Here is a 57,671-nt window from a genome sequence, read left to right as displayed (position 1 = left end):
CTTAGCTGGCACGCCCACAGCACCTCGCAGCGGTAGACGTTGCCGACGCCGCAGAGCACGCGCTGGTCGAGCAGTACGTCGGCGACGGCGCGTTCGGGCTCGGGGTAGCGCAGGATCGCCCTGACGCACTCGCGCAGGTCGGACCGCGGATCGCACAGGTCTGGCCCGAGCCCACCGAAGCCGGGATGCCGCCGGCGGTCGAGCGACTGGTAGGTCTCGACCACCGGGGCGTTGAAGCACACCGCCACCCAGTCGGGCACCTCGAGCACGACCACCGCGTTGCGTTGGGGCTTACGCCAGCGCTCGCCGGCGTGATACAGGTGCCACGAGCCGCTCATCCGCATGTGGGTGTGCAGGATCAGCCCGTCCTCCCACTGGATCTCCAGGTGCTTGCCGCGGCTGCGCACCTCTTCCACGACGTTGCCGGGTGAGGGGTGGGGCCCGATGTGGCGGTCGGCGAGGAACTGCTCGGTCGGGCGCCCGGCGAGTGCCGTGCGCAACGCCACTGCGGTGCGGTTGATCGTGTCCCCCTCCGGCACGCTCGGAGCGTAGAGGACGCTCGGCACCCTCATCGCGCATTCCCGGTAGGTTGCCGCTATGTCCGCCGCAAGATGCGCGCCCGACGACGACCACGACGACCACCGCAACCACGGCAACCACGGTGATCGCGTTCTCGAGCCGGCGCGCACCGACGATGCGATGCTGATGGCTTCGGCTCGTCGACGGTACGGCGCGGTCGGGGTGATCGTCGCCGGTGGGATGCTCGGCCTCGACAAGGTGCTCGGTCGTAAGCCGAAGGAGGAAGGCGCGCAGATCCAGGTGTCGCCGAGCGAACCCGGCGACATCGACACGCGCGGCATCGTCGTCGACGTCGACACCGAACGGCAGGTGCACAGCCGCCCCGCGCGCCGCCCGGTGGGCAGCACGCATCGCCGGGTCGTCAAGCGCCGGCACTGAGCCGAGACGTCAATCGCCGGCACTGCGGCGGCGACCACCGCCCGCCACGGGTCAGCCGATGCGCACCTTGCCGAAGATCGTCCCGTACAACAGCCGGCCCTCCTCGTCGAGGGTCACCCCCGCGGCGAGCGTGTTGTACATGGAGCCGCCGACCACGTAGTGAAAGCGCGACTCACCCGTGGTCCAGTCGATCCCCTCGATGGTCCACTGCCGGTCGCGGGTGCCACAGGTGTAGACGATGTCGGAACCCTGGCCGACGAAGGGCACCGAGTTGGGCGACGACACCGCCCGGTTCACCCACGCCTCGCGCAACGTACGCGCGGCGGGGTCCCATTCGTACTTGTGCAGCCCGTGGGGCGTGTAGGCGGGGTCGTGGCCGAGCAGGAACGCCAGTAGGCGCCCGGCGCGCGCGGGATACCCGGCCGGAACGTGAGCCGCCTCGTTGTTCACCGTCATCGCTCCGTAGCCCGACACCGTGATCGATTGCTCGGTCGCCACCTTGGTGAGCGTGGGGTCGCCCATCGTGGCCGGCCCCAGCCCGGCGATGCGGCGCGACGGCGCGCCCGGCAGCGATGCCCAGTCCTCGGGGATCTCGTCGCGCCACAGCAGGGTGATGTTCACGATGTCGTCACCGTCGCCGATCACCACGAACCGGTCCTCCTCGCCGAAGCCCATCAGCGAAGGCGTCGTGCCCGAACCGACCCCCGAGCCGTTGCGGTACCGCGCCGACCACGCGCCGTCGGCGGGATCCACCGACAGCCGCGTGCCGGTCCACACCACCTTGTGGGTGTGGTCGACCGAGCTCACGTAGATGCCGCCGTCCGCGTCGACGCACGTGCTGGTGCGCACCCAGCCGTAGCCACCGCCGCGCTCCGCCTCCATCCGCGCGCAGTGCTCGGCGGCCTGCTCGGCGGCGCCGGGCAGCTGGATGGCGTCGAAACCCTCGAAGTCGCGCTGCAGGCACACCACCCAGCCGTGGTCGGTGGTCATCACGATCCGGCCGTCGAAGGTGAGGTTGATGCCGACGAAGCGACCCTCTACGTACGCGGGCTTCTCCCATGTCGCGCGCACGCGAAGGGCGGAGCGCCTGTCGCGGGGATCGAGCTCCTCGTAGCAGACCGCGCCGCGGTGGCGTCCGAGATACAGGCGATGCTCGGCGTCGAGCAGGGCGTACACGCCGTCGAGCCCGGTGAGGAAGCGCATCGCGATGCCCATCGCGTGGACGATCGCCTCGTCGCCGCGCAGCTCGTCGAGCCCGGCAACTGCCGCTTCCAGCTCGGCGACGGGAGTGATCGGCTCCACCCCGGTCTCGATCGCGGCGAGCACCTCGAGCGTGTCGTAGTCGAGCTTCACGATCTGCTGGCGGCCATTGCTCCAGATGGTGCGGCGTCCGTCGGGGTAGACGCCCGAGATCAGCCCGCCGTAGTGGCCCGGCCCGATCCACACGTACTGCAGGTCCTCGGGCCCGAGGCGCCGGGTGGGCCCGGTCGGCCCCGCGGCCGCGGAGTTGTCCTGCTGGTCGGGGCGGCCGTGGGCGATCGGATAGCTGCTGTCGGCGAGAAAGGGGTTCCGCGGTCCCGTCGGCACCCAAGGATCATGGCCCGTCGCGGGCGGGTGAATAGGTTCTGGCGTGATGCACCCGCGATGTCGGACTCTTGGCGCGCCGGTGGTGGCCATGTGCCTGCTGACGGTCGCGGCGTGTGGCGGCAGCGACGATCCCGCCGCCGACTCGACGACCGCCGCCGACTCGACGACCGCTGCCGTCACGACGACGACCACCGACACGACCACGACCAGCGACCCGACGACGACCAGCGAAGCGCCGACGACCAGCAGCGAGCCGACGACCACGACGACGACCACCACCGGTGCGCCGACGACGACCGACACGACCACGACCAGCCGCCCACCGCATGTGAGCGAGCTGTACCAAGACCCGGCGAGCTGGATCTGTCGCGCCGACACCGACGACCTGTGCGACACCGAGCAGCCGGTGACCGAGGTCGCGGCGGACGGGAGCCTGTCGCCGCGCCCTGCCCCGCCGGCCGTCGATCCGCCGGTGGACTGCTTCTACGTCTACCCGACGACGAGCGACGATGCCTCGATCCGCAGCGACATGATCCCGGGCAGCGAGGTGGGCGTCGTCAGGATGCAGGCGGCGCCGTTCAACCAGGTCTGCACCGTGTACGCGCCGTTGTACCGCTCGGTCACGCTGGCCGGCCTGTTCGGTGGAGACGCCGAGGCCTCCGACTGGCTGGGCGCTTACGCCGACGTGCTCGACGCGTGGCGGCACTACCTCGACCACGACAACGCCGGACGGCCGGTGATCTTGCTCGGACACAGCCAGGGCAGCATCCACCTCACCCGGCTGCTCGGCGAGGAGATCGAGGAGGACCCCGCCCAGCTCGCGCTGCTCGTGAGCGCGATGTTGATCGGCACGAACTTCGAGGTGCCCACCGGCGCCGACGTCGGCGGAGCGACAGACAAGGTGCCCCTCTGCCGCGACGCGACGCAGATCGGCTGCGTGGTGACCTACGCCTCGTTCAGCGCCACCGACCCGCCCGGGGTCGACGCGTTCTTCGGCCGCCCCTTCCCGTTCCCGCTCGGCTCGGGCGAGGGACAGATGTCGGGGTGCACCAACCCTGCCGCGCTGGGCGGCGGGCCCGCCCCGCTCGACTCGATCTTCCCCACCGCGCCGTGGGCGCTCGGAGGACCCCTCGACGACGACGGCATCACCACCCCGTTCATGGCACTCCCCGGGCTGTTCACCGGCGAGTGCGTAGAGCACGACGGGTTCAGCTACCTCGCGATCTCCGTCGACACCGACAGCGCCGATCTGCGCAGCGACGTCGTGCCGGGCGGGCTCGGTGGCGGGTGGGGCCTACACGCCGCCGACGTCCCCTTCGCCGAGGGCTCGCTGATCGCGCTCGCTCGCCAGCAGATCGGCGCGTTCACCACCGCCGGCTGAAGCGCCGTCAGGGGAGCTCGCCGACGTGCGCGAGGGCGAGGCGCAGCAGCCGGTCGTGGCCGCTCGACATCTCGGCGACGAGCTGCTCGCCGACGGCCTCTTGCGGCGTGATCCAGGCGAGGTCGAGGGCGCGCTGGGTCGGTTCGCAGTCGCCGTCGACAGGCACCACGTACGCCAGGCTGACTGCGTGCTGGCGCGGGTCGTAGAAGCCGCTCACGCTCGGGTCGGGGAAGTACTCGACCACCGTGAACGGCGCCGGGTTCAGCGGCACACGCGGCAGGGCCAGCGGCCCGAGATCTTTCTCCAGGTGGCGGATCAGCGCGTCGCGCAGGCGCTCGCCGTACAGCACGCGGCCGCTCACGAACATGCGGCTGATGCTGGCGTCCGCCCCGACACGGAGCAGCGTCCCCACCTTGGTGACGCAGCCACGCGCGTCCACCCGCACCGGTACAGCCTCGACGTAGACGATCGGCAGGTTCGCCCTCGCCTGCTCGATGGCGTCGGCGCTCAGCCACGAGCTACGCGTCTCGATCTGGTCACTCACCGTCGCCGCCTCCACGATCGGGCCATCCCGCAATCGTGTCACGCGCCGGTTCGTCGGGCGCGGTGAGACCCGGCGGGCGCCTGCCGAGAGCAGACACCGACAGGGTGATCGAAGCGACGAGCATCACTGCCGCGATGCGCGCCGCGTGCCAGGCGAGCGAGCGGTCGTTCGGCCACTCGGGGTTGATCATGCCCAGCTCGGGCCCTAGCGGGGGGATCGTCGCCAGCGCGGCGAGCACGATCAGCGCGACGGTGACCGCGCCGATCATGCGGCGCTCCACGAGCCGCCACTTCGAGAGCGCCACCACCGCGGCCGCGAGCACGGCACCGCCCAACCCGGCGATCGCACCCGCGGCCACCACCGCGGCGGTCCACAACAGGATCAGGTCCGCGGGCATCCACGGCCGAGCCTCACGCGGCTGGGCGTCAACCGGGACGCTCGGGCGGCGGCTGCGCGGCCCGACCACTACCAGCGCGACGCACACCCCCAGCCCGGCGAGCATCACGTACAGCAACAGATCAGACGTGCGCTGCGCCGGCACCGACAGCTCGACGTCGGTCCTCCCGCCGGCGGGCAGGGGCCACGCCATCTGGGCGTCGAGCACGATCGGTGGCCCGAGGTCTTCGCCGCCGACCTCCGCCCGCCACAACGTGGACGGCGCCTGTCCCGTGATCAGCGAGGTTCCCTCGCCCGCCTCGACGGTGGCGCGCATGTGGGTGTCAGCTCGCTCCTCGACGGTCACCGAGGGCGCGGCCGCCGCGTCGGGGGCATCACCGGCGGTGAACCGGAAGGTGGAGAACGGCACCGCATCTCCCGAGCCGAGCTCGTGCCATCCCTCTGTGAGGGTGACCGGGCTGCACGCGTCGATGGCAATCGGCGCCCCGGTGAAGAGCGAGGCGGTGAGAGCGAACAACTTGACCCCGAGCGCGGCGCCGTCGAGCGTGGCCATTCCCTCCTCGCACGTCTCGGGGATCACGTCGGGCAGCGCCGGGTTCGCGGTGCGGTCGACGAGCACTTCCAGCACGCTGATCGAGCCGGGCTCACCGGCCGGCGAGGTCGCCTGCACCGTCACGTCGAGCCCTTCGACGAGCGCGGCATCGGCGGCTCCGGTTCCGAATGGCACCGTGACGGCGACGCGGCACGGCGCGCCCGGCTGGCAGCGGGTGGGCAACGCGCGGCGCACGGTGCGTGTCTCGCCGCCCGCACTCACCTGAACCGCGAAGCCGACCGCGTCGAGCAGCCCGACGTCGAGCACCACCTCTACCGTGGAGACCGTCTGCGGTGGCATCGTCACTCGCAGCTCACCGGGCTGCGCGGCGTCGAATCCCCACGACGTGTCCTCCCGGCCGTCGAGGGCCATCAGCGCACTGCCGGCCAGGCTGCCGTCGAGCCGGCTGGGAGACGAGGCGTACTGCGCCAGGTCGAGCAAGCTGGCGAGCTGCTCATCGGACACCTGCGGCGTCGCCTGCACCACGCCGTAGCCCATGAACTCGCGATCGGCCGGTACGCGGAAGCGCCTCTGCAACGAGCTCTCCACCGCCTGGCTGCCACGGACCAGGCGCTCGAACTGAAACGTGGTCGGCGCCGCGACGAGCAGCTCCTCCGTCGCCGGGTCGAGCTCGGCGACGCGGATCACGTCGTCGGGCACCTCGATCCGCTCGACCAGGTCGAGGCCAGGAACGTCGATCTCGTCGAAGCCCCAGGCGCCGGTGCCAACGCCTTCCAGCTCGGTCACCCTCACCTCGAACCAGGTGACCTCCTGGGGCGCGAAGGTCGCTTCTCCAAGACCCTCCTCGTCCAGCTCCACCGGCACTTCGAGCCCGGTGGACAACAGCAGCTCCACACCGGTCACGTCGCGCAGACCGGGCGTGCGCACCGCGTCGAAGGCGATCGAGCCGATCGAGGCCGGTTCGCGCAGGTCTACGCGCAGGCCGTTGGCGGGGGTCAGGGGGGCCAGCACACCGGTCATGAACGCGGACTGCGCCGACCCGTCGAAGGCTGCCGCAGGGCGAAACGGCGGACCGAGGTCGAAGAAGCTCGGTGCGGAGAGGCTCGTGATCGAAGCGGCGTCGCCGTACGAAGTCACGCTCTGGCTCCCGGGCCGCCCGAACAGCGCGCCGGTGTATCCGAGCTTGCTCCCCCCCCGGCCCAAGCCCTCGGTCGACTGCCTGCGGTTCGTGTCGGAGACCACCAACGGGGCACCCTGGGACAGCTCCCCGCGCAGCTCATGAAGCGAAAGGTCCGCCGTGTACCGGATCGGCCCGGAACCGGCGAGCGCGCCGGCGGCCGCGAGCGTCGCCCACGACGTCGCGTCGCCGGATACGAGGAGGGACGGGCCGGCAACCGCTCTCACCGGATCGTCCGGGCCGTCCACCACCTCGTACACCTCGACCGGCGCCAGCTCGAGCTCGCGGAACGCCGCCACGTCGGTGTCACCCTCGCCCACCACGTTCTGCCCGGCATCTCCGAACGTCGCCACCAGGTTCAGGCCTGGATCAGCGCGCAAGCTGTCCAGATACGCGGGCCGGACCACGCCGAAGAGCTCCCAGCGGGTGTCGTTGCGCACGATCACATGGCCGATGCCGAGCCGGCGGGCGATCTCGGCGAACGTGCCAGGCGCGTGGTTGCCGGAGCTGATCCGCTCGCTCTGGGCGCGGATCGCGTCGGCGGTGACTGCCGCGGGCTGGGCGAGCGGGGCGTCGAGCACGAACGGGCTGGCGAGCAGCGATCCGAAGATGTCGCCGTCGGTGGCCGAGCCCCAGCGGTAGACGTCGGCCACGCTGGGCAGCACCATGGTGCGCGTGTCGAGCTCCTGGCTCTCCAGCCAGTCGAACGCCTCGATCCAGTAGTCAGGGACTGCCTCCAGCGTGTCCGGACGGCTGTAGATCTCGCCGGTCCAGATCGGCGAAGCGGTGGTGACGGCAAGGGCGCCCACGGCGGTGGCTGCCCCGAGCACCCGCCACCGCGTACCCGGGCTGCCGACTCGCGGCAACGAGCGCAGCGCCGCCCAGCGGCGGGGTACGGCCCCGGAGAGCCACGCCGCGGCGTAACCGAGCAACACCGCCGTGGCGAGCAGCCAGCCGGCCCCGGCCTTGTAACCGTTGCGCAGCGAGAACGTCCACGGCAGCGAGTCGTACGTCGCGGAGAGAACCCGCCCGATGGGACTCGGCGACTCGATCGGGTGAAGACCGACCATCACCGTCGTCGCCAGCACCAGGATTGCGCCGAAGAGCAGCCGCGGCCGCCAGCGGGACAGCGTCACCACGCATGCGGCGGCGACGACCGGAGCGAACGACGCGAGGATCACCGCCGGACGCTCGAGCAGCGGCAGCAGCCAGAGCTTCAATGGCGGGCCGGTCGGGTTCCAGTAGGTGAGCCAGTTGCCGAGACCGCGCAGGCTCTCCGACCAGCTAGCGGAACGGCCCACCGATTCGGCCGTCTCCGACGTCGAGAGGTTCACGTCGTACCAGGCGGAGAGCAGCCGGGAGCGGTACAGGTCGAACGAGATCACCGGCGCGACCAGCACCGCGACCCGTGCCAGGAACCAGGCCGAGGCCCTCCAGCTCGACTGACCGGTCCAGATCAGGTAGGGCACGAGCAGCAGCAGAGGAAGGGCGGCGAGTACCAGGCCGGGCAAGTTGAGGAACCCGGCGACGGCCACCGCAAGTGCGAAGCATCCTGCCCACCGCCAGCGCGAGGTCGTCGTCGTACCCCGCAGCCACGCGAGGAACAGCCAGGGCAGCACAGCGGCGTTGACGTAGAGCCATGACGGCAGCAAGAACGCAGAGGTGAACGGCGCGGCGATCCACCACAGGCCGGCCACCGCTGGGCCGAGGAGGGTGCGGCCGACGAACTCCCTCGCCACGAGCGCCGCCCCGACGGCACCGCCGGCGACGAGCGTGGCGTGGAAGACCCGTTGGATGAGCCACGGCGCGGCGCCGAGACCGTCGAGGAGAGCGCTGTAGGACCACACGACGATGCCCTGGTAGCCGGGCATGCGCCCGAGGGTCTCGTTCGACGACCAGGTGGTGGTAGCGAGCGACAAGCCCCGGCGGGGGTTCAAGAACTGGATCAGCCGGTTGTCGGGAACCCACGCACCTCGCTCGGCGACGAAGAAGACGACGAAGGCCACTGCCAGCAGCCCGACCACCAGCGGCCACGCCGGGCACAGGGGCTCGCCGGTCTCGGTGGAACGACGCCGCGTCACTTCGGTACCGAACGCGCGGCCAAGGCGTCGGCAGCACCCGCGAAGTGCAGTTCCAGCCGCGCCCGGGCGGCACCGACGGCCTCGACGAGCTCACGCCGGCGGCTGTCCCAGTGCTGTGCCGCCTCCTCCACGGCCTCGACGACAGCTCCCGGGCGGAGACCGGCGACCGCCAGCGGACGGGCTCCGATGGTGTCCGCGAAGTCGTCGCACTTGGTCAGGTAGGAGAGCTGGACATGGGGCGCGAACGTGGCCGCCGAGAGCACGCTCGGGTGGAGGCGCACGTGCAGGCCGACCCGGTGGCGAGAGGCCGCCTCCTGGAACCGCCGCCACGAGGTGGTCACCGGGGCCACCCGCAAGCCGGCGCTACCAACGTGCGCGGCCAGAGCCCGCACCTCGGCCCGGTCGATGGGGTGCACCGGCATCACCGTCGCCTGCCAACCCGCTTGCACCAGGGACGACACGCTCTGCTGCAAGAGCTCGGCGAGGTGGCGCCGCGAAGCTCCGTCAACGCGGTCGACTGCACCCACCGTCACGAGCACCGAGCGCTCCTCGGCCGGCGCCGGCGGTTGCGTCGGACCGAGCAGCAGGGCCGGGTCACCCGCCCAGGGCAGGTCGAGGCCGGCGGCGGCGAGCACCTGTCGCGACCGTGGTCCGCGGACCGAGAGCACCGCCATCTTCGGGGCAAGATCGAGGAGCTGGTCCACCTCCCGCCGCCAAGCTCCGGCGTCGGCGGCGGCGAGCTCGGCGGGGTCCTCGACCCCGACGCCGAGGCCCCACATCGACGCCTCGGGGAACAGCCTGTGCAGCTCACGGAGCCGTCCGCTCCACGGCCAGCGACCGATCAGCGTGCCCCCGAAGAGCACGATCTGGCGCACGTTGCCAAAGCGCTGCGGGCGGGCGGCCAGCAGCGCGGTCAGCCATCGGGGGAAGTCCGAGGCAGCGACGTCGAGCTCCGACCGGGCCCGGAACAGATCCGCGAGGGCCTCGTCGCCGAGATTGCCGAAGCCGAAGTAACCGAGCGCGAGCGCGAAGTCGCGGTCGCGGCGGGCGAGACCGGCGACGAGCCGGGCTCCCGCCGAGCGTCGCCGGACTCCGACGCCGACCTGGCGGACCGCGTCGCCGAGGTGGTTCACTTCGCTCCTGCGGCCCGGCCGCGGAGCTCGGCCCTTTGCATCCACCTCCACCGACGCCGTTCCACCGACGCCCACCACCGGTACCCGATCCCCTCCGGCGGCCGGCTCTTAACGAAGACGTCGAGGTCGTCGGGGAACAGCCAGCCCTCACCGTGGGAGGGCTGCCGCCCGCGCGCGAGGAAGCCGAACGCGCGTGGCAGGGCGTGGGGGTGAAGCACGACGGCAGGGTCGCGAACGACCGCCGCGATGCCGTACCCGACACCTCGCAGGCGGTGGCCGCTGCGCATCGCGCCCGACGCAGCCTGTACGTAGCGGCCGGCCTTCGACCAACGCAGCACCCTCTTCGGGACCCATGGCACCCGCCCGCGCAGCTCACGCAACATCGGCAGCTGCGCGCGGAGGTTGCGCTCCGGGACCGAGGAGAGGCTGCCGCCGACCTGGCGGTAGCCGACGAGCAGGTCGGCCACGACACCGATCTGGCCTCGCTCGGCCACCCGGAGCATCACCGCCAGGTCCTCCGAGACTGGGTGGCCGGGGTCGTAGCAGCCGGACTCGACCATGCTCGAGGTGCGGAACATCACTGCCGAGCCGCCGGGGAAGTAGCGGTACACCATCGGAAGCAGCACCCAGCCGTCGGTCCTGGCCATGGTCTCGCGGTCGAACGGCAGCAGCTCGCCGACGATGCGGTCGTCTCCGTCGATGGATGCCGAGAACGACCACACCGCGGCCAGTTCGCCTGCTCCGGCCCGAAAGCGCGCGAGCTGCCTCGCGGTCTTGTCCGGGTGCCACAGGTCGTCGGCGTCGAGGAGGGCCAGGTACTCCCCCGCCGCTTGCGCGATGCCGGCGTTCCTCGCGCCCGAGACGCCGGTCGGTGGGATCTGCACCAGCCGGACACGCGCGTCCTGCTCGACGTGGCGCTGCACGATCGTCGCGGTCGCGTCGGTCGAGCCGTCGTCGACGACGATCAGCTCCATGTTCGTGTGCGTCTGGGCGCGGGCCGAGCGCAAGGTGCGGTCGATGGTGCACTCTCCGTCACGGACGGCGAGCACCACCGAGACGAGCTCCGGGTCGGGCACCACGGATCGCCTGTCTACCAGAGCACCCGTGCGCCACCTGAGTCACGGCCGACGCGTTCTACGATGATTCGATGGCGAGTGGGCGCACCGAGCTGAGCGTGGTGGTGCCGTTCTACGACGAGATGCACCGCCTCGACGCGACGCTGCCCGCCATCGTCGCGCTCGCCACGGACGACACCGAGGTGATCCTGGTTGACGACGGCAGCACGGACGGCACCGGCGCCGCGCTCGACGCCGCGGCCACTGCCCGGGGAGTACGGGTGGTGCACCTGCTGCGCAACCAGGGCAAGGGCGCTGCCGTGCGCGCCGGGATCGGCGCCTCGATGGGACGAATTGTGATGTACATGGACGCCGACCTGGCCACCGACCTGGCCGACGTGCCGCGGCTCACCGCGGCCCTCGCAGGCGCCGACGTGGCCGTCGGCTCCCGCGCGGCGGCGGCGGCGGACGTGCGCGACGCCAGCTGGGCGCGTACCCACATGGGCATCATGTTCAACCGCGCAGTGAGGCTGGCCACCGGGCTGGAGCTGCTCGACACCCAATGCGGATTCAAGGCGTTCCGCGGCGAGCTCGGCCGAACGCTCTTCGCCCATACGCATGTCGACGGGTTCGCGTTCGACGTCGAGGTGTTGATGCTCGCCCGCGAGATCGGCGCGCGGATGATCGAGGTGCCCGTCGAGTGGACCGAGCAGCCGGGCAGCAAGGTGCGCCTCACCAAGGACCCACTGCTGATGCTGTTCGACCTGGTGCGCATCCGTCGCCGCGTGCGCGCCACGGCGCGGGCGGTCGCGCCAGGGCACTCGCTCACGAGCGTGTCGCTCAACGAGATCTCGTGAGCCGCTCCACCGCCTCGCCGAGCCGGCGGCCCTGAGTGGAGAGCGTGTAACGCTCGTCGACCGCGATGCGGTTGCGCTCACCCCACTCGGCGCCGGCGGGGCCGAGCGCCTGCACCAAACCGTCGGCGACGGCGTCGAGATCTCCCTCGTCGACCACCGGGTTGTACTCCGGCACCACCTCGCCGAGGGCGCCACACCTCGTGACGACCACCGGCAGACCGCACGCCATCGCCTCGATCACCGCGAAGCCGAGCTGCTCGGCCCAGAACGGGCGGGACTCGGGGGCGAGGACGAACGCCGCAGCGCGCCGCAGCTCGTCGGCAACCTCGGATCGCGCCAAGCGGCCGCGAACCTCGAGCCACGGCCGCGCCCTGGCGGCCGCGTCGACGTCGTCACGCAGCGGCCCGTCGCCCACGACGACGAGCCTGAACCCGCCCGGCAGCCGGGCCACTGCGCGATCGGCAGCGGCGATCACGTTCATCACGCCCTTGTCCGCGCGCAGCTCACCGACCGTGATCGCGACCGGCTCGGTCGATCGAGATGGCGGAGGATGGAACACGGCGGTGTCGACACCTGGTGAGACCACCTCGATCCGGGCTCGATCGACGCCGCGGGCCACGGCATGGCGTGCTCCGGCCTCGTTCCAACAGAGCACGCCATCGAGGGTTCGCAGGATGCGTCGCGAATACCACCTCCACGGCGGCAGCCGGTAGAGCGGGTTGTCGTCGAGGATCTCGGTCACGTACACGAGGTGAGGAACCTGCAGGCGCTCCGCGAGCCCGGCAGCCTGGCCGGTGGCCACGCTGAACAGCTCCAACGAGACGACCGCGTCGAGATCGCCGAGGGCCACATCTCCCATCCCGCGCAGCCACGCGAGGGCCGCGGTCCAGCGCCGCGGCGAGCCGAGCCACGGCACGGCGAAGCTGCGCAGAGGGTGCGTGGCGTCGGGGTGAAACACCGGATCGGCCACCACCTGCACCTCGGCACCGGGCACCGCGCGCAAGGTGTCGATCTCGTGCGATGTCTTCGCAGGGGGCAGGACGAGGGCGATGCGCACGGTGGAGGTTTTCAGAAGAAGGCTTGATCTGCCTGCGACCTGCGGTTATCCTGCCACCCAAGTTGACGGGGAGGTAGTGGTGAATCTCAAGACGTGGACAGGGGCGGTGGTGCTCGCTGGCGGGCTCGCTCTCGGAGCCGGCACTTTGACGGCCGGCGCCCAGACGTGCGTGCCCCCGACTGTCGACGCCGCGGACTTCTTCGTCAACGGCGAGCTCGACGTGGCTGCGTACGCAGCGGCCGTCGCGGCGGCCAACGCGGTGTGTGCAGGCACCGGTAGCGGAGGCGGCGTCACGACGCTGCCGGCAACGGGTTCCGACAACTCGACGCTGCTCCCTGTCGCCGTCGGTCTCACCGCACTCGGTGGCGCTCTGGTCGTGTCGACCGCCGTGCGCCGTCGTTCGACGACCACCAGCTGAGCCCGTCGGTTCCAGCGCCACGCAGCGGCGTGGCCCGGTTCGCTGACCCTTCCCGGGACGGCGCCCACCTCCGATGAGTTGGGGTTTTCGCGACCTCGTGCTACCCCTCGCGGTAGCTCTCTTCGCGTTCGCTTTCGCCGTCTTCCACCGCGTTCGCGGTAGCGACAGGGTCGCCATCGGCACAGATCGCGGTGGAGCGAAACCGGCTGGGTTTGCTGCCGTGGCGGCAGGGCTCGCCCTGCTGGCGACATTCGTCGCCTTCGCCCACGAGCCGGGGTGGTACCTGGGGGACAACCGGTTCGTCCACAACTGGGCCCCGCACCGCTCGTTCGCATCGATCTTCACGGTGTGGAACCCCGAGGTGGACCTCGGCGGTCCGACGCAGCACTACCTGCCGGTCACCGACTCGTTCATGATGCTCGTGCGGTCGGTCGGGTTCGAGCCCTGGCTCGCCCAGCGGTTCTGGTTCGCGGCGGTGCTCTGCATCGGAGCCATCGGCACAGCCGCGGTCGCGCGTGCTGCCCTGCCCGGCGCCCGCGCGGAGGCCCTCCTCGCGGGCGCCTGGTTCGTGTGTGCACCGTTCACGTCGGGCTTCTTCTTCCCGACTGCGCTGCTGCTGAACGTCGCGCTGTGCCCCTGGTTCGTGCTCGCGGTGTGGCGTGGCGCGACCACTGATTCGCGCTGGCGGTGGGCGGCGGTGTTCGCGCTCGCCCTCGCCACCGCCGGCTCGCACAACCCGCCGGGGCTGGCCATGGCGCTCGTTCCGGCCGTGATCATCGCCGTCGGCCTCGTCGCCGGGCGCGAGGTGGGCCTGCGCTCGATGCTCTCGTGGTCTGCGCGGGCGCTGGCGCTCTCGATGCTCGCGCTTGCCCCGGTGGTGGTCCGCTCGGTGATGTCGTCGGAGACCCTCGCGCGAAACCTCGGCAGCACCGAGTCGGTCGACGCCGTCAGCCGTTCGTCGAGCTGGGCGGAGAGCCTGCGCGGTCTCGGGTTCTGGCTGCAGTACTGGAACCCGCGGGGACCACTCGTGTTCCCCTACCTGACGGTGTACTTCACGAACTGGTACGTGATCGCGGCCACGTTCGTACCCGTGGCGGTGGCGGTGGCGGCAGTCGTGTTCGGCCGCCGGCGTATCCGGCTGGTGATGGGCGTCGTGCTGGCCGTGGCCGCAGCCGCGATGGTGGGTGCCTACCCGGTGAGCAACCCGGCTCCGCTCGGGTCCGCACTGCGCCGGCTCTACGACGCGAGCCCGGCGCTCTTCGCGTTCAGGAACGTGTACAAGGCCGGTGCCGGGCTCGTCTTGGCCGTCGCCGTGCTGTCCGCCCTCGCGATGAGGGAGCTCCGCGAGCGGAACCGACGGGAGGGGCCGCCGCGTCGGGTGCGAACGGTGCTCGCCGCCGGCGCGATCGCGCTCGTGCTCGTGCCCTCCGGTTGGCCGCTGTTGTCCGGCGACGCGTTCGCGTACGGCCAGCGACTTCACGGCGATGTCCCCGACTACTGGCGCGAGGCGTTCTCGTGGCTCGATGCCCAGCCAGGGGCCGGCCGGGTGCTCGTCCTACCCGGATCGAGCGTGGAGGCCTACCGCTGGGGCTCGGCCGCGGGTGGCGACATCTTCCCCTCGTTGCTCGACCGCCCGGCGATCTTCGCCCAGCCGCTCACTGGCTCGCCGGCCGAGGCCGCGAACCTCACCGTGGCCATCGACCGCTTCGTCACGAGCGGCCGGTACGAGCCGGGCACGCTCGCGCCGATCCTGCGTCGCCTCGGCGTGCAGTACGTGGTCGTGCGCAACGACCTCGACTGGCAGGCGGCCGGTGTGGCCAGGCCCCAGATGTTGCAGGGCCTGCGCGACGACGAGACGCTGGCCTTGACCGAGACCTTCGGCAGGCAGGGCGAGAACGTCACCGGCCCGGACGACGAAACGGCGAGCGCTGACGACGAGCGCCGGCTGCATCCGGTAGAGGTGTTCGTGGTGCCCGGCGTCGACGACGTCGTCCGTGCGGTCACACCGGCGCCTGCCGTGCTCGTGTCCGGCGACGGCGCCGCGTGGTCGGTTCTCGCCCGCTCCGCCGCACTCGACACCCTCGGGCCGATCCGCTACACGGCACCGCTCGACGCCGGCGAGGTCGCGGCCGAGCTCGACGCCGGGGCGTCGGTGGTGCTGAGCGACACCAACCGTCGCCGCCCGCTCGCGTGGGGACAGGAGCAGCGCACTCTCACCGCGCTCGACACGGATCGCGTCGACGACCTGTTCGAGGGTGTGGAGGGCAGCCAGAGCGTGACCACGTTCGGCGACGCGGTGCGCATCGCATACGCCGGGCCTGCATCGCTGTGGGACCCCGGGCTCGCCCACCGGCCATCGGCGGCCTTCGACGGCGACCCGACGACGGCCTGGCTGACCGGGGTCAGTGCCGCCTCGTACGGTCAGGCGGTGCGAGTCGAGCTGGCCGAACCGCACAGCATCGACGAGGTCGGGGTGCGGGTGGCCGTGGTGGACGGAGGCCGCACGGTGTCGAGGGTCGCCGTGGTGGTGCCCGGCGAGGAGCCGTTCGAGTTCGACGTCGAACCGGGCACCGTGAACGCGTTGCGCATCCCGCCCCAGACCACCGACGAGCTCGTGATCGTCCCGTTGGAGGTGGAAGGAGACGGTGGGGGGCCGTTCGGCTTGGCCGAGGTAGAGGTTCCGGGGCTCGACCTTGCCGAGAGGGTCGTCCTGCCCGACGACCTCGCCCGCCTTGCGGACAGCTCACCGGAGGTAGGTGCGCCGCTGGCCGACGCCGCGTTCTCGGTGGAGCTGCAACGGTTGACCGGACTGCCCCGTGACCCCGAGGGCGCCCTGAACCGGAGGTTCCGCCTGCCCGTCGGGCGGCCGTTCGAGCTGCAGGGCTCGCTGCAGGTGACACCCGCCGGCTCCGCGACGGGTGTCGCGCGCCTGCTCCGCAGCGAGCTGTGGATCGACGCCGTCACGTCGGGCATCGCGCCAACCGGCGGCGAACCGGTTCGCGCGTTCGACGGCGACACGGCGACTTCGTGGGAACTGGACTCGGCACCCGTCTCCACGTTCGTCGCGGGCGTCCAGGGGACCAGGGGGAACGACGTTCGCAGCGCCCGACTCGTGCTGCGCGTCGACGGCGGCGCAGATCTCCCCCATCGGCTCGACGTCGCCCGCGGCGACGTGGAGACGCGGCTCGACCCGGCCCGCAGCTGCCGGCGCGGCGGCGAGCAGCAGCGCGGCGAGGTGCGGATCGTCACCATCGCCGGCGAGGCCACCTGCAGCGTGGAGCTGACCTGGCCTGCGGGCGCGCCGCTCGCCGACAACATCTCGTTCACCGTCTCGCCGACCACCCTCGATTCGGCCAGCGGCTGGTCGATGACCATCGCCGAGGTGGAGCTGAACGACCGAGCGAATGCACTCGCCTACCGGGCGGACGAGTGCAGGGAGGACCTGGTCGTGCTGGACGGCCGGACGGTCGGTGTGAGACCGCTCGGCGCGCTGTCCGAACTGCTGGCGGGGACGCCGGTGGCGATCGAGGCGTGCACCGCGTTGGAGCTGTCGAGCGGGTGGCACGAGCTCTCGACGGTGCCCGGTCTGCCCCTCGACTGGGCCCGCTTCGTCGCCACCGACGGAAGGGAACCGGTACCGGCTTCGGCCGTCGAGGTGGAGGTCGTCGAGCGTGGCGCCGTCGAGCACACCCTGCGCCTCGACGCTCCCGCCGGCACGAGGGTAGTCCTCGGCCAGGCCTACTCCCCCGGGTGGCGAGCGTCGACGGAATCGGGAACGCTCGCCACACTGTCGTTGGACGTGCAGGCGGGGTGGGTGCTGGCCGAGGGCGGCCCACAGGAGATCCGCGTCGGCCAGGCGAGCCAGGCGTTGTTCGCTCGCTCCGCCGACGTCGCGCTCGCCACCCTCGGCGTGCTCGTCGCGCTGGTCATCGCCGACCCCCGGCGCGCGGCGTTGGCCCGGGTGACCGGCGCTCGCCGCCAGGTGGTGCCGGGTTGGCTGGTGCCTGCCAGCCTCGCGGCCACGCTGGTGTTCGCGACGCTGGTGGGCGGATGGCCGAGCCTGCTCGTCGTCGCCGTCGCCGTCGTGTGCGTGGAGCGAGGCTGGCTCAGCTCCACCGCGATCGGCGCCGCCGCCGTCGCGCTGGTGGTGCTCGCCGCCCTGGCGACCATCCCACCGCTCGGGCCTCCGCTGGAACCGGTGTGGCCGCTGTGGCCCGCGCAGCGCGGCCTTGCGCACCACAGCGCCAGACTGGCGGTGTTGCTGACGCTCGTGTGCATCTCCGGCGTCGTCGCCGAGATGCGCCGGTCCGGTACTGTCGAGCCTCGTGCTCGGGACGAGTCGGCGCCACCGTGACGCCCCGGGCGCCGCCACCGAGCAAGGCCGGCGCCTGCGCGACAGCGCCATCCTCCGTGGCTCGTCGGTGCTCACTGCGTCGGTGCTCGTCATCGCTGCGGGAGGTGCGCTCTTCTGGGCCATCGCCGCGCGGGTGACGACGAGCGACAACGTCGGTCGCGTCGCCGCCCTCGCCAGTGCCATCGCCTTTCTCACCTACCTCTGTGCCCTCACGCTGGTGCCCGCCGTAGCTCGGTTCGGGGTGACGCCCGGCCACCCGGCGCGGGTGGTCCACAACCTCACCCTGGCGGTGTCGATGCTCGCCGCCGGTGCTCTCGCCATCGGCGTCGCGACCGTCGTCACGGTCGCCGGAATCGAACAGCTCGAGCCGCTGCAGTCGGTGCCCGGTGCACTCGCGTTCGCGGCCATCGCTGCGGGAGCATCGGGGACGATCCTGGTGGAGATCCGCCTGCTCGGGCAGGGCCGCTACGGGTGGATCATCGCCCGCTCGGCAGCAGTCGCGGTGACGAGCGTGCTCCTCGTCGCGGTCGTGTGCCGTGGCGACGACCCGCTGCCGTACTTCCTGGCGGGAACCGGCGTCGTCGCCCTCTCCGGCCCGGTCGTCTGGCTGTTGGCCGAACGCCACGACCCGCAGCGGTTCGCGTTAGGTCCGTTCCCGCCCGACGCCAGGTCGATCGTCGGCTACCTCGGGCTGACCGTGGCGGGGACACTCGTCGCCAGGGCCGCGCCGACGTCGTTGCCGCTGCTCGTCGCGCTGGCCGTGAGCTCGGACGAGAACGCGAAGTTCTTCCTGGCCTGGAACATCGCCCTGCTGATGTACGTGATCGCCCAGAACGTGGCCACCACGCTGCTCGCCGACGCCGGGCGCACGTCGCCGCTCGCCGAACAGACCCGTCACGCTCTAGTGCTCGGTCTGGTGCTGTCGAGCGCGATGGCAGTCGTCACGCAGCTCGGCGCGACCCTCGTCGAGAGCGTGTACGGCGGCGACTACGAAGACTCCGTCGCCGTCATCCGCGTCCTGTCGATCGCCGCCATCCCGATGGCCTGCTTCGCCGTCGCGAACGCGGTGGCCAACGTCAGGCACCTGTCGCGGATGATCCTCGCGCTCCCCTTGATCCTCGTCACCGCGGTGCTGCTGCCCGTGTTCGTCATGTGGCGCAGGCTGACGATCATGCAGGCGTCGGTGGCCTGGCTCGCCGGCGCGACGCTGGCCGGGCTGGCCGGCCTTGCCCTGCTGTGGTGGATTCGCGACCGGCCGTTCGCGCCGGCCGTAGCGGCACACCTCGACGCCGGGCCGTCGGCGATGGGGGTCTGAGCAGATGAAGCTGGTCATCCACGCCTGGCGTGACCTCGCCCACCCGCAGGCGGGGGGTTCGGAACGCCTCGTCGACCAGCTCGCCACCGGCCTCGCCGGACGCGGGCACGACGTGCAGCTCTTCTGCGGCGGGCCGGTCGGCACCGCCGCTGCCGGCGCGGGCGACAGCGACCAGCGCGGCCGTTCGTACGCGGCCCGTGATGCCGGGGGCACCTACTCGCAGTACCTGCGCATGCCGTTGCTCGACCGGCGCCATGCCCGCGGCGCGGATCTGGTGCTCGACGTGGCGAACGGCGCCACCTACTGCACCCCGCTCTGGCGCCGCGGCCCAACGGTGCTGCTCGTGCACCACGTGCACACCGAGCAGTGGCCGCTCACCTTCCCCCGACCGATCGCGGCTGCCGGGAGCTGGTTCGAACGCCGCCTCGTTCCGTTCGTCTACCGGAACTGCCTCGTCGTCGCCGTCTCGCCGTCCACCGCGCAGGCTCTCGGTCAGCTCGGCTTCCGGGAATCGCAGATCCGCATCGTGCCGAACACGATCGACGCACCGCCCCCCGGCGCGGCAGCGGCGCGCTCGACCGAGCCGCTCTTCGTCGCCCTCGGGCGACTCGTGCCGCACAAGCGGATCGAGCTGTTGCTCGACGCGTGGGAGCACGTGCGTCCCGTCGTCGGTGGACGCCTGGTGGTGATCGGCGACGGGCCTGAGCGAGCCCGCCTCGCGGCACGAGCGGGCGAGGGTGTAGAGCTCGTCGGGCGCGTCGACGACGATCACAAGCACCGCCTGCTGGCCGAGGCGTGGCTGCTGGTGCACGCCGCGAGCCACGAGGGGTGGGGCATCGCGATCACCGAGGCCGGCGCGCACGGCACCCCCGCCCTCGCCTTCGACGCACCGGGTGTGCGTGACGCGATCGTCGACGCCGTGACGGGGCGTCTCGTGACCAGCCCCGACGAGCTCGCCAAGGTCTGGGTCGAGCTGGCCGGCGACAGGGCGCAACTCGGCGCCTACGGCGAGGCGGCACGCGGGCGGGCCACCGAGCTGGACGTGAACCACACCGTCGATCTGTTCGAGGAGGTCGCGTTGGAAGCCATCGCCCGCGGACCGAGGGGGAGGTCGCAGTGAGCGGCCCACGTCGGGACTTGCGCCGTACCGCCGAGCTGTTCTCGGCCTTCCGGGCCGAGCGCCACGATCCCGCCCGGCTCTACACGATGATGGCGCGCGACGTGGTGGCCACGGTGGCGCATTGGCAGGCGGTCCGTGGCGCGGACGTGCTCGACGTGGGCGGCGGCCCGGGCTACGTGGCCGACGCGTTCGACGATGCCGGGGCGACTTGCGTCACCGTCGACCCGTCGTCGGCGGAGCTGGCCTTGCACGGGCGCTCCGCACAGCGCGCGATCGTCGCCGACGGCCAGCGCTTGCCGTTCGCCGACGCCACGTTCGACGTCGTGCACTGCTCCAACGTGTTGGAGCACGTCCCCGCGCCGCGACTCCTGCTCGGCGAGCTCGGGCGCTGCTGCCGGCCCGGCGGGGTCGTCTACCTCTCGTTCACGAACTGGCTGTCACCGTGGGGTGGCCACGAGATCTCTCCGTGGCACTACTTCGGTGCCGAGCGCGCGGTACGCAGGTACGAGGCACGCGGCGAAACGGTGAAGAACGTGCCCGGCGAGAGCCTCTACCGGCTGAGCATCGGCGAGGTCGTCCGCTGGATCCGCGACGACGACGCCCTCAGCCTGCTTTCGCTGGCGCCGCGGTACTACCCGTCGTGGGCCCGAGCCGTCGTTCGCCTGCCCGGGGCGCGCGAGGTGCTCACGTGGAACCTGGAGGCTGTCATGCGACGCACCGCCTACGCCTCCACCCACGATCCGCACCCGTGAAGCTGGTCTCCCGTGCGGTTGCCGCAGGCGAGCGCGGCGTCGTCGCCTCCGGACGGCTGCGGGTGCGCTGGGTGCGTCGCCACGACGGGTCGTTCCTGGCCGGGCTGCTGAAGCGGCCCATCTGGAACCCGGGCAGATCGGCACTCGACGCCCTCGTCGAGCAGCGCACCCGCCTGACCGACGCCCGCGGCCCGCAGACGCTGTGGGAGGGATACGGGCAAGGCACCGCGGCGACACGCCTGCCGAGCGTGGTACGGCCCCCGCCGCGTTCGGGCGGGCGTATCGCGAGCTGGTGTCCGCTCGGCAGCCCTCGCTCGTCGTCGAGGTCGGCACGGCCTTCGGGGTGTCGGGCATGTACTGGCTCGCCGGTCTGGAAGGCAACGGCAACGGCCACCCCGTCACGTTCGAGATCAACCCCGCGTGGGCCGAGGTCGCCCGGGAGAACCTGGCGGCGGTGGGGACGAGGTTCACCCTGGTGGAGGGCAAGTTCGAGGACAACCTCGGCATGCTCGAAGCGCAGCACCCGCCGATCGGGTTGGCGTTCCTCGACGGCGTGCACACCAGCGAGTGGGTGATCCCCCAGTTCGAGGCCGTCGTCGCCGGCTCCGCTCCGGGAACGCTGGTGGTGTTCGACGACATCGACTTCTCCGCCGACATGGGCGACTGCTGGGCCAGGCTCTCCCGCGACGCCCGGGTGCGCGCCTCGCTCACCCTCGGCGCCCGGGTGGGCGTGGTCGAACTCGCCGCCGCCGCCGCCGCGAACCCGTAGCCCGTAGCCCGTAGGGCAAACCGCAGGTTAAACCGCAGGTTTCGCGCCAATCTGTCAACGAACCGGCGCCTGCCGCAGGTTCGTTGACAGATTGGCGCGCTAGCCGCGCTTTTTCAGACGAGGCCGAGGGCGAGCATCGCACGGGCGACACGCTGGAAGGCGGCGATGTTGGCGCCGACGATGTAGTTGCCGGGGGCGCCGAACGCGTCGGCCGTCTCCAGGCACACCGCGTGGATGCCCTCCATGATCGTGGCCAGCTTGGACTCGGTGAACTCGAACGTCCACGAGTCGCGGCTCGCGTTCTGCTGCATCTCCAGCGCGGAGGTGGCCACTCCGCCGGCGTTGGCCGCCTTGCCCGGCCCGAAAGACACCCCCGCCTCGACGAACGCCCGCGCCGCGTTCGCCGTGCACGGCATGTTCGCTCCCTCGGCGACGGCGATGCAGCCGTTGTCGATCAGCGACTTCGCGCCGCTGCCGGAAAGCTCGTTCTGCGTCGCACAGGGAAGCGCGACGTCGCACGGGATCGACCAGATGTCGCCGTGGGGCAGGTGCGTGGCCGATGCCCGTCGCTCGGCGTACACCGTCAGCCTGGCCCGCTCCACCTCCTTCACCTGCTTCAACAGGTCGAGGTCGATCCCCGCGGGGTCGTGGACGACGCCGTCGCTGTCCGAACACGCGACGACCTTCGCCCCCAGCTCGTGCAGCTTCTCGATCGCGTAGATCGCCACGTTTCCCGCGCCGGACACCAGGCACGACCTGCCGTCCAGCGACAGGCCCCGGGCACGCAGCATCGCGTCGGTGAAGAACACCACGCCGTAGCCCGTCGCCTCGGTGCGCACGAGCGATCCGCCCCAGGCGGTGCCCTTGCCGGTGATCACACCGGACTCGTACCGGTTCGTGATCCGCTTGTACTGGCCGAACAGGTAGCCGATCTCACGCGTGCCGACGCCGATGTCGCCGGCGGGCACGTCGGTGTACTCGCCGAGGTGTCGCGCGAGCTCCAGCATGAAGCTCTGGCAGAAGCGCATCACCTCGTCGTCGGAGCGGCCCTTCGGGTCGAAGTCGGCGCCGCCCTTGGCGCCCCCGATCGGCATCCCGGTGAGCGCGTTCTTGAAGATCTGCTCGAAGCCGAGGAACTTCACGATGCCGAGGTTTACGGAAGGGTGGAACCGCAAGCCGCCCTTGTACGGGCCGAGCACGCTGTTGAACTCGACCCTGAAGCCGCGGTTGATGTGCACCTCGCCGTGGTCGTCCTGCCACGGCACCCGGAAGATCACCTGGCGCTCGGGCTCGCAGATCCGCTGGATGATCTTGTGCCTGGTGAACTCGGGGTACCTGGCCACGACCGGGCCGAGCGACTCGAGCACCTCGCGGGTGGCCTGGTGGAACTCGGGCTCGGCGGGATTGCGACGCACGACGTCGTCGAAGATGGCCTCGAGCTTTTCGTCGATCATGGGCCTGAGGATGTCAAACGAGGCGGCCGGCACCCAAGACCGCCGGCCGGGCATGCTCACATCCGCTTCAAGAACTCCAGCATCACTCGGTCGACGACCGGGGTGGGCAGGTACTCCATCAGCGCCCGTTCCCTGGCCGGGCGGACGCTGTAGGACGGGCCGGGCCGCTTCGCGGTCAGGGCCTTCAGCACGGCCTCGGCGAGGATCTCCGGGTCGCTCGAGTGCTCGCCCTCGCGGACGGCCGCACCGCGCATCTTGCGCAGCACCTTGCCGAACAGCTGCGACTGGTCTGCGGCGCGGTCGAAGTTGGGACCGATCGAGGCGGTCATCTCCGTGCGGAACGGGCCGGGCTGGATCTTCACCACGTGCATGTCGAGCAGCGCCAGCTCCCGCCGCAGCGAGTCCGAGTACGCCTCGATCGCGTGCTTGGTCATCGCGTAGGCGCCGTTGAAGGGGGCGCCGCTCTGCCAGCCGGTCTCCGAGCTGATGTTCACGATCCGCCCCTTGCGCGCCTTCAGCAGCGGGAAGAACGCCTGGTTCACCCGGTAGGTGCCGAACACGTTGACGTCGAAGATGCGCCGCAGCGTGTCCTCGGGAAGCTCGATCATCGATCCGATGGTGAGGATCCCGGCGAAGTTGACGATGCCGTCCAGCCCCTTAGTGAGCTTGCCGACCTTGGCCACAGCGCGGTTGACGCTGGCCTGGTCGGTCACGTCGACGGCGACCGGCACGACGTCGACGGCCTTCGTCAGGCGACGCAGCGCGGCCTGGTCGAAGTCCCCGGCAAAGACCGTCCAGCCCTTCTTCACGAGCAGCTCGGTGGACGAGCGGCCAAGACCACCGGCCGCCCCGGTGATGAACACCGTGCGCTTGCGACGATTCTCAGACATGCCTCGACTCCTTCCGTTGGTGGACGACTCGATGCGCGATTCTCCGTCCGCAGGCAGGTGTAGGGCCAATCCGGCGCCCTCGTTCACGTGCTCCAGTCGATGGAAGTGCGATATCTCAATACAGACGGGTGCTCTGACATATCGCACTTCCACGGCACCGACGGCCGGGGCGCCGCGGCGGGCGCGCGGTGGCGCCGTTACGCCTGAGCCACTCGATGCGCAGAATCGCCGTGAGCTTCGGCAGGTTCGGTTCAGGCGGTGCGCCAGCGGCCGATCTCGTCGAAGCCGGTGTCGGTCAGCACCGCATACGCCGGAGTTGATGCCACAGGCATCTGGAACACGACCACACCTGCGGTGCAGTTCCCTGCGGCAAGTTCGATCGTCGTCAGCGTCTGACCCCCGAGCTCGGCGCCGTAGCTGACGTTCGACGCGTCGGTCACCACCCAGTACAACGGGTTCACCGACAGCGGCGCGGATCCGGCGCACAGCTCGACGTCGATCTCGACGAGCTGGTTTCCGTCGGCGACGTCGACGAAGTCGTTGCGTGGCGCGGCGTTGCCGGTCACGGACCGCACGGCTGCGGTGCCGCCGTCGGCGATCGTGACGACCTCACCGGGCCCGGCGCTGACCGGCGGCTGCGTCGGCGCCAACGGGCCAGCGACTGGGACGGTCGAAGCGGTCGACCAACGCCCGACTTCGCGGAAGATGGCGTCGGTGAAGATCACCGACGCCAGCGTGCGCCCATCGGGAACGGTCAGATCAATCGTCCCACCGGTGCAGCCTCCCGGTGCGACACCGAACGTCTCGAACGCCTGACCGCCGAGCGCGGCGTCGGCGGCTGTGTTGTCGTCGAGCGACCCGGAGAAGTAGAGCGGGTTCGCTGGAAGCACCTCCGACCCGGCGCACAGCTCGACGGCGATCCGTGTGAACGTCGTGCCTGGGTCCGGGGTGATGAAGTCGCTCAACGGCGGTGCGTTCGGCGTCACCGAGTTCACCCGTGCTATCGCGCCGTCACCGATGTCGATCGTGTCACCGATCACCGGATCCGCCGGAGGAGGTGGCGGCTCGGTCTCCGGCGGTTCCGTCTCCGGCGGTTCCGTCTCCGGCGGCTCGGTCGCCGGCGGCTCGGTGTCGGGTGCGTCGGTGTCGGGTGCGTCGGTGTCGTTAACCTCGGTCGTGCCCGCCCCGCCGTCACCGTCGTCGTCGGTGTTGCCGCCGCCGGCCACGGTGGAGATGACCCCGATTACGACGATCGCGGCGATCGCGATCACCCACCACCTCTTCCAGAACGGCTTGCGCGGTGGCACGGGCGGCGGCGCTGGAGGAGGCAGATTCGTCATGTCAGCCAGCGTACGCTCGGCGGGTCGCACGACGCCGGATACGCGCCACGACACCGGCGCTGACGCCCTCGGTCACGTGCTCCGTCGATGGAAGTGCGATATCTCAATACAGACGGGTGCTCTGACATATCGCACTTCAGGCCGTACCGACGGCCGCACGCCGTACCGACGGCCGCTGGCCGTACCGACGGCCGGGGCGCCGCTACGTCGAAGTCACTCGATGCGCAGGCCGGAGATCGCGCGGGCGATGACGAGCTGCTGGATCTCGCTGGTGCCTTCGAAGATCGTGTGGATCTTCGCGTCGCGGTGCCAGCGCTCCACCGGGTACTCACGCGTGTAGCCGTAGCCGCCGAGGATCTGGATCGCCTCTTCGGTCACCCACACCGCCACCTCGCTGGCCTTGTACTTGCTCATCGAGCCTTCGGCGTTCTTGTAGCCGCCGTTCTTGGCCAGCCACGCGGCCCGCCAGATGAGCAGGCGAGCGGCGTCGATCTCGGTGATCATGTTGGCCAACTTGAAGGCGATCGCCTGGTTCATGATGATCGGCTTGGCGAACGCGTGGCGCTCCTTCGCGTAGTCGAGCGCGTACTCGTAGGCGGCCCGGGCGATGCCGAGCGCCTGGGCACCGACGGCCGGGCGAGTTGCCTCGAAGGTGGACATCGCGGGCTGCTTGGCACCGGTCGAGCCCATCTCCTTGGCCCGGGCCAGCTTGGCGTCGAGCTTCTCCTTGCCCCCGAGCAGGCAGCGACCCGGCACGCGCACGTCGTCGAGCACGACCTCGGCGGTGTGGCTGGCGCGGATGCCGTGCTTCAGGTACTTCTGCCCCTGCCACAGGCCCTTCGTGCCGCCGGGAACGACGAAGCTCGCCTGGCCGCGACCCTTCAGCTCCGGGTCGACGGCGGCGACGACGACGTGCACGTTGGCGATGCCGCCGTTCGTGATCCACGCCTTCGTGCCGTTCAGCACCCACTCGTCGGTGGCCTCGTCGTAAACCGCACGGGTGCGCAGGCTGCTGACGTCGCTGCCCGCGTCGGGCTCGCTCACGCAGAACGCGCCGAGCTTGACGTCGTCGGGTGTCCCGTAGCACTGCGGCACCCACTCCATCACCTGCTCGGGCGTGCCGTTACCGCTGATGCCGGCGGCGGCGAGGGCCGAGCCCATGATCGCCATGCCGATGCCGGCGTCACCCCAGAAGAGCTCCTCGATCGCGACGGGCAAGGTCAACCCGTTCGGGTCGCTCATCGCGTTGAGCAAGAAGTCGACGCCGTACAGGCCGATCTTCGCTGCCTCCTCGACCACGGGCCAGGGGAACTCCTCCCGCTCGTCCCACTCGTGGGCGGCGGGGCGGATGACGCCTTCCGCGAAGTCGTGCACCCACTTCTGGATCTGCAGCTGGTCTTCGTTGAGCTGAAGCGAGAAGTCTGCCATGTGCTCCAAGTTACCAAGCGGTAACCGCCGTGGCTACCCCTCGGTAACTTCGCCTTCCGTGCCTGGTCCCCCGCCGCGGCAGGTGCCAGCATGAGCCTCCGGATGAGCGCCCTCACCAGCGGACCCGAGACGACGACCCCGTCCGCGCAGCCCACTCCCGCGCCGCGTGGTGAGCCTGCCGCGCGCCTCGTCTCCGGGCGTGGTGTGCTCGCCGGCCTGCTCGTCTTCACCGGGTCGATGCACCTGCTGGTGGCGGCGGGGCGAGGTGTCGGGTGGAAGCTCGAAGGGTTCGCGCTGGCGGTCGCCGGCATCGTCTCGCTGGTGCTCGGCCTGGCCGTCGTCGTCACCGACCGGAGGTGGGCGATGTGGGCGGCGTTGCTGGTGTCGACCCTCGGCGCGGCCACCCTGTCGTTCACACGCACGGTCGGCTATCCCTTCGGTCCCTACGACGCCACCGCGCCGAGCCCGAGCGGCCTCGAGCTCGTGCTCGTGGCCACCCAGCTCGTCACCGGCACGATCGCCGCCGCCGGCTTGTTCACCTCCGGCAAGGTCCTCGGCCCTCGCGGATGGCACATCGCCAACCTGGCCCCGCTCGCCGTCGCCGTCGCCGCCGTGCCCGGCCTGGCCGCCGGCTCGTGGGTGCAAGACGCCGCCGGCGGGTTGATCACCGGCGATCACACCCACGACACCACCGTCGCCGGCGTTCCGCTTTCGACGTTGACCGCCGACGAGCGAGCCGTGCTGGGCGGGGAGCTCGTCGAGGTGCGAGATCTGGCGTTGTCCCTGCCCACGCTCGCCGACGCGCTGGAGGCCGGCTGGTCACGGGTCGGAGTCGACACTGCGCTCGACGGCCTCTTGGCCGTGCCCCCGCAGGCCTCGGGGCGTCCCGGCACGTTCGCGATCGACCGTCCGCTCGGCCTCGTCTACGCGAGCGACTCGCCCGGTGCCGCGGTCGTCGGCGTGGAGTACGCGCTGTGGCCCGACGACGGCGAAGCGCCGGAGGGCTTCACCGGCGGCGACGACATCTGGCACCCCCACGCCGGCACCTGCACGGTCGTCGCGGGCGGTGGCCGGCCGGAGCTGCATCTGCCCCTCGACGCCGCGGTCACCGGAGTGGACTGCGAGCTGGTCGGTGGCGAGCTCGACCCGGAAACGGCGTGGATGCTCCGGGTGTGGGCGGTGCCAGGGTGGGAGAACCCGGCCGGGATCTTCGCCCACCAGCACCCCGCCCTCGGCTAGACCGAGATGGTGCCGCGCGTCAGCCGGCTCGGCGGGGGCGGGCGGCGCGCCCGCGGGCGAGCTGGCGCTTGTGCTCGATGAAGTCGACGAGCACGTAGTCGCCGAGCGTCTCGGGGGTGGTGAAGAACGCCCGGCCGCGGTTGATCGAGGTGAGCCGCTCGACGAAGTCCTGCAGGTAGCCGTTGGCGTCGAGCATGAACGTGTTGATCCGGATGCCGTCGCGGGTGCAGCGGACCACCTCGCGCAGCGTGGCCTCGATCGTCTCGGGCACCGGCGGGTAGTGGAAGAACACGTCGCCGTCACCGGAGATGTGAGCGGTCGGCTCGCCGTCGGTGATCATGATGATCTGCTTCGTCCCGCTCTGGCGCGCCAGCAGCTGACGTGCGAGCAGCAGGCCGTGCTGCATGTTCGTGCCGTAGACGAAGTCCCACGACACCTCCGGAAGCTGTTCCGCGGTGAGGATGCGCGCGGTCTCGGAGAAGCCGACGATGCCCATGTAGTCGCGCGGGAACTGCGACGTGATCAGCGAGTGCAGGGCCATCGCCACCTTCTTGGCGGGCAGGAAGTTGTCGCGCATCGGCATCGACAGCGACAGGTCGAGCATCAGCACCGTCGACGAGCGGGTGAGGTGCTCGGTGCGTTCGACCTCGAAGTCGTCGGGTGAGAGCTGCACCGGCGTTCCGGCACCCTGGCGGTGCAGCGCGTTGCGAATGGTGCGGTGCAGGTCGAGGTTGAACGGGTCGCCGTACTCGTAGTGCTTGGTCTCGTAAGTGCGCTCGTGCCCGTGGCCGAGGCGGTCCATCTCGTGCTGGCCGAGCTTGTCCTTGGACAACTTGCTGAACAGGTCGCGCAGCGCGTTCGAGCCGATCTTGCGCAACCCCTTCGGCGTGAGCTCCAGCCGGCCCTCCTTCTGCTCGATCAGGCCGGCCTCTTCGAGCATCTTCGTGAGCTCGGCGAGACGCTCGAGCGACCGGGCGGCGTCGTCGCCGAGCAGATCGCGAACGCGGTCCATGTCGGCCTCGGCGAGCTGTCCGGGGGTCGTCGCGTGACGCAGCAGGTTCTCGAGCTGGTCGAGCTCACCGAGCTCCTGCATGGTCTGCATCGCCTGGGCGAAACCCATCGGGTCTTGGCCCTCGAAGTCGTAGCTGCGGTTCCAGCTCATCTGCGGGAACAGCTGCTGCAGGTTCTGGCCGAGCTGGTCCATCTGCCAGCGCAGATCCATGTCCTCGAGCAACTGGTCGGAGAGCTGCTGCAGCTGGGCCCGCTGCTCGGGACTCATCGAGTTGAGCATCGCCTGCATGGCTGCCATGCGCTGCGCGATCAGCTCCAGCAGCTCGTCGAGTGACTGCGGATCTTCGGGGAAGAAGTCGCCGTACTGCTCCATGAACTGCTCGAAGCCCGGGTCGTCGCCGCGGGCGCGGCGCTCGAGCATCTCGTTCAGCGCGGCGAGCATGTCCTTCATCCGCTGCATGTCCTGCGCGGACATGTTCTGCATCGCCGACGACATCTGGTCGACCATCTGCTGCATCAGCTGCTCACGCAACTTGTCCATCAGCTGCTCGAACCGCTGGCGCGCCTCGGCGGACTCGAAGTCGTACGCGGACAGCTCACGCACCTTGCCGGCGAGGTCGTCGGGAAGCATGTCGAGGCGGAAGTTGCGCTCGTCGGCGGCACTGCGCGCGGTCTCGGCGCGACGCTCGTCGCCGGAGGCCTCCGCGTCGCGCACGGCGTTCTCGATGGCGTGGCGCTCCTCGTCGACGATGTCGCCGAGCTCGTCGGCGATCTCCTGGTAGACGCCGCCGAGGTCGGAGCGCTCCAGGCGCTCGCGCCGCTGCTGGCGGAGCTGCTCCATGATCTCGCGCAGCCCCTGCAACTGTTCGCCGTTGCGGTCACGCAGACCGTTCTGCATCATCCTGCGCAGGGCGTTGTTGACGTCGCCGTGGTACAGCAGGTCGTCGGTGATCTCGTCGAACAGGGCGTCGGCGTCCAGGTCGAAGCCGCGCTGTGAGCCGTCCCAGCGCGAATACGTGAACCGGGTGGCCATCGGCGAAGGGTACCCCCGCTCACGGCGAGTGGTGGTCCGTACGTCACACCATGAACCGCGACTGCCAGCGCGTCCGGGCGTAGCCTGGCGCACGATTGCCATGCGCGTTCCCCGCACCTTCGTGTTCGTCGACCTGTCCGGATTCACCGACTACACCGCCGTCAACGGCGACGATGCAGCCGGTCGGATCCTGTCGGCCTTCCGCGCGATCGCCCGCGACGTCGCCTCCGAGCGCGGGGTGCGCATCGCGAAGTGGCTCGGCGACGGGTGCATGGTCGTCGCCGTCGACCAGTCCGACGCGGTGATGTTCGCGCTCGAGCTCGGGCGGGCCTGCGTTCAGCCCTGTCACCCGTTGACGCTGCGGGTCGGTGCCGCCAGTGGCTATGCCTTGCTGTTCGAGGGCGACGACTACATCGGGTCGGCGGTGAACCTCGCGGCACGCCTGTGCGACGCCGCCACCGAGTGGGAGGTGTTGCTGCCGGCATCGCAGGTGGAAGCACTGCCCGAAGGGGTCAACGCCGAGCCGCACGAGCCGATGCTGCTGCGTGGCTTCCCCGGCCCGATCGAGGTCGTGAACCTCACCGGCGAACCGGTGTCGGACGGGCGCCACGACACCGGCGAGCTGTGGACGCGCTCACCCTTCGTGGCCTGAACCCGCGACTTCAGCGCTTGCGGTAGGTGGCGCGAGCGCCCGACGCGTCTTTGTTGAGCCGCTTGGACAGGTGCAGCCCCTCGAGCACGAACTCGACCGCGGCGGCGACCGCGGCCGGCGACTCGTCACCGCCCGTCAGGGCGAGCACGGGTGCACGCAGCGCCGGCACCTGCTCCACGGTGCGGGCCTCTTCCGGCGAGGGCACGTCTTCTCCCGTGTGCGCGACGACACCGTCTTCGAACGCGGCGACCACGTCGCGCACGGTCTCGGGGCTGACCCGTTCCTTGTACACGGTCAGCACCGCGCCCTTCACGAGGTTCTCCAAGATCGCGCCCTCGCGACCCTCTTCGAGCGACTCGATCTCGACCTTGCCGCTCGTCGACGCGGCCAAGGCGTCGAGGTCGCAGACGCGTGGCACAACCGACACCTCGCCCGCCCGCAGGCCGCGGCGCAGTGCGTTCGCCGCGAGCACCTCCAGGTTGCTGACGCTGAGGCGCACGCTGACCCCACTGCGCTGGTTGACGTGGCTGCTCGCCCGGGCGAGCTGGCTGAAGGTGGCCACGACGTCTTCCATGTAGGACGGCATCGAGACGGTCACCCCGCCGACGTCGCCCTGCCTCGCCTCCTGGCGCATGATCGCCACCTCGACCGGGACGTCGAGGGGGTAGTGCGTGCGGATCTGGCTGCCGAAGCGGTCCTTCAGCGGAGTGATGATGCGGCCGCGATTGGTGTAGTCCTCGGGATTGGCCGAGGCGACGAGCATCACGTCGAGGGGCAGGCTGATCTTGTAGCCGCGGATCTGCACGTCGCGCTCTTCGAGCACGTTCAGCATGCCGACCTGGATGCGCTCGGCGAGGTCGGGCAGCTCGTTGATCGCGAAGATGCCCCGGTTGGTGCGCGGCACGAGGCCGTAGTGCAGCGTCAGCTCGTCGGACAGGTAGCGGCCCTCGGCGACCTTGATCGGGTCGACCTCGCCGATCAGGTCGGCGATGGAGGTGTCCGGCGTGGCCAGCTTCTCGCCGTAGCGAGTGGAGCGGTGCACCCATTCGATCGGGGTGTCGTCACCGCGGTCGGCGACGAGGTCGCGGGCGTGGCGGGACACCGGATGAGACGGGTCGTCGTTGATCTCGCTGCCGGCGATGATCGGCATCCACTCGTCGAGCAAGCCGGTGAGAGAGCGGATCATGCGCGTCTTCGCCTGACCGCGCTCGCCGAGGAAGATCACATCGTGACCGGCGAGCAGCGCGTTCTCGAGCTGAGGCATCACCGTGTGCTCGTAGCCCATGACACCCTCGAAGAGGGGCTCGCCGGCGGCGATCTTGGCCACGGCGTTGCGGCGGATCTCCTCCTTGACCGGCGCCGAACGCCAGCCGGACTCGATCAGCTGGCCGAGTGTGGCCGGTGACGGATGCGTTCGCTGCGCCATGGACCGACCCTACCGCCGACTCCCCACGGCGGTGACGGGGAGCCCGCGGGTTACGGGCAGGTCGACCTACGACGCGGCTAATCGAGGTTGAACCCGTCCACATCCGGCGCGGGCGGCTTTCGTAGGTCGACCAGCATGCGCGCCGCCACGAACAGGACCAGCGTGGCGAAGAGGACGTTCGACACCGTGTCGTCGAGGTTCCGCGAGACGTACGTTCCGGCGAGCGCCGACACGACGCCGGACGCGCCGACGGTGGCCGCCACCCGCAAGTCGGTGTTGTCGTTCGAGCGGTTGCGCCAGGTGCCCATCAGCGCCGTCGGGATGATCACCGCCACCGAGGTCCCCTTGGCGACGACGGGGGCGATGCCGATGACCGCGATCATCACCGGAACCATGATCACTCCACCGCCGACGCCGAGCAGTCCGGCGAGGATGCCGGTGAGCACGCCCACGCCGATGAGGGCGATCGCCCCGAGCACCGTCAGACTCGCCCGCCCGGATGCCTCGGTGGGGATGAACAGGCGAATCGCGGTGGCAATCAGGACGATCGCGAACACGAGGGCGAGAGCGCGGTGGGGCAGCACGTGGAGCAGGCGTGTGCCGATCAGCGCACCGACCACCGCGCCACTCGCGAGGAGAGCCGCCACCGGCCAGTCGACGTTGCCGGCGATCGCGTAGCCGACGAGGCTCGCCGCGGAGATCGGCAACACGGCGGCCAAGCTCGTGCCGTGCGCGAGGCGCTGGTCCATGCCGAGCAGGTACACCAATGCCGGCACGACGAGGATCCCGCCACCGACGCCGAACACCCCGGACAGGAATCCCGCGGCGAGGCCGACGAGGAGCGTACGCACCCGGGCACCGTACTGCGGCCACCGGGGTGCGACCCTCGTCCGGTTACCCTGCCCCGATGGATCTGTCGGGCACCTGGCGGGCAGCGCCAGCCGACGACGAGCTCCGCCGCTCGGCGATCGGCCTCGACGTGAACGACGACGGGTGGGAGCGCGTACCGGTCCCCGGGCACTGGCGCTCCGTCCCCGCGTTCGCCGAAAGCGACGGACCGATGCTCTACCGCACGAGCTTCGAGCAGCCCGTGCCCGAGCCGGGCGAGCGTCGCTGGGTGGTGCTCGACGGGATCTTCTACCAGGGCGACGTGTGGCTCGATGGCGCCTATCTCGGCGACCCGGAGGGGTACTTCGTGCCCCACGCCTACGACGTGACCGCGCTGTGCCGCCTGGGGAGCGAACACGCCCTCGCCGTAGAGGTGACGTGCTCGCCACAGACCGACAAACGCGCGAAGCGCAACATCACCGGTGTATTCCAGCACTGGGACTGCATCCGGCCGGGGTGGAACCCCGGCGGCATCTGGCGACCGGTGCGGATCGAGTCCACCGGAGCGGTGCGCATCGATCGCCTGCGCGTGCTGTGCCGCGACGCCGACGAATCACGAGCGCACCTGCGCCTGCACGCCCGCTTCGACAGCGAGACTGCCCGCTCGGTACGCCTGATGACGTGGGTCGACGGCCAGCTCGTGCACGCCGACGAGCGCACACTCGCCCATGGCGTGAACGACCACGACTGGACCGTCGACGTCGAGCACCCGCGGCTGTGGTGGCCATGGGCCCTCGGGGAGCCACAGCTCACCGACGTCGCCGTCGAGGTGCTGGTCGACGGTCAACCGAGCCACCGTCTGGAGCTGCGCACGGGGCTGCGCGAAGTGGCGATGCAGGGTTGGAAGCTGTCGGTCAACGGCGAGCAGCTCTTCGTGAAGGGCGCGAACCTCGCCCCCACCCGGACCGCGCTCGCCGACGCCTCGGCCGAGGAGCTGCGCCGCGACATCGGCCTCGCCCGCGACGCGGGACTCGACATGGTGCGCGTGCACGCGCACATCAGCCGCCCCGAGCTGTACGACGCCGCCGACGAGGCCGGCATGCTCGTGTGGCAGGACTTCCCCTTGCAGTGGGGCTACGCCCGTCAGGTGCGCCGGCAAGCGGTGCGCCAGGCGGAGGAAGCGGTGTACTCGCTCGGCCACCACCCGTCGATCGCGGTGTGGTGCGGGCACAACGAGCCGTTTCGCCTCGACCTCCAACCCGGCGAACCCCTCGACACCGGCAAGCTCGTCGTCACCCTGGCCGCCGCCAACCAGCTACCCACCTGGAACAAGAGCGTGCTCGACCGATGGGTGAAGCGGACGTTCGAGCGCTCCGACGACACCCGACCGGTCGTCGCTCACAGCGGCGTGTTACCCCACCTGCCCCAGCTCGACGGCACCGATAGCCACCTCTACTTCGGTTGGTTCCACGGGGACGAGCGAGATCTGCCCGGGTTCGCGGCCACCGTGCCGCGCCTCGTGCGCTTCGTCAGCGAGTTCGGCGCGCAGGCGGTGCCGACCGAGGCGTCGTTCATGGAACCACGGCAGTGGCCGCACCTCGACTGGGTACACCTCGCCACCCGCTACGGCATGCAGGCCGAGCTGTTCTCCCGGTACGTACCCCCCGCCGAGCACGACACCTTCGCGTCGTGGCAGCAGGCGTCGCAGGAGTACCAGGCCAAGCTCGTCAAGCACCATGTCGAGACGCTGCGGCGCCTCAAGTACCGCCCGACGGGTGGGTTCTGCGTGTACATGCTGAACGACGCCGAGCCGATGGTGTCGTGCAGCATGCTCGACCACGAACGCCAGCCGAAGCAGGCGTTCCACGCCCTGGCCGAGGCCTGCGCGCCTGTGATCGTCGTCGCCGACCGCCTCCCCGTCGAATGCCGGCCCGACGACGCGCTGGCGCTCGACGTGCACGTCGTGAGCGACCTGCGCTCCCCCCTCACGGATGCCGTCGTCACCGCGACGCTCAACTGGCCGGGGGGAACGCAGCACTGGCAATGGCAAGGCGACATCGGAGCCGACGACTGCGTTCGCGTCGGTACGGTCAAGCACGTCGTGCCCGACGTCGAAGGCCCGCTGGTGCTCGATCTGACGCTCGTCGCCGGCGACGTCGTGGCCACCAACCGCGACCACTGCACGATCACCCGTCGGGCGGACTGAGGTCTACGAGCGGGACAGGGTCTTGCGGTTCTTGAACTTGGCCTTCAGGTAGTCCGCGTTCATCAGCGCGATCACGTCGATCGAGATGCTCTTCGGGCACGCGGCCTCGCACTCGCCGTGGTTCGTGCACGAGCCGAAGTGCTCGTCCATCGTCTCGACCATCGCCTCGACGCGGCGGTAGCGCTCCGCCTGCCCCTGCGGTAGCAGGTTGAGGTGGGCGATCTTGGCCGCGGTGAACAGGTTCGCCGCCCCGTTCGGGCATGCCGCCACGCACGCGCCGCAGCCGATGCACTCCGCGGCGTCCATCGACGCGTCGGCGACGGGCTTTGGGATCGGGATCAGGTTCGCGTCGGGCGCGCCACCGGTAGGGGCGGTGATGAACCCGCCCGCCTCGACGATGCGGTCGAATGCACCGCGGTCGACCATCAGGTCCCTGACGATGGGGAACGCCGACGCGCGCCACGGTTCGACGACGATCGTGTCACCGCTCGCGAACTTGCGCATGTGCAGCTGGCAGGTGGCTGTGCCGCGCTGGGGGCCGTGGGCCTGGCCGTCGATCATCAACGAGCACGTGCCGCAGATGCCTTCGCGGCAGTCGTGGTCGAAGGTGATCGCCTCCTTGCCCTCTTCGATGAGCTGCTCGTTCAAGATGTCGAGCAGCTCGAGGAACGACGCCTCGTCGCTGATCGAGTCGATGCGGTAGCTCTCGAAGCGGCCGGAGTCGTCCGGGCCGGCCTGGCGCCAGATGGTGAGGGTGAGGTTGTTCAGCGTGCTCACTTGTAGCTCCGGGTGGCGAGGTGGACGGTCTCGAATTCGAGCTGTTCGACGTGGCGGACGGCGTTCATCGGGTCACCGGTCCACTCCCATGCGGCGACGTGGGCGAAGCGCTCGTCGTCGCGCAGCGCCTCGCCTTCGTCGGTCTGGTACTCGGCGCGGAAGTGGCCGCCACAGCTCTCCTCACGCTCGAGGGCGTCGCGGCACATCAGCATCCCCAGCTGGAAGAAGTCGTCGACACGCCCTGCCTTCTCGAGCGTCTGGTTGGTGGTGTCGCCGCCACCGGTGACGCGCAAGTCCTGGCAGAACTCCTCGTACAGCGCAGGCAGTTCGGCGAGCGCCTTCTGCAGGCCTTGCGCGGTGCGCTCCATCCCGCAGTTGTCCCAGATGATCTTGCCGAGCTCACGATGGAACCAGTCCGGCGAGCGCTTGCCATTCATGTCGAGGTAGCGCTGGTACCGGTCGCGCGCCGCCTGCTCGGCGGCACGGAACTCGGGGTGATCGGTGCCCGGGATCGCCTGGTTGAGCATCGGCGCGAGGTAGTTGCCGATCGTGTACGGCAGCACGAAGTAGCCGTCGGCGAGACCCTGCATGAGCGCGGAGGCGCCGAGGCGGTTCGCGCCGTGGTCCGAGAAGTTCGCCTCGCCGGCCGCGTAGAGGCCGGGCACGTTGGTCATCAGCTCGTAGTCGACCCACAGCCCGCCCATCGTGTAGTGCGAAGCGGGGTAGATGCGCATCGGCACGTCGTAAGGGTTCTCGCCGGTGATGCGCTCGTACATCTCGAACAGGTTCCCGTACCGCTCGGCGATGACCGGCTGGCCGAGGCGGCCGATGGCGTCGGAGAAGTCGAGGTAGACACCGTTCTGCAGAGGCCCGACGCCGCGGCCCGAGTCGACCGCCCGCTTGGCCGCGCGCGAGGAGATGTCACGCGGGGCGAGGTTGCCGAACGAGGGGTAGAGCCGCTCCAGGTAGTAGTCGCGCTCCCCCTCGGGGATCTGGTCGGCGGCCCTCGTGTCGCCCACCTGTGAGGGCACCCACACCCGCCCGTCGTTGCGCAGCGACTCCGACATCAGCGTCAGCTTCGACTGGAACTCGTCGGACTGGGGGATGCAGGTGGGGTGGATCTGGGTGTAGCACGGGTTCGCGAACAGCGCGCCCTTGCGGTGCGCCCGCCACGCCGCGGTGACGTTGCACGCCATCGCGTTGGTGGAGAGGAAGAAGACGTTCCCGTAGCCGCCGGTGGCGAGCACCACCGCATGTGCGGCGTGCGAAGCCACCTCGCCGTTCATCAGGTCGCGGGTGACGATGCCCGCGCAGCGGCCGTCGACGACCACCACGTCGACCAGCTCGACCCGGTTCCACAACTTCACCGTGCCGAGCCCGACCTGGCGGGCGAGCTGCTGGTAGGCGCCGAGGAGCAACTGCTGGCCGGTCTGGCCCCTCGCGTAGAACGTGCGGCTCACCTGCGCCCCGCCGAAGCTGCGGTTGTCGAGCAGACCGCCGTACTCCCGGGCGAAGGGCACTCCCTGCGCGACGCACTGGTCGATGATGTCGACCGACACCTGGGCCAGGCGGTAGACGTTGCCCTCGCGACTGCGGAAGTCGCCGCCCTTCACCGTGTCGTAGAACAGGCGGTGGATGCTGTCGCCGTCGCCGCGGTAGTTCTTCGCCGCGTTGATCCCGCCCTGCGCGGCGATCGAATGCGCTCGCCGCGGCGAGTCGTGGAACGTGAACGCCTCCACCTGGTACCCGAGCTCGGCGAGAGTGGCCGCCGCCGAGGCTCCGGCGAGGCCGGTGCCGATGACGATCACCTTGAACTTGCGCTTGTTGTTCGGGTTGACGAGCTTCACATCCTGCTTATACGTGTCCCACATGTCCTCCACCGGCCCGGCGGGGATCTTGGACTCGAGCGAGATCGACATGACGAGAGCTCCTTCAGCCGACGACGCCGGCCAGCACGGCGAGGGGGAACGACACGTTGCCGACGACGACGAGTCCGGCCACACCGGCAGCCAGGCCGCGCCGCCAGCCGTTGAAGCGCGGGTTGTTCCACCCGAGCGACTGGAACAGGCTCCACGTGCCGTGGAACAGGTGCACGCCGAGCGCGATGTTGGCCAGCACGTAGAACAGTGCCACCGGCACGCGCTCGAAGCTGCGCACGACGTTGTCGTACACCGCGCCGCGCACGAACTCGCCGTCGGCGCCGATGCCGTTCGTCGTGCCCCAGGTGAAGTCCGCGAGGTGCCACAGCAAGAACAGCACGACGACGACGCCGGTGAGGCGCATGCTGCGGCTCGCGAAGTTGGCCACCTGGTAGTCACGCTCGCTCTGGTACTTAACCGGGCGAGCCTTGTGGTTCAAGCGAGTGAGGGTCACCGCGGCATGGACGTGCAACACCACTGCGGCGATGAGGACGAAGCGCAGCAGCCACAGGGCGACGGTGCGCGGCAGGATCGGCACGAGCAGCTCGCGCAGGAACTCGCCGTAGTGGTCGAGGTCCTCCTGCCCGAGGTACATCTTCAGGTTGCCGATCATGTGGACGACCACGAACCCGATGCCGATCAATCCGGTGATCGCCATCACGTACTTCTTGCCGACCGCCGTCGAGTAGAGGTCGAGCAGGAACGGCTTCCTCTTGCGGGTGTCCCGCCCGACGGCCGAGCCACCCACGGGTCCACGCGTCGTCGCCGTCTGCGCCATGTCGATGTCGCGCCTTTCTGCTGCGGTCGCCGCGTGGGTTCGAACACCCGCCATAGCGTCCGGCTTGCCGAGCGCTCCCGACGCTAGCCCTGCAGGTCGCGCGTCCCGGAATCCGCTCCGCCGCGTCCGGGAACCGGCACTCCGCGCCCGTCGTCGGACTCCCATGACGACAACCCGACGGTCCCGCACCATCCAACTGGCAGGCGCCGCCGTCGTGGCCGCTGTGGCGTTCGCGCTGGTCGCGTGCGCAGGGGGCGACGACGACTCGTCTGCGGAGTTGACCGCTCCCGCCGACCTGCAGCGCAGCGAGAGCTATTCCGCTGCGGGCAGTGACACCGCGGACGCTGACGCATCGACGGGCGACTTGGCCAGCGGACAACCGGCGAGCGAGGGAGAAGCGGATGCGTTCGCACTGCCCGCCGGCATCGCGGGGCTGGGACGCTCGATCGTCGTCACCGGCAGCGCCGGCATCGAGGTGCCCGACGTGCCCGCAGCCGTCGACCAGATCTCCGCCATCGTCACCGCCCGCGGCGGCGCGGTGTTCGACGTGGACCTGCAGATGGGCGACCCCGAGCACGCGCGGGCGATGCTGGTGGTGAGGCTGCCACCCGAGGAGCTGGAAGCGACGATCGCCGACCTCGGGGGTGTGGGCACCCTGCTCAGCCGCACCCAGGAGTCGATCGATGTCACCGAACAGCTCGTCGACCTCGACAGCCGCATCGCCACCGCGCGGGCGAGCGTCGAGCGGGTACGGGCATTGCTCGCCGAAGCGGTCGACATCGAGGACGTGGTGCGGGTGGAGGGTGAGCTGACCCGGCGCGAGGCCGACCTCGAATCCCTGCTCGGCTCGCAGCGCGTGCTCGACGACCAGGTGGCGATGTCCACCCTGACGATCGAGCTGTCGACCTCGGCAGAGGGCATCGCCGCTCTCTCGACGACCTTCGAGGACCCGCGGCCGACGGTCGTCGAAGCCCTGGCCGACGGCTGGTCGGCGTTCGCCGGCATGTTCGCCACAGCCGCTGTGGCGCTGGCGCTGGCCGGGCCGTTCCTCGTCACCGGGCTGCTGGTGGCAGCCGTGGTGTGGTTCGCCCGGCGCAACCGCCGCCCGGTCAGGCAGGCAACATCCGCAGCAGGCCCTGGCGCAGGGTGAGCACGTACAGCTCGCGGTCCGGGCCCTCCGCCCAGCCGGTGATCACGCCGCCCTGGCGCAGCGGTAGCTGCACCTCACCCTCGCCGCCGAGCACCCAGATCAGCCCGGTCATGTCGGCGAACACGTAGGCACCGCGCAATGCAGGGATCGCCTGGCCGTAGTACACGAGGCCGCCGATGATCGCCGGGCCGACGGTGTGCGGATACTCGAAGATCGGCGGCACCACGCCTGCGGGAGCGCCGTCGTAGCGCAGCTTCGACGCCTCGTAGAAGTACCAGCCGAAGTTCTGCCCGCTCGTCCCGGCAGGGATCACGTTCAGCTCCTCGAGCGAGTCCTCGCCGACGTCACCGATGTACATGTCGCCTGAGCCCGGGTCGATCGAGAACCGCCACGGGTTGCGCAACCCCTTGGCCCAGATCTCGGGTCTCTTCGCCGGATCGGCGACGTAGGGATTGTCCGGGGGCACGTCGTAGCCCTCGGCATCAAGGCGGGGAGCGATCCGCAAGATGGCGCCGAGCAGCTTGGTGTAGTCCTGCGCGTCGCGGCCGCGACTGCCTCCGCCGTCGCCGAGCGCGACGTACAGCAAGCCGTTCGCGTCGAACCACAGCTCGCCACCTTTGTGGCCGACACCGGGCTGCTCGACGAACAGCACCAGGCGGCGGCTGGCCGGGTCCGGCTTCCCGTCGACCATCTCGTACGAGGCGACGTTCGTATCGTCGCCGCGGTCGGTGTAGTGGAGGAACATCCGCCCGTTGCGCGGATCGAAGTCGATGCCGAGCAGGCCGCGCTCGGAACCGGGGAGGAGCTCGGTCACCTCCGACGACATGTCCATCACCACCTCCGCGGTGGTCACCTCCTCGTCGATGCGGTGGACGAAGCCGTCCTGGGTGACCGCGTAGAAGGCGCCCTCCCGGTGGTTCCACACCATGCCGGTGAGGTTGGCGATGTCGATGGCCAACTCGAAGCGCACCCCCGCCGACTGCAGCTGCGCCTTGGTCGGTTTGGCGATCGGATCGACCCGATCGGAGCGGGGGCTGACGCCGGTCGTGTCGTCTGGTGTCGTTTCGCCGGCCGTGTCGTCGGGTGTCGTGTCGTCTGGTGTCGAGTCGCCGGTCGTGTCGTCGGGTGTCGAGTCGTCGGTCGTTTCGTCGGTCGGGTTCGACTCGGCGGGAGCCGGGGTCGCGGAGTCGTCGTCCGAGGCCGTCTGGAGGACGGCTAGCAGGCCGAAGGCGACGAGCGAGCCGACCAGCACCGCCAGGTTCGTCTTGGCTCTCATCGCCGCCTTTCCGTCGACTGCAACCTACCCGTAGCACTCGACGCCGAGCCGTCAGGCCAACGACGGGCGTCAGGACTGCACGTGCGCGACGAGGCGCCGCAGGGTGGCGTCGTCACCGACCGCGATCACCACCTGACCAGGCTCGATCGCGGTATCCGGGTCCGGGTTGGTGTTGAACGCCCCGCTCGGCTGGCGCACCGCCAGCACCAAGGCCCCGGTCAGCTCACGCAGGTTCGCCTCACGCAGGCTGCGCCCCGCGATCGGCGATCCCTCGGGCACCTCCACCTCCTGCAAGCGGAACTCGAGGCTGCGCTCGTGCATCACCACGTCGACGAACTCGGCCACGTGTGGCCTGGCGACGAAGGACGCCATCCGGGCACCGCCGAGCTCTTGCGGGTTGACGACCCGGTCGGCGCCTGCGCGCGCCAGCTTGCCGACGCTGTCTTCTGACCGGGCCCTCGCGACGATGAACAGGTCCGGTCGCATCTCACGGGAGGAGAGGGTGACGAACAGGTTCTCGGCGTCACCGGCGAGCGCGGCGACGAGGGCTCTCGCGTGCTCGATGCCAGCGGCACGCAGGGTCTCGTCGCGCGTGGCGTCGCCGACGACGCTCGGCAGGGCAGCGTCGGCAAGGCGGACAACGTCGTGGTCGACGACGACCAGCTCCAGCCCGGCGAGATGGAGGTCGTGCGCGACGATGCGGCCCACCCGACCCCATCCACAGACGATGACATGGCCCTGCATGCGGGCGATGTGCTTGTCCATCCGTCTCCTCCCGACGATCTCCTGCAGCTGGCCGCCGACCACCACCTCGACGACCAGTGTGAACGTGTAGAGCACCATCGCGACGCCGACGATGATCAGCCCGACGGTGAAGAGCTTTTCCCCGGCGGAGAACTCTTGAACCTCGCGGAAGCCGACCGTCGTGATCGTCGTCACCGTCTGGTAGACCGCGTCGAGCACCGAGAACCCAAACGCCATGTACCCGAGCGTGCCGACCACGAACACGAGGACGAGCGCGCCGATGGAGAGTCGGAGACGTCGCAGCGTGTTGGTCACCGAAGCAGCAACTTAGAGCCCAGCGGCGCGCCGCGGGCGTGCCAGCCCGATGGGGTGAGCACCCAGTCGGCGAGGGTGCCGTCGGGAAAGGCGAACGCGGCGCGCAGACCGAGGTGGGCGACGGCAGGCTCTACCGGCAGCGGTCCGAGAGCATCGCCCCAGCGGTGCGAGCGCTCTGCGGGCACCTCGGCCAGCTCGACGTGGGGCTGACCGGCGAGCTCGATCGTGCCGTGGACGACGCCGTCTTGGCGGTAGCCGTGTTCGATCGCCTCCGGTTCGGCGCTCGCGTACCACTCCAGGTCGAAGGCCATCGCCGTCGGCACCCCATACGCCCGATCGAGGGCGTCGTCGGCGCTGTCGAGAGCCGCCGCGTAGGCCTCGTTGCCGACGCACCACTGCTCGAAAGCGGCGTCGCAGGTGTGCTCGGCCCACAGCGCCTCGGCCTTCACGATCATCGGGTCGGCGCGCACGGTCACGTCCCACTCGGTGACGTGCAGCAGCGGCTCGCCCGCTCGGGCCAGCGCGGCGAAGTACCACGCGCGGCGCCCGAGCAGCCGGTGGCCGGACAGACCGCCGAGCGTCCCGTCGGGGGTCCAGAAGGCGAACGTCCACTCCTCCACCGGCGCGTCGGGGTGGCGGCGCTCGTCGGCGCTCGCCCAGCGGCTCGTCACCGGCCGGTCACGGCAACGTGGAGTAGTACGGCCCGTCGTCGGGCAGCCCCGCGTTGTCGCCCTCCATCTGCGACACCAGCTCGTACACCATCGGGGGGATGTCGCGCGGCACCGTCCAGTCGAACCCGTCGGCGATGCCGGCCTCCTCGGCGAAGGGGCGCAAGAACGAGAAGTACACGTAGGCGCCACACGCGATCTTCTCGTCGCGGGTCATCGCCGCGATCGCCCGGTAGTGGGCACCCTGGGCAGCCCGCACCTCGGCGACGATCGTGTCGAGCTCGTCGAGCCCCACCGGGGTCAGCTCGCCGGTCGACGAGTCCGGTCGGTAGAGCGCGAACCCGACGAGGCGGTCGAGGTAGTCCTCCGGCGTGGTGTAGCTCGTGCCGAAGTCCGTCACCCTGTCGATCGACACGCCGTCGAGGACCAGCGCCGCGGTCAGGTCGGAGTACGGCACACGACTCGCCACGGTGCTCCACGCGAAGTCGCTCTCGGCGAGGTGGTAGTAGTCGCGCACCAACAGCACCCGCCCGTCGTCGAGCACGTAAGGCCCGGTGTCGCCGGCGCCGACGCGCGTGTCGAAGTAGAGCAGGAACAGGTAGCTCACCAGCGTGGCGTTGAAGCGCTTGATGCGGTCGCGCTCGGCCTGGTCACGCACGTCGCGGACCCCGGCCATCAGGGCGCCGATGTGCTCGGCCGAATACGGCGTCACCTGCGCGGTGTCCGCGGCCAGCCGATGCCCCTCGCCGTGGAAGCCCTGCGCGGCGCGGTCCCAGAAGTCCATCACGGTGAAGGCCTGGTCGAGATCGTTGGCCGAAGCGGGATCGAGCTGCTCGTACACCTTGCGCCCGATCAGCCAGAAGTTGGCGATGCTCCACAGGTACACGGTGTTGACCCGGCAACCGGGGCGGCGGGCGCGGCGACCGATCTCCTCGGCCGGCAGCACCGCGTCGATGGCGCGCATCATCTCCGGGTACCGCAGGAACGACTCGATGCACGCCGTCACCACGTACGCCGAGACCGGGATCAGCCTGCTCTCCAGCGCCGTCCGCTCCTCGGTGAGGTGGTGCGAGACCGGCGCCATGTACTCGATCAGCTCGTTCACCCGCCGCTTGCGCGCCGCGTCGTCGCCGCCGGTCCGCTCACCCACGGACGATGCCTTCCTCGCCGGTGCAGTCCACCTCGACCAGCGCGCCGGCCTCAGGCTCATCAGACGCGAACTGGCAGGCCATCACGCAGGGCACCTGGAACTCGCGGCTGACGATGCCGATGTGGCTGCGCGGCGTGCCGCTGCTGCAGATGACCGCCGTCAGCTCGTGGTAGATCGGCGCGAGGAACGTCGCCCCGGCATCACGGACGAGTCCGACCACGCCTTCTGCCCCGGTGTCCATCAGCGCGAGCACATCCTCGGGCGTCTCGATCGCCATGAACCTGCCCTGCACGGGGGCGGCGTCGAACACCTTCACCCCTCGGCCGATCTCTTGAAGCGCGCTCATCGGGTCGACTGTAGGCCGGGTTCCCGGCGCCACTGGTGCCCGGGTGCCCGGCGCAACGGCTCGCGCCCGGCGTGCGCCAGACTGGAGCCGTGGTGCGCTACCTGAGCCTCGACTGGATCGACGCCCTCTCGACAGAGGTGGCGGCGAGCGACGCCTTGCATCGGCTGGCGGCCACTCACACCATCGGCGTGACACAGGTCGTCACCGGTGGGCCAGAAGGCGACGTCACCTACCACCTTCAGGTCGCCGACGGCGTCGCGGCGTTCGGTGCCGGCTCCGCCGAGCCCGAAGACGTGCGCTTCGAGCAGGACTGGGAGACCGCCGTCGAAGTCGCGACCGGGGCGTTGAACGCTCAGCAGGCGTTCATCACCGGGCGGATCAGGCTGTACGGCAGCCAGGATGCGCTGACCGCCAACCAACCGGTGTTCGGGGCGCTCGACGCCGTGTTCACCACCGTTCGCGAGCGCACCGAGTACCGCTGAGCGCAGGGCGGGTCGACCGATGCCGGAGCTGCCCGAGGTGCAGGCCCACGCCGAGCGCCTGACCGACGCATTCGCCGGGCGGGTACTGGTGCAGTTCCGCCCGCTCACCTTCACCGCGCTGCGCACGGTGCAGCCCGCGCCCGAAGCGGCCTACGGCGAGGCGCTCACCGACGTCGGGCGGCGTGGCAAGTACCTGCTCTTGCACTTTCCGTCGGTGACGTTCGCGGTGCATCTGATGCAGGGCGGCCGGCTGCTGGTGGACCAGAAGCAGTCGGCCAAGCCGCGCGGCGGGCAGGCCCGGTTCGTCTTCGACGAAGGGCCGGCGCTGCTGCTCACCGAAGCAGGCACAGAGCGACGCGCCGGTGTGTGGTGCCTCGACCCCGCGCGCGAGCTGACCACGCCTCCGCTCGACAAGCTCGGGCCTGAGCCGGCCGACCTCGATCCGGCTGCGCTCGCGGCACGGTTCGCCGCCCACCCGATGCGCCTCCACGGGTTCCTGCGTGACCAGCGGGCGATCGCCGGGCTCGGTCGACGGCTGGCCAACGAGGTCTGCCATCGGGCCCGGGTGTCGCCGTTCGCCAACACCAAGCGCCTCGGTGTCGAAGGCGCCGAGATCGTGCTCGCCGCGATCCGCGAAGCCGTCGCCGAGGGGCTCGCCTACGAACGCACCCGAGCGGACATGAGCTCGTCGGCCGACCGACCCGGAGGCGTTCACGGACGCACCGGCGAGCCGTGCCCCGTGTGTGCCGACACCGTCCGGGCGGTGGAGTACTCCGGCTACACGGTGTGCTACTGCCCGACCTGCCAGACCGGCGGCAAGGTGCTGGCCGACAACACGACGAGCCGGTTCTTGAAGTGACGATGTCTCAGGGGCGGAGGCGTAGCAGATCCTTCATCAGCAGCGTCAGGTGCAGTTGGTCGGTCGGGGACGACTCGAATTCGGGTGCATGGCGGAGGTAGAACGCACGGGCTTGGTCTGTTTCGCAGTGAACGAGCAACGCCCGGCAGCCGATCTCGGTACCGAGCGCGGCGGCCCGGCGGATCACATCGGCAAGCAGCGCGCTGCCGAGGCGACGACCCTCGTGGGCGGTGTCGACGCCGAGACGGGCGAGCAGCGCGACCGGTTGCGGGTACGCGCCGGCTCCCTTGCGGTGACGCTCGGGGAGATCGGCCGGCCGGACCGATGCCATGCACCACGCGTAGTACGCGACCACGGTCGGGCTGTCGACCTCGGTTACGACGAGCACCTTGACACTGTTGGCTGCGTGCGCCTGGCGGGCGTGGCGGCGCAGCCAGTTGGTCTGTTCGGCCGAACGACACTCGAAGCTGTCGAGGTGATCGCCGGAATCGAGCAGACGCGGCGGTGCGTAACGCGCCGTCACTCGTCGAACGGAGAGGCCCGATCGAGCAACGCCTGGACACCGGGCAGGTCACGCGCCGGCCGGGCGTTGACCGCCTCCCAGGCGCGCCACGCCTTGGGGTCCAGCGCGAACTCGGTGCGGTCGGCGAGCACCCGGGCGGCGGCATCGGTGAGATTGGTCACGACGAACGTGGTGAGGTCGGTACCGCTCGCCGCGACGGCACGGTCGATCAGTTCCCGGTCGGCCGGGGTGGTACGGACCTCGAGCCGGCTGGTACGAGCGATGGTGGCCATGTACGGCAAATGTACGGCAAGGACGATGACGAAGCAACCGGGTGAGTGACTGCCGGCTTCGAGGCCACTCACGTCGCGGCTTGGCGCCAGCGGGTGGGCGCGACCAGCACCGACATCGCCAGCAGGCAAAGCGCGCCGCCGACGAGGTAGGGCGCGCCGATCGACACGCGGTCGTAGAGCACCCCGGCCAGCACCGGTCCGAGCACCCGGCCGATGCCGTTCGCGCCCTGCTGGAATCCCAGCGCCTCGCCGCGCTGGTGGTCCGGAACGCCGAGCGAGACGAGCGTCGAGAGGTTCGGTGACACGAGCCCCTGGCCGATCGTGAGCAATGCCAACGCGGGCACCAGCACGGCCCACGTCTCGGCCACCGCGAGCAGCCCCAGCCCCGCGGCGTTCAGCACCAGGCCGACCTGGAGTGACCCCGCCGTGCCGATCCGCTCGTTGACCGGGCGCACGACACCGGCCTGCACGACGACGAGCAGCACCCCGACGCCGACGAACACCGCGGCGATGCCGCCCTCCTCCAGACCGAAGCGGTCACCGGCGAGCAGCGAGAAGGTGGCCTCGAATCCGCTGAAGGCGACGATGGCGACGAAGCCGACGACGGCAAAGCCCCACAGCCGCGCGGCGCGTCCCGACCGTGGCGGAGCGGGCGCATCGCGGCGCACCTTGCGGGTCTCGGGCAGCCGGACGAGCGCGGCCACCGCGTTCGCCAACGCGATCGCCGCGGCGACGAAGAACGGCACGTGCTCGCCGCCCAGCGAGGCGAGCCCGCCGAGCGCAGGCCCGACGACGAAGCCGACGCCGAACGCCGCGCCGAGCAGGCCGAGCAAGCGCGGCCGCTCCTCGGGCGTGGCCACGTCGGTGATCGCGCCTTGGGCGACCGCGACCGAGGCGCCCGACGCGCCGTCGAGGACCCGGCCGAGGAACAGCACCCAGAGCGCTCCACCGACGCCGGTGACGAACGAACCGATCGCCGTGCCGACGAGCGACACCACGATCACCGGCTTGCGGCCGACGACGTCGGACAGCCGCCCGAGCAGAGGCGAGCAGACGAACTGGGCCAGCGAGAACGAGGCGAACAGCAGGCCGACCTCGAGCCCGCTCGCGCCATAGCGCTCGGCGTATCGCCCGAGGATCGGCACCACGATGCCGAACCCGACGAGGTCGAGCGCGACCGTCGTCCAGATGGTCCAAAAGCCCTGGGGCAGGGGGGCGCGATCGGTACGGGTGCGAGGCAAGTCGAGGAGCTCTTTCGGCCGATCAGCGCCGCACGCTGGTGCCGGCCTTCGTCGTCTCGACGATCCACCCTGCGGCCTGCAGCTCGGCCCTGATCGCGTCGGCCGTCGCGAAGTCCTTGGCCAGTCGGGCGGCGTCGAGCGCCGCGGCGCGCTCGGCGACATCGTCGGGCACCTCGACCCCTGCCGACAACACCAGACCGAGCGCGGTGCACATCTCGCCGACCGCCGCGGCGAGCGACGCGGCAGCCGCCTCGTCGCCGGCGTCGAGCGCCGCGTTCGCCCGGCGGACGGTGTCGAACAGCAGCGCAGTGGCGCCGGGAGTGTCCAGGTCGTCGTCCATCCGCTGCGCGAACTGCCGAGTCACATCGGCGTCGGCCGTGGAAGGCGCCAGACCGGCTGTGCGCGCGGCGAACGAGTCGAGCCCGGCGAGCGCCTTCGCCCCCGCGTCGAGGTTGTCGCTGCCCACCCGCACCGGGCTGCGGTAGTGGGTCTGCAGCAGCACCATGCGGTATGCCCGGGGGTCGTAGTGCTGGACGAGGTCGACCAGGTTGTCGACGTTGCCGAGGCTCTTCGACATCTTCTCGCCCTCGGCGTCGACGACGAAGCCGTTGTGCATCCAGTGATTCGCGAACCGCTTGCCGAGCGCCACCGCCTGGGCGCGCTCGTTCTCGTGGTGGGGGAACTTCAGGTCCATGCCCCCGCAGTGCAGGTCGAAGCCCTCCCCGAGCAGCTCCAGGCTCATCACCACGCACTCGCTGTGCCAGCCCGGGCGACCGTCGCCCCACGGCGAGGGCCACGATGGCTCACCGGGCTTGCTCAGCTTCCACAGCACGAAGTCGGCCGGGTGCCGCTTGTGCTCCGCGCCGTGCACCTCTCGCTCTCCCCCACCGGCGACCATCGCGTCGAGCGACTGATGGGACAACAACCCGTAGCCCTCGACGTCTTGCACCGACAGGTAGACGCCGACGTCGGTCGTGTACGCGTGCCCGGACTCGACGAGCTCGCCGATCATCGCCACCATCTGGGACACGTATTCGGTGGCGCGGGGGATCTCGCTCGGGCGGGCGACGCCGAGCGCGGCCATCGCCTCGAACCAGACGCGTTCGCAGCGCGTGGTGATCTCCTGCCACGGCCTGCCCTCGCGCTCGGCGCGCTGGAGGATCTTGTCCTCGATGTCGGTGATGTTCGACACCAGGCGCACCTTGAGGCCCGACCACTCGAGGTAACGCCGCAGCACGTCGTACACGACGGTCGCGCGCCCGTGGCCGAGATGAGGTGGGCCGTAGACCGTCGGACCGCACAGGTAGATGCTCACCGTGCCCGGGTCGCGCCGCGCGAGCTCGCGGACCTCCTGCGTGGCGGTGTCGTACAGGTGCAGCATCGGAGCCCGAGCCTACGCGGCGAGGAATCGGACTGCCCGGGCCAATGTGGCGCCGCGTAGCCTGTGCGCCCTATGGCGAACATCCCCGACAAGCCGTCGCTCGACGGCATCGAGGCCCGCTGGATGCAGCGGTGGGCGACCGACGCCATCTACCGGTTCGACCGCACCGCGGACCGCGACCAGGTGTTCGCCATCGACACCCCCCCGCCGACGGTGTCGGGTTCGCTGCACATGGGGCACGTGTTCAGCTACACGCACACCGACACCCTCGCCCGCTTCCACCGGATGACGGGCAAGGCGGTCTTCTATCCGATGGGCTGGGACGACAACGGCCTGCCCACCGAACGCCGGGTGCAGAACTACTTCGGCGTGCGCTGCGATCCCCACGTCCAATACTCCCCCGGGCTGCAACCGCCCTTCCGCGGCGATCCGCCGAAGGATCACCAGGCGGTGCCGGTCTCCCGGCCGAACTTCATCGAGCTGTGCGAAGAGCTCACCGCGCAGGACGAGCAGGTGTTCGAAGACCTGTTCCGGCGCCTCGGGCTGTCGGTCGACTGGGAGCTGCTGTACACCACCATCGAAGATCGCGCCCGACGAATCAGCCAGCGCGCGTTCCTCCGCAACCTGGAGCGCGGCGAGGCGTACAGCCACGAGGCACCGACGTTGTGGGACGTCGACTTCCAGACAGCCGTCGCGCAGGCCGAGCTCGAGGACCGCGAGCGCAAAGGTGCCTACCACCAGCTCGCGTTCCACCGCGGCGACGGCGGGGGCGACGTGGTCATCGACACCACCCGGCCCGAGCTGCTCGCGGCGTGCGTGGCACTCGTCGCCCACCCCGACGACGAGCGCTACCGCTCGCTCGTCGGCTCGACGGTGCTCACCCCGCTGTACGGGGTCGAGGTGCCCGTCGTCGCCCACGAGCTCGCCCAGCCCGACAAGGGCACCGGCGTGGCGATGATCTGCACCTTCGGCGACCTGACCGACGTGGTCTGGTGGCGTGAGCTCGACCTGCCGACTCGGGCGATCGTCGGGCGCGACGGGCGCATGATCGCCGATCCCCCGGCCGGGCTCGACAGCGGGAAGGCGCGCGACGCGTACGCGACCATCGCCGGGCTGGGCGCGAACCAGGCCCGGCGCGCGGTCGTGGAGCAGTTGCAGCAGTCCGGCGAGCTGCTCGGCGAGATCCGCGAGATCTCCCATCCGGTGAAGTTCTACGAAAAGGGCGACCGCCCGCTCGAGATCGTCACCAGCAGGCAGTGGTACATCCGCAACGGCGGCCGCGACCGTGCCCTGCGCGAGGCCCTGGTGGAGCGCGGCCAAGACCTCGAGTGGCACCCCGAGCACATGCGTCACCGCTACGAGAACTGGGTCGAGGGGCTGAACGGCGACTGGCTGGTCAGCCGCCAGCGCTGGTTCGGCGTCCCGATCCCCGTCTGGTACCGCCTCGACGACAACGGCCAGCCCGTCTACGACGAGCCGCTGCTGCCCGCCGACGACCAGCTCCCGATCGACCCCTCCACCGACGTGCCGGCCGGCTACACACCCGCACAGCGTGACCAGCCCGGTGGCTTCACCGGTGATCCCGACGTGATGGACACCTGGGCGACGTCGTCGCTGACGCCCCAGATCGCTGGACGCTGGGGTGACGACCCCGACCTGTTCCAGCGCGTCTTCCCGATGGACCTGCGCCCCCAGGCCCACGACATCATCCGCACCTGGCTGTTCGCCACCGTGGTGCGCAGCCACTTCGAGGTGGGCGACCTGCCCTGGCGCCACGCCGCGTTGAGCGGATGGATCCTCGACCCCGACCGCAAGAAGATGTCGAAGTCGAAAGGCAACGTCGTCACCCCGATCGACCTGTTCGACCGCTACGGCTCCGACGCGGTGCGCTACTGGGCGGCGAGCGCCCGCCCCGGCGTGGACACCGCGTTCAGCGAAGAGCAGATGAAGGTCGGGCGCAAGCTCGCCACGAAGCTCTTGAACGTGACCAAGTTCGTGCTCGGCTTCGGTGAGCCGGCGTCACCGTCGCCAGGCGCGGTCAGCGACGCCGTCGACCTCGCGATGCTCGCCCGCCTGCGCGCCGTCGTACTCGACGCCACGACCGCCTTCGCCGCGTACGACCAGGCGAGGGCACTGGAGCGCACGGAAGCGTTCTTCTGGTGGTTCTGCGACGACTACGTCGAGCTCGTCAAGTCCCGCGCGTACGGGGGTCGTGGCGAGGCCGGCGCCGCGTCGGCGCTGACCGCATTGCGGCTGGCGCTCTCCGTGGTGCAGCGGCTGTTCGCGCCGTTCCTGCCCTTCGCCGCCGACGAGGTGTGGAGCTGGTGGCAGCAGGGTTCGGTGCACAGCAGCCCGTGGCCCGACGCGGCAGAGCTGCCCGCAGGCGGCGACGCCGCCGCGCTCGACCCGGTGTGCGACGTGCTCACGCTCGTTCGCCGGGCGAAGACCGAGGCCAAGCTCTCCCAGCGAGCCGGCGTCGAGCGGGTCCTCGTCAGCGGGCCAGACGTGGTCCGTGCCAGTGTCGAGCTCGGCCGCGCCGACCTCCTCGACGCGGGGACCATCGCCGAGCTCGCCTTCGAACCCGCCGACGCGCTCGGAGTCGACGTCACCCTCGCCGCCGTTTCGCCGACCTGACCCGACGGCGCGCGGCCGCCGCCGACACGGCGGCCGGTAGCTTCTTCGGTGCCATGGCCGACGTACCTGCGGATCCCTCTCCTGGCGACGCGGCTGCGCCCAAGCGACAGCGGTTGCGTCGCACCTGGCCCCAGCGAGGGGTGCTGGTGTTCAACCTCGGCGTCGTCGCCGCCTGCTTCGCAACGGCCGCGGTGATGTTCTACGGCAACGAGAAGGCCAACGACCGCCGAGTGGTGACCATCGCCGACCCGTCGGCTTCGGTGACCACCGATGCCGGGCAGCCGCCCACCGACTCCGCGGTCGCGGACACCGGCCCCAGTGCCACCGATCCCGCCGACACCACGGTGCCGGTGGCGGTCGACATGACCGCCCGCAACTTCCTCGTCACCGGCAGCGACAACAACGCCTGCGTCGACCCGGACTCGCCCTACTACGCCGCGTTCGGCGACCGCGACAACCTGGGCGAGCGGTCGGACACCATCATGGTCATCCGCCTCGACCCCGGCTCGAACCAGGCCGCGGTGCTGTCGTTCCCCCGCGACCTGTGGGTGGAGATCGCCGGGCGCAACTCCAAGAGCCGGATCAACTCCGCGTTCGTGATCGACGACCCGAACCCGCTCATCGCGACGATCTGGGAGAACTTCCAGATCCCGATCGACCACTACCTGAACGTCGACTTCTGCGCGTTCAAGAACATGGTCGACGCCGTGGGTGGGGTGGCCGTGCCGTTCCAGTTCGCAGTGCGTGACCGCTCCACCAACCTCGACATCGCGAACCCCGGCTGCGTCACGCTCGACGGCGAGGCAGCTCTCGCCTACGTGCGCTCGCGGCACCTCCACTACCTCGACCCGGAGAGCGGGGAGTGGAAGGAAGACAAGTCGGCCGACTGGGGTCGCATCTCGCGCCAGCAGGACTTCTTGCGCCGCGCGCTGTCGGCGGCTCTCGACGAAGGCGTCCGCGACCCTCGGGTGGCGAAGGACCTCATCGACACGGCGCTCGACTACGTCCACACCGACAGCGGCCTGACCATCGGCAGGCTGCTCGACCTCGCGACAGCGATGCGCGACCTCGACCCGGTCACGCTGCGCACGTACCAGATCGCTTCCACTCCGGCAACGATCTCGGGCAACTCGGTGCTGGTGCCCGAGCTCGACTCGGACAACATGCAGGCGATCCTCTCCGTCTTCAGGGGCGAAGCCCGTTTGGCCGACGCCCCCGAGCAGGTGCTGGAGCAGATCTACGGCACGACCACGATCGCCGGCACCGCACCGACGGCGAGCGACCCGCCCGGAACCGGATCGACAGTCGCGCCGACCACGTCGACACTGCCGCTGGTGCTCGCCGAGGACGACGTCTTCGGCATCGTGCCCCCCGCCGACGTCAGCTGCTGAGCCGCGGCGCGGGCCCGCCGTCGTCGAGCACGCGGCGCAACGCCTCGACCACTTCGCTCGGCCCACGGACCGTCGTCATCCGGGCCCCCAGATCCGCCGCGAGGGCGCGCGCCTCGTCGGCGTCGCCCTCCGGCGCGATGATCGCCAGCTCGTCGAGCGCCCTCGCCATCGCGACGACGTCGCCGGGCATGGTGGCCCGGCAGTCCGAGAGCAGCACCGCGATCTTGCGGCCGGCCCGGCTGCGGGCCAGCTGGCCCCTCGCCACCTCGAGCGCTCCAGCGACGTCGGTCGTGCCGAAGCCACGTAGCGCCAGCACGTCGGTGACGACCCTGCCGGGATCCTTGGGCACGTCCTGAGATTTCGCCACCACGACGTCCTTGCCGAACGCGACGACGCTGTAGTCGCCCGGCTGGCGCCACGCCACCGCAGCGGCGGCCACGGCCGACGTGGCCAGCGGCTTGCCGCCCATCGAGCCGCTGCGGTCGACGAGCAGGCAGAGCGCCGTGCCCGGCTTCACCCAGGTCCGCACGCGCAGGCGCTCGGGATCGACCGCCGCGGCCGCGCCGCGCGCCTCGACGATCGGCTCCAGGCTGGCGTCGAGGTCGAGCTCGCCGACGCCTGGCCGGTAGGGCAGCGAAGCGAGCTTGCCGACACCGCGCGGGCGTGCCGGCCCGCGCTTCGCGAGGTCGAGGAACAGCTGGCCGGCGAGTCGTCGGGCCAGCTCACGCAGCTTGGGGTCCGTCGCCCCGGTGAGGTCGGCGAGCAGCGCGAGGGTCTCGTCGGGGTCGTCGCGCAGGCCCTCCTCGACCGCCGCGTCGTCGATCTCGCCGACCTCGGGAGAGACCTGCTCGAAGCGATCGTGGCGGGCGAGCTCACGGCGCGACTGGGTGCGCTTCGACGCCTGAGCGACCGCGTCGTCGGCCGCGTCGCCCTCGGCCACGTGGGGCCGCTTCAGGCCGAGCTCGTGGCCCCGCTCGGGGCCGCGTCTTTTCCCTCGCCGTCACCACCGCCGACACGCCCGAACACCTCCTGCCAGAGCTCGGTGACGATCTCCTCGGCCGTCGCCATGGCGCCCTCGCGCAGGCGCACACGACCTGACAGCGACACCAGCGCCGCGTCGAGGCCGACGCTCGGGTGATCCACCGGCAGCCCGCGCAGCTCGGCGAGAGACCTGGCGACGACGGCGAGGTCGATCGCCCCGCGCACGGAGGAGCCGACGCGCAGGTCGGGATGCGAGCGCGTGCGCCTGACGAGCTCGACCACCTTGCCCACCCATGCCGCGTCGATCGCGGCACGGGCCGCCCGCGTGACGATCTGCGTCTCGTCGCCGGCCGACTGGTACCCGACGGCGAGGCGGCAGCAGCGGTCGTACACGGCGCTCGAGATGCGCGCCGTGCCGACCGCGTCGAACGGGTTCATCGCCGCCACCATCGCGAAGCCGGCGGTGGCCTTCACCCGCCCGAGCCGGGGCACGTGCAGCTCGGCCTCGCTCATCACCGTGATCAGCACGTTCAACGTCTCTTCGGGGATGCGGTTGATCTCCTCGACGTAAAGCAGCGAGCCGTCGCGCATCGCCGACACGAGCGGACCGTCCACGAACACGTCGGCGTCGTAGCCCTCGCTCAGCACGCGCGCCGGGTCGAAGTGGCCGACGAGGCGCGACGGCGTGAGCTCGGCATTGCCCTCGACGAACTCGAAGCCGATGCCGAGCTCGTCGGCGACCGCCCGCAGGAGCGTGCTCTTGCCCGTGCCCGGCGGCCCTTCGAGGAGGATGTGGCGATCGGCGGCGAGGGCGGCGAGCACCAGCTCCAGCTCCCGCCGGCGACCGACCACCTGCTCGGCCGCGCGGTCGAGCAGTGGGCGCTCAGTCATAGACGATGACGCCGCGGATGTTCTCCCCGTCTCGCATCGCGCGGTAGCCCTCGTTGATCTCGTCGAGGGGGTAGCGACGCGTGATCAGCTCGTCGAGCTTGAGCTGGCCGGTGCGGTACATGTCGAGCAGCCCGGGGATGTCCACCCGGGGGTTGAGGCTGCCGAAGATCGTGCCCTTGATCTCCTTGTGCATCATCGCAAGAGAGAACAGGTTCACCGAGGCCTCGTTCGAAGACATCGGCGAGATGGCGGTGACGACGAGCGTGCCGCCCTTGCCGGTGAGGTTCATCCCCTCCTCCATCATCTCGCCGTGCAGCACTCCGGGCGTCATCACGACCCGGTCGGCCATCTGGCCCCACGTCATCTCCATCACCGCGGGCAGGGCCTCGGCCATCGACGCGAACGTGTGGGTGGCGCCGAACTCCATCGCCTTCTCCCGCTTGAACTCCACCGGGTCGACGGCGATGACCCGTTTGGCGCCGACCATGCGCGCGCCTTGCACGGCGTTGATGCCGATGCCGCCGATGCCGACCACGACGACGGTGTCGCCCGCCTGGGTACCGGCGCGGCGCACCGCAGAGCCCCATCCGGTGGCCACCCCGCAAGACACGACGGCGACGCATTCGAACGGGAGGTCGGGATCGACCCTGATCACGGACAGCTCCGAGACACAGCTGTACTCGGAGAACGTGCCCACCTTGGCCATCATGGTGATCGGCTGGCCGTCGACGAAGTGACGGTGCGTGCCGTCGGTGATCATCCCACCGGCCAGAGTCGCGGCACCGTTGTCGCAGATCACCGATCGGCCGGTGACGCAGTAGCGGCACCGCCCGCAGCTCGGCACGAAGTTCGCCGACACGTGGTCGCCGGGCTGCACCGACGTCACGCCGGGACCCACCTCGGCGATCACCCCCGCGCCCTCATGGCCACCGATCAGCGGGAAGATGCTCTCCGCGCCGAGCAAGGCCATGAACTCGGGATCGGGGACCATGTCGCCGGTGACCATGTGCTCGTCGGAATGGCACATCCCGGCGGCCTTCCACTGCACCAGGACCTCACCCGCCTTGGGCGGGTCGATGTCGATCTCTTGCACCTTCCAGGGCTGGTGCAGCCCCGCCAGCACCGCAGCGCGCGCCTTCATCGGTCTCTCCTTGCCGTGTTCTCGGTCTTCACCGTGTTCAGTCGTACACCAGCACGCCGCGGATGTTCTCCGCCCGGCGCATCGCCTCGTAACCCTCGTTCACGCCCTCGAGCGGGTACGTGCGGGTGACGAGCCCGTCGAGGTCGAGCTGGCCTTCCCGGTAGAGGCCGAGCAACTTCGGGATGTCGGCGCGCGGGTTGCCCGAGCCGAACAGCGACCCGACCACCTGCTTCTCCATCAGCGTGAGGTCGAGCAGGCTCATGCTGGCCGATGCCTCCATCGCCGGGTGGATGTTGGTGACGACGACCCGGCCGCGCTTCGCGGCCAGCGCGAGCGCGTCGGCCATCACCTCGCCGGAGCCGACGCCCATCGTCATGATCACCTTGTTGGCCATCGTGCCCCACGTGATGTCCTGGATCAGCGGGAGCGCCTCGGCGAGCGAGGGGGCGGTGTGAGTGGCACCGAACTCCATCGCCTTCTCACGCTTGAACTCGACCGGGTCGATGGCCACGATCCGCTTCGCCCCGGCCAGCTTCGCGCCCTGGATCGCGTTAGCGCCGATGCCGCCCACACCGACCACGGCCACGGTGTCGCCGGGCCGCGTCTCGGCGGCATAGACGGCTGAGCCCCATCCGGTGACCACCCCGCAGCCGAGCAGGCAGGCCTTGTCGAGGGGTACGTCGGGCTCGATCTTGATGCAGCTCGCCTCGTTGACCACCGTGTGGTGCGCGAACGTGCCGAGGAGACACATGAGACCGACGTCCTTGCCCTGCGCGTGGTGTCGTGACGTGCCGTCGGAGATCTGCAGGCCGAGACCCATCAACGCGCCGAGGTCGCAGAGGTTCTGGTGGCCCGTGGAACAGCTCGGGCAGCGCCCGCACGAGGGGATGAAGCCGAACACGACGTGGTCACCGGGGGCGAGCCAGCTCACCCCGGAACCGACTTCTTGCACCACCCCGGCCCCTTCGTGACCGCCGATGATCGGCAGGGCGAACGGCAGATCGCCGGTGACGAGATGCTCGTCGCTGTGGCACATCCCCGACGCGGCCAGCTTCACCAGCACCTCGCCGGGCCCCGGCGGGTCGAGCTCGATCTCCTCGACGCTCCACGGCTGGTTCGTCTCCCACAGCACAGCGGCCTTGGTCTTCACCGGACACCCCCGATTGGCTCCGCGGGACTCGCTCAGCCCCTCCGCGCGGACTGTAGGCGACGCACGGGCGGTGGCGACACCCGGAGCCTGACAGCGCTCGAGCGCCGAGAGCTCAGTCGGTCTCCACGACGAGCACGGGGATGCTCGTCAGCGACTCGACGCCCTTCGCGACAGAGGGGTTGACGAGCCTCGACAACAGGCTGCGCTCGGTGCTGCCAACGACGATCACGTCCACCTGCTGGCGTTCTGCTTCCGAGGCGATGGCTCCGGCCGGGTCACCAAGCCCTCCGATCGCCTCCGCGTCGTCGATGCCGCCGGCCTCTGCGGCCGCTTGGGCCTGGTCGCGAGCTTCTTCTTCGCGAGCGTCCTCGACGTCGCCCAGGTCGACGCCGTCGGCGATCACGACCGTCGAACGGCCATCGGCCCATACGTAGGGGTACGCGACGCCGAACGGGACCGACGTGACGGTGTCCGGCAGCACCACCTGGTCGCCGACGTTGATCGCGAAGTACTGGCTGTCGTCACCGAACAGTTCGTGGGCGCGGCGGGCGACGTGGACCGCGGTGTCGGAGTCGTCGAGCGCGACGAG

The 57,671-nt window shown here is 70.5% G+C and carries 48 protein-coding genes (2 of these 48 cut by a window edge); 17 read left to right on the top strand and 31 right to left on the bottom strand.

Annotation, left to right across the window (positions count from 1 at the left end):
- Nucleotides 1-539, bottom strand: the 5' portion of a protein-coding gene (locus IPM43_11065) for an Fpg/Nei family DNA glycosylase (protein QQS23957.1). Its footprint begins 382 nt before the window's first position; 539 of the gene's 921 nt are visible here — the first part of the coding sequence; the start codon lies at nucleotides 537-539; its stop codon lies off the left edge, out of view.
- A 58-nt stretch (nucleotides 540-597) separates the two neighbouring features.
- Between IPM43_11065 and IPM43_11060 the strand changes: the two genes are divergently transcribed.
- Nucleotides 598-957, top strand: coding sequence for a hypothetical protein (locus IPM43_11060; GenBank protein ID QQS23956.1), 360 nt, complete (start codon nucleotides 598-600; stop codon nucleotides 955-957).
- A 51-nt stretch (nucleotides 958-1,008) separates the two neighbouring features.
- Here the strand turns inward: IPM43_11060 and IPM43_11055 are convergent, their stop codons facing one another.
- A complete protein-coding gene (locus tag IPM43_11055; protein ID QQS23955.1) occupies nucleotides 1,009-2,544 on the bottom strand; it encodes a hypothetical protein in 1,536 nt (511 codons plus the stop codon).
- Between the two features lie 46 nt (nucleotides 2,545-2,590).
- Here IPM43_11055 and IPM43_11050 point away from each other — a divergent pair, with 46 nt between their 5' ends.
- Nucleotides 2,591-3,925: a DUF3089 domain-containing protein gene (locus tag IPM43_11050; protein ID QQS23954.1), complete on the top strand. Its 1,335-nt coding sequence runs from the start codon at nucleotides 2,591-2,593 to the stop codon at nucleotides 3,923-3,925.
- A gap of 7 nt (nucleotides 3,926-3,932) precedes the next feature.
- Here the strand turns inward: IPM43_11050 and IPM43_11045 are convergent, their stop codons facing one another.
- From IPM43_11045 to IPM43_11030, 4 genes are read right to left on the bottom strand one after another with little or no spacing between them, the layout of a single operon-like run.
- A complete protein-coding gene (locus IPM43_11045) occupies nucleotides 3,933-4,469 on the bottom strand; it encodes an NUDIX hydrolase family protein (GenBank protein ID QQS23953.1) in 537 nt (178 codons plus the stop codon).
- Nucleotides 4,462-8,676, bottom strand: a complete 4,215-nt coding sequence (locus IPM43_11040) for a DUF3367 domain-containing protein (protein QQS23952.1) — start codon at nucleotides 8,674-8,676, stop codon at nucleotides 4,462-4,464. The genes IPM43_11045 and IPM43_11040 overlap by 8 nt, the downstream gene beginning before the upstream one ends.
- The gene (locus IPM43_11035) at nucleotides 8,673-9,809 is read right to left on the bottom strand and encodes a polysaccharide pyruvyl transferase family protein (GenBank protein QQS23951.1); all 1,137 of its coding nucleotides are present in this window, start codon (nucleotides 9,807-9,809) and stop codon (nucleotides 8,673-8,675) included. Before IPM43_11035 ends, IPM43_11040 begins: the two co-directional genes overlap by 4 nt.
- Nucleotides 9,806-10,888 carry a glycosyltransferase family 2 protein gene (locus tag IPM43_11030; protein QQS23950.1) on the bottom strand — a complete coding sequence of 361 codons (1,083 nt, stop codon included), beginning with the start codon at nucleotides 10,886-10,888 and terminating at the stop codon, nucleotides 9,806-9,808. The genes IPM43_11035 and IPM43_11030 overlap by 4 nt, the downstream gene beginning before the upstream one ends.
- A gap of 68 nt (nucleotides 10,889-10,956) precedes the next feature.
- On the opposite strand from IPM43_11030, the gene IPM43_11025 reads away from it, so the two are divergent.
- Complete coding sequence (locus IPM43_11025; protein ID QQS23949.1) at nucleotides 10,957-11,721, top strand: glycosyltransferase; 765 nt, start codon at nucleotides 10,957-10,959, stop codon at nucleotides 11,719-11,721.
- Here the strand turns inward: IPM43_11025 and IPM43_11020 are convergent.
- Nucleotides 11,705-12,778, bottom strand: coding sequence for a glycosyltransferase (locus IPM43_11020; protein ID QQS23948.1), 1,074 nt, complete (start codon nucleotides 12,776-12,778; stop codon nucleotides 11,705-11,707). The genes IPM43_11025 and IPM43_11020 overlap by 17 nt on opposite strands.
- Before the next feature lie 79 nt (nucleotides 12,779-12,857).
- On the opposite strand from IPM43_11020, the gene IPM43_11015 reads away from it, so the two are divergent.
- The 6 genes from IPM43_11015 (at nucleotide 12,858) to IPM43_10990 (ending at nucleotide 21,506) form a co-directional block, all read left to right on the top strand.
- A complete protein-coding gene (locus IPM43_11015) occupies nucleotides 12,858-13,196 on the top strand; it encodes an LPXTG cell wall anchor domain-containing protein (protein ID QQS23947.1) in 339 nt (112 codons plus the stop codon).
- A gap of 220 nt (nucleotides 13,197-13,416) precedes the next feature.
- Nucleotides 13,417-17,550 (top strand): DUF3367 domain-containing protein, encoded by a 4,134-nt coding sequence (locus IPM43_11010; protein QQS23946.1) that lies wholly within the window; start codon nucleotides 13,417-13,419, stop codon nucleotides 17,548-17,550.
- The gene (locus IPM43_11005; protein QQS23945.1) at nucleotides 17,522-18,865 is read left to right on the top strand and encodes a hypothetical protein; all 1,344 of its coding nucleotides are present in this window, start codon (nucleotides 17,522-17,524) and stop codon (nucleotides 18,863-18,865) included. Before IPM43_11010 ends, IPM43_11005 begins: the two co-directional genes overlap by 29 nt.
- Before the next feature lie 4 nt (nucleotides 18,866-18,869).
- The gene (locus IPM43_11000; protein QQS23944.1) at nucleotides 18,870-19,985 is read left to right on the top strand and encodes a glycosyltransferase family 4 protein; all 1,116 of its coding nucleotides are present in this window, start codon (nucleotides 18,870-18,872) and stop codon (nucleotides 19,983-19,985) included.
- Nucleotides 19,982-20,737 carry a class I SAM-dependent methyltransferase gene (locus tag IPM43_10995; GenBank protein ID QQS23943.1) on the top strand — a complete coding sequence of 252 codons (756 nt, stop codon included), beginning with the start codon at nucleotides 19,982-19,984 and terminating at the stop codon, nucleotides 20,735-20,737. The genes IPM43_11000 and IPM43_10995 overlap by 4 nt, the downstream gene beginning before the upstream one ends.
- Nucleotides 20,738-21,029: 292 nt before the next feature.
- Nucleotides 21,030-21,506 (top strand): class I SAM-dependent methyltransferase, encoded by a 477-nt coding sequence (locus IPM43_10990; GenBank protein ID QQS23942.1) that lies wholly within the window; start codon nucleotides 21,030-21,032, stop codon nucleotides 21,504-21,506.
- 113 nt (nucleotides 21,507-21,619) lie between these two features.
- Here the strand turns inward: IPM43_10990 and gdhA are convergent, their stop codons facing one another.
- The 4 genes from gdhA to IPM43_10970 form a co-directional block, all read right to left on the bottom strand.
- Nucleotides 21,620-22,960 (bottom strand): NADP-specific glutamate dehydrogenase, encoded by a 1,341-nt coding sequence (gdhA, locus tag IPM43_10985; protein ID QQS23941.1) that lies wholly within the window; start codon nucleotides 22,958-22,960, stop codon nucleotides 21,620-21,622.
- 56 nt (nucleotides 22,961-23,016) lie between these two features.
- Entirely contained in the window at nucleotides 23,017-23,850 is an 834-nt protein-coding gene (locus IPM43_10980) for an SDR family NAD(P)-dependent oxidoreductase (protein QQS23940.1), read from the bottom strand.
- A 251-nt stretch (nucleotides 23,851-24,101) separates the two neighbouring features.
- Nucleotides 24,102-25,190 carry a hypothetical protein gene (locus IPM43_10975; GenBank protein QQS23939.1) on the bottom strand — a complete coding sequence of 363 codons (1,089 nt, stop codon included), beginning with the start codon at nucleotides 25,188-25,190 and terminating at the stop codon, nucleotides 24,102-24,104.
- Nucleotides 25,191-25,403: 213 nt separating this feature from the next.
- Complete coding sequence (locus IPM43_10970; GenBank protein ID QQS23938.1) at nucleotides 25,404-26,618, bottom strand: acyl-CoA dehydrogenase family protein; 1,215 nt, start codon at nucleotides 26,616-26,618, stop codon at nucleotides 25,404-25,406.
- A 102-nt stretch (nucleotides 26,619-26,720) separates the two neighbouring features.
- Between IPM43_10970 and IPM43_10965 the strand changes: the two genes are divergently transcribed.
- Nucleotides 26,721-27,857 (top strand): hypothetical protein, encoded by a 1,137-nt coding sequence (locus tag IPM43_10965; protein ID QQS23937.1) that lies wholly within the window; start codon nucleotides 26,721-26,723, stop codon nucleotides 27,855-27,857.
- Nucleotides 27,858-27,876: 19 nt separating this feature from the next.
- Here the strand turns inward: IPM43_10965 and IPM43_10960 are convergent, their stop codons facing one another.
- Nucleotides 27,877-29,901 carry a hypothetical protein gene (locus tag IPM43_10960; protein ID QQS23936.1) on the bottom strand — a complete coding sequence of 675 codons (2,025 nt, stop codon included), beginning with the start codon at nucleotides 29,899-29,901 and terminating at the stop codon, nucleotides 27,877-27,879.
- Nucleotides 29,902-30,001: 100 nt separating this feature from the next.
- Between IPM43_10960 and IPM43_10955 the strand changes: the two genes are divergently transcribed.
- Nucleotides 30,002-30,553 carry an adenylate/guanylate cyclase domain-containing protein gene (locus tag IPM43_10955; GenBank protein QQS23935.1) on the top strand — a complete coding sequence of 184 codons (552 nt, stop codon included), beginning with the start codon at nucleotides 30,002-30,004 and terminating at the stop codon, nucleotides 30,551-30,553.
- 10 nt (nucleotides 30,554-30,563) lie between these two features.
- Here IPM43_10955 and IPM43_10950 read toward each other — a convergent pair whose 3' ends face one another.
- Together IPM43_10950 and IPM43_10945 are read right to left on the bottom strand one after the other, a co-directional pair.
- Nucleotides 30,564-31,979 carry a sigma 54-interacting transcriptional regulator gene (locus tag IPM43_10950; GenBank protein ID QQS23934.1) on the bottom strand — a complete coding sequence of 472 codons (1,416 nt, stop codon included), beginning with the start codon at nucleotides 31,977-31,979 and terminating at the stop codon, nucleotides 30,564-30,566.
- A gap of 77 nt (nucleotides 31,980-32,056) precedes the next feature.
- A complete protein-coding gene (locus IPM43_10945) occupies nucleotides 32,057-32,830 on the bottom strand; it encodes a sulfite exporter TauE/SafE family protein (protein QQS23933.1) in 774 nt (257 codons plus the stop codon).
- A gap of 56 nt (nucleotides 32,831-32,886) precedes the next feature.
- Between IPM43_10945 and IPM43_10940 the strand changes: the two genes are divergently transcribed.
- On the top strand, nucleotides 32,887-35,013 hold the full coding sequence (locus IPM43_10940) for a hypothetical protein (GenBank protein ID QQS23932.1): 2,127 nt from the start codon (nucleotides 32,887-32,889) through the stop codon (nucleotides 35,011-35,013).
- Between the two features lie 3 nt (nucleotides 35,014-35,016).
- On the opposite strand, the gene IPM43_10935 is transcribed toward IPM43_10940, so the two are convergent.
- Genes IPM43_10935 through IPM43_10925 form a run of 3 tightly spaced genes read right to left on the bottom strand, consistent with a single transcriptional unit; the run spans nucleotide 35,017 to nucleotide 38,457 of the window.
- Nucleotides 35,017-35,790 carry a succinate dehydrogenase/fumarate reductase iron-sulfur subunit gene (locus IPM43_10935; GenBank protein QQS23931.1) on the bottom strand — a complete coding sequence of 258 codons (774 nt, stop codon included), beginning with the start codon at nucleotides 35,788-35,790 and terminating at the stop codon, nucleotides 35,017-35,019.
- The gene (locus IPM43_10930) at nucleotides 35,787-37,703 is read right to left on the bottom strand and encodes a fumarate reductase/succinate dehydrogenase flavoprotein subunit (protein QQS26438.1); all 1,917 of its coding nucleotides are present in this window, start codon (nucleotides 37,701-37,703) and stop codon (nucleotides 35,787-35,789) included. The genes IPM43_10935 and IPM43_10930 overlap by 4 nt, the downstream gene beginning before the upstream one ends.
- A 19-nt stretch (nucleotides 37,704-37,722) precedes the next feature.
- Nucleotides 37,723-38,457, bottom strand: a complete 735-nt coding sequence (locus IPM43_10925; protein ID QQS23930.1) for a succinate dehydrogenase cytochrome b subunit — start codon at nucleotides 38,455-38,457, stop codon at nucleotides 37,723-37,725.
- Nucleotides 38,458-38,650: 193 nt separating this feature from the next.
- Between IPM43_10925 and IPM43_10920 the strand changes: the two genes are divergently transcribed.
- Nucleotides 38,651-39,637, top strand: coding sequence for a DUF4349 domain-containing protein (locus tag IPM43_10920; GenBank protein ID QQS23929.1), 987 nt, complete (start codon nucleotides 38,651-38,653; stop codon nucleotides 39,635-39,637).
- Here the strand turns inward: IPM43_10920 and IPM43_10915 are convergent.
- From IPM43_10915 to IPM43_10895, 5 genes are all read right to left on the bottom strand, one after another.
- Complete coding sequence (locus tag IPM43_10915; protein QQS23928.1) at nucleotides 39,597-40,913, bottom strand: PQQ-dependent sugar dehydrogenase; 1,317 nt, start codon at nucleotides 40,911-40,913, stop codon at nucleotides 39,597-39,599. The two genes, IPM43_10920 and IPM43_10915, sit on opposite strands and share 41 nt — an antisense overlap.
- Nucleotides 40,914-40,982: 69 nt before the next feature.
- Nucleotides 40,983-41,894, bottom strand: a complete 912-nt coding sequence (locus tag IPM43_10910; GenBank protein ID QQS26437.1) for a potassium channel protein — start codon at nucleotides 41,892-41,894, stop codon at nucleotides 40,983-40,985.
- A gap of 74 nt (nucleotides 41,895-41,968) precedes the next feature.
- Entirely contained in the window at nucleotides 41,969-42,643 is a 675-nt protein-coding gene (locus tag IPM43_10905; protein QQS23927.1) for a hypothetical protein, read from the bottom strand.
- A 7-nt stretch (nucleotides 42,644-42,650) separates the two neighbouring features.
- A complete protein-coding gene (locus tag IPM43_10900; GenBank protein ID QQS23926.1) occupies nucleotides 42,651-43,790 on the bottom strand; it encodes a hypothetical protein in 1,140 nt (379 codons plus the stop codon).
- On the bottom strand, nucleotides 43,783-44,136 hold the full coding sequence (locus tag IPM43_10895) for a hypothetical protein (protein ID QQS23925.1): 354 nt from the start codon (nucleotides 44,134-44,136) through the stop codon (nucleotides 43,783-43,785). Before IPM43_10895 ends, IPM43_10900 begins: the two co-directional genes overlap by 8 nt.
- A gap of 89 nt (nucleotides 44,137-44,225) precedes the next feature.
- On the opposite strand from IPM43_10895, the gene IPM43_10890 reads away from it, so the two are divergent.
- Together IPM43_10890 and IPM43_10885 are read left to right on the top strand one after the other, a co-directional pair.
- Nucleotides 44,226-44,618: an SCP2 sterol-binding domain-containing protein gene (locus IPM43_10890; GenBank protein ID QQS23924.1), complete on the top strand. Its 393-nt coding sequence runs from the start codon at nucleotides 44,226-44,228 to the stop codon at nucleotides 44,616-44,618.
- 19 nt (nucleotides 44,619-44,637) lie between these two features.
- Nucleotides 44,638-45,477, top strand: coding sequence for an Fpg/Nei family DNA glycosylase (locus IPM43_10885; protein QQS23923.1), 840 nt, complete (start codon nucleotides 44,638-44,640; stop codon nucleotides 45,475-45,477).
- A gap of 7 nt (nucleotides 45,478-45,484) precedes the next feature.
- On the opposite strand, the gene IPM43_10880 is transcribed toward IPM43_10885, so the two are convergent.
- The 4 genes from IPM43_10880 to IPM43_10865 form a co-directional block, all read right to left on the bottom strand.
- The gene (locus IPM43_10880; protein ID QQS23922.1) at nucleotides 45,485-46,000 is read right to left on the bottom strand and encodes a GNAT family N-acetyltransferase; all 516 of its coding nucleotides are present in this window, start codon (nucleotides 45,998-46,000) and stop codon (nucleotides 45,485-45,487) included.
- Nucleotides 45,997-46,272, bottom strand: a complete 276-nt coding sequence (locus IPM43_10875; GenBank protein ID QQS23921.1) for a DUF1778 domain-containing protein — start codon at nucleotides 46,270-46,272, stop codon at nucleotides 45,997-45,999. The genes IPM43_10880 and IPM43_10875 overlap by 4 nt, the downstream gene beginning before the upstream one ends.
- Before the next feature lie 68 nt (nucleotides 46,273-46,340).
- Nucleotides 46,341-47,513 (bottom strand): MFS transporter, encoded by a 1,173-nt coding sequence (locus IPM43_10870; protein QQS23920.1) that lies wholly within the window; start codon nucleotides 47,511-47,513, stop codon nucleotides 46,341-46,343.
- Between the two features lie 22 nt (nucleotides 47,514-47,535).
- Nucleotides 47,536-48,894: a cysteine--tRNA ligase gene (locus IPM43_10865; protein ID QQS23919.1), complete on the bottom strand. Its 1,359-nt coding sequence runs from the start codon at nucleotides 48,892-48,894 to the stop codon at nucleotides 47,536-47,538.
- Between the two features lie 72 nt (nucleotides 48,895-48,966).
- Here IPM43_10865 and valS point away from each other — a divergent pair, with 72 nt between their 5' ends.
- Together valS and IPM43_10855 are read left to right on the top strand one after the other, a co-directional pair.
- The gene (gene valS, locus IPM43_10860; GenBank protein QQS23918.1) at nucleotides 48,967-51,528 is read left to right on the top strand and encodes a valine--tRNA ligase; all 2,562 of its coding nucleotides are present in this window, start codon (nucleotides 48,967-48,969) and stop codon (nucleotides 51,526-51,528) included.
- Between the two features lie 53 nt (nucleotides 51,529-51,581).
- Complete coding sequence (locus IPM43_10855) at nucleotides 51,582-52,919, top strand: LCP family protein (protein ID QQS23917.1); 1,338 nt, start codon at nucleotides 51,582-51,584, stop codon at nucleotides 52,917-52,919.
- Here IPM43_10855 and IPM43_10850 read toward each other — a convergent pair.
- From IPM43_10850 to IPM43_10830, 5 genes are all read right to left on the bottom strand, one after another.
- Nucleotides 52,909-53,859, bottom strand: a complete 951-nt coding sequence (locus tag IPM43_10850) for a VWA domain-containing protein (GenBank protein QQS23916.1) — start codon at nucleotides 53,857-53,859, stop codon at nucleotides 52,909-52,911. The two genes, IPM43_10855 and IPM43_10850, sit on opposite strands and share 11 nt — an antisense overlap.
- A gap of 11 nt (nucleotides 53,860-53,870) precedes the next feature.
- Nucleotides 53,871-54,791 (bottom strand): MoxR family ATPase, encoded by a 921-nt coding sequence (locus IPM43_10845; GenBank protein ID QQS23915.1) that lies wholly within the window; start codon nucleotides 54,789-54,791, stop codon nucleotides 53,871-53,873.
- A complete protein-coding gene (locus IPM43_10840; protein QQS23914.1) occupies nucleotides 54,784-55,932 on the bottom strand; it encodes an NDMA-dependent alcohol dehydrogenase in 1,149 nt (382 codons plus the stop codon). The genes IPM43_10845 and IPM43_10840 overlap by 8 nt, the downstream gene beginning before the upstream one ends.
- A 37-nt stretch (nucleotides 55,933-55,969) precedes the next feature.
- Nucleotides 55,970-57,082, bottom strand: coding sequence for an NDMA-dependent alcohol dehydrogenase (locus IPM43_10835; protein ID QQS23913.1), 1,113 nt, complete (start codon nucleotides 57,080-57,082; stop codon nucleotides 55,970-55,972).
- 112 nt (nucleotides 57,083-57,194) lie between these two features.
- Nucleotides 57,195-57,671, bottom strand: the 3' portion of a protein-coding gene (locus tag IPM43_10830) for a universal stress protein (protein QQS23912.1). Its footprint extends 12 nt past the window's final position; the window shows 477 of its 489 coding nt (coding positions 13-489); the start codon falls outside the window, past its right edge; its stop codon occupies nucleotides 57,195-57,197.

The sequence above is a fragment of the Actinomycetota bacterium genome (genome assembly GCA_016700055.1).
Lineage (GTDB): Bacteria > Actinomycetota > Acidimicrobiia > Acidimicrobiales > Ilumatobacteraceae > Kalu-18.
This window is presented reverse-complemented; position numbering and strand designations above follow the sequence as displayed.

What these genes read in the sequence shown, in the direction of transcription:
- IPM43_11060 (QQS23956.1), top strand. Translation starts at nt 598, where the DNA reads ATGTCCGCCGCAAGATGCGCGCCCGACGACGACCACGACGACCACCGC.
- IPM43_11050 (QQS23954.1), top strand. Translation starts at nt 2,591, where the DNA reads ATGCACCCGCGATGTCGGACTCTTGGCGCGCCGGTGGTGGCCATGTGC.
- IPM43_11025 (QQS23949.1), top strand. Translation starts at nt 10,957, where the DNA reads ATGGCGAGTGGGCGCACCGAGCTGAGCGTGGTGGTGCCGTTCTACGAC.
- IPM43_11000 (QQS23944.1), top strand. Translation starts at nt 18,870, where the DNA reads ATGAAGCTGGTCATCCACGCCTGGCGTGACCTCGCCCACCCGCAGGCG.
- gdhA (QQS23941.1), bottom strand. Translation starts at nt 22,960, where the DNA reads ATGATCGACGAAAAGCTCGAGGCCATCTTCGACGACGTCGTGCGTCGC.
- IPM43_10980 (QQS23940.1), bottom strand. Translation starts at nt 23,850, where the DNA reads ATGTCTGAGAATCGTCGCAAGCGCACGGTGTTCATCACCGGGGCGGCC.
- IPM43_10975 (QQS23939.1), bottom strand. Translation starts at nt 25,190, where the DNA reads ATGACGAATCTGCCTCCTCCAGCGCCGCCGCCCGTGCCACCGCGCAAG.
- IPM43_10970 (QQS23938.1), bottom strand. Translation starts at nt 26,618, where the DNA reads ATGGCAGACTTCTCGCTTCAGCTCAACGAAGACCAGCTGCAGATCCAG.
- IPM43_10965 (QQS23937.1), top strand. Translation starts at nt 26,721, where the DNA reads ATGAGCGCCCTCACCAGCGGACCCGAGACGACGACCCCGTCCGCGCAG.
- IPM43_10960 (QQS23936.1), bottom strand. Translation starts at nt 29,901, where the DNA reads ATGGCCACCCGGTTCACGTATTCGCGCTGGGACGGCTCACAGCGCGGC.
- IPM43_10955 (QQS23935.1), top strand. Translation starts at nt 30,002, where the DNA reads ATGCGCGTTCCCCGCACCTTCGTGTTCGTCGACCTGTCCGGATTCACC.
- IPM43_10950 (QQS23934.1), bottom strand. Translation starts at nt 31,979, where the DNA reads ATGGCGCAGCGAACGCATCCGTCACCGGCCACACTCGGCCAGCTGATC.
- IPM43_10940 (QQS23932.1), top strand. Translation starts at nt 32,887, where the DNA reads ATGGATCTGTCGGGCACCTGGCGGGCAGCGCCAGCCGACGACGAGCTC.
- IPM43_10920 (QQS23929.1), top strand. Translation starts at nt 38,651, where the DNA reads ATGACGACAACCCGACGGTCCCGCACCATCCAACTGGCAGGCGCCGCC.
- IPM43_10915 (QQS23928.1), bottom strand. Translation starts at nt 40,913, where the DNA reads ATGAGAGCCAAGACGAACCTGGCGGTGCTGGTCGGCTCGCTCGTCGCC.
- IPM43_10910 (QQS26437.1), bottom strand. Translation starts at nt 41,894, where the DNA reads ATGGCGTTTGGGTTCTCGGTGCTCGACGCGGTCTACCAGACGGTGACG.
- IPM43_10895 (QQS23925.1), bottom strand. Translation starts at nt 44,136, where the DNA reads ATGAGCGCGCTTCAAGAGATCGGCCGAGGGGTGAAGGTGTTCGACGCC.
- IPM43_10885 (QQS23923.1), top strand. Translation starts at nt 44,638, where the DNA reads ATGCCGGAGCTGCCCGAGGTGCAGGCCCACGCCGAGCGCCTGACCGAC.
- IPM43_10875 (QQS23921.1), bottom strand. Translation starts at nt 46,272, where the DNA reads ATGGCCACCATCGCTCGTACCAGCCGGCTCGAGGTCCGTACCACCCCG.
- IPM43_10865 (QQS23919.1), bottom strand. Translation starts at nt 48,894, where the DNA reads ATGCTGCACCTGTACGACACCGCCACGCAGGAGGTCCGCGAGCTCGCG.
- valS (QQS23918.1), top strand. Translation starts at nt 48,967, where the DNA reads ATGGCGAACATCCCCGACAAGCCGTCGCTCGACGGCATCGAGGCCCGC.
- IPM43_10855 (QQS23917.1), top strand. Translation starts at nt 51,582, where the DNA reads ATGGCCGACGTACCTGCGGATCCCTCTCCTGGCGACGCGGCTGCGCCC.
- IPM43_10845 (QQS23915.1), bottom strand. Translation starts at nt 54,791, where the DNA reads ATGACTGAGCGCCCACTGCTCGACCGCGCGGCCGAGCAGGTGGTCGGT.
- IPM43_10840 (QQS23914.1), bottom strand. Translation starts at nt 55,932, where the DNA reads ATGAAGGCGCGCGCTGCGGTGCTGGCGGGGCTGCACCAGCCCTGGAAG.